A 55,007-nucleotide genomic window follows, 5' to 3' on the forward strand; every position below is an offset into this window, starting at 1 on the left:
CGACCTTCATCGCGATCGTCGTCCCGCAGCTCGGCACGCTGCGCTATTTCGCGGCGGCCGCCACGGCCGGCACGCTCGCGTACTTCTGGCAGGGCTGGCCGTACAAGCTCGGGCTGCTCGGCGCGGTCGCCGTCGGCGTCGCGATCGGCGTCCTGCTCACGCTGCTGCACGATCGCACGCGCGCCGGCTCGCGCTCGGAGGCCGCATCGTGAGCTACGCGCTGTTGATCCTCGGCATGGCCGTCATCACGTATGCGATCCGCTCGACGTTGTTCCTGTTCGGCGAGCGGCTGACGTTCCCGCCGCTCGTGCGGACCGCGCTCGGCTTCGTGCCGGTCACCGTGCTGACCGCGATCATCGTGCCGATGACCGTTTCGCCGCACGGCGGCACGGCCGAGCTGACCTGGCGCAATCCGCAACTCGTCGGCGCGCTCGCCGCCGTGCTGGTATCGGCCACGACCCGCCGCCCGCTCGTGACGATCGCCGCCGGACTCGTGGTGTTCTTCCTGTGGCAAGGGGTCGTCCTCCCGCACTGGCTGCCCGCCTGAGCGCTCGCTCGATCGCGCCCGCTCAAGTTTCCGCCCGGTGCGCCGATATAGGAGATGAAGACCCGCCACCGGCCTCGGCGCGCACCGGTCAGTCGACGCTGCGCCCGCCCCGGTGCGCCGTGCCGGCGCCGGCCTGCGCGGGCCGCCATCGAGACGATTCATGGGCCAGATCACCCTTTCCCTCAAGGACGACACGCTCGAGTCCCTGCGCAAGGACTACGATGCGTTCGTTCGCGTGTCGCTGAAACTCGACCCGCAATTCGCGACGCCGTCGTTCGAGGATTTCCTGCGCGCCAAGCTGCTCGACAACATGGTGCCGCTGACCGAGCACGCCGTGCAGCGGATGCTGCAGGGCGGCCAGTACGCATGGGCGAAGCGCACGCTCGACAAGGAATTCCCGGACGTCGTCGCGATCCTGATGCGGCAGGCCGGCGAATTCGGCTTCGGCTTCGCGTCGCGCTCCGAGTGGACGCCCGACGAACTCGCGAAGGCCTGCCGCGACTGGGCGAAGGCGATCGTCGCCGAAGCGCAGGGCGACGAGTCGCTGATCGATCCGCTCGCGTCGCAGATCAAGGGCGCGGCGCAGGACATCCAGACGCTCGAGGAATCGATGCAGACGCCGGCGTGGCGGCTCGCGGAATCGCTGCGGCAACGGATCTACGAAGCCAAGCTCGCGTGCGAGATGAGCGTCGGCAGCACCGCGCGCGACAAGCTCGGCGAACTGCGCGGGCTGCTGCGGCTTGGGCTCGCGCACGGCTCGTTCCAGAAGCAGGAAGCCCAGCAGATCATGGAATACCTGCGGCTGCTGAAGCCGGAGATCTTCGTCGAGGAACCGTACGACGTCTTCGCGCGGCTCGCCGCGTGGCTGCGCAGCGTGTTCACACCGGCCGCCGTGCGGCCGGCCCAGGGGCAGGGACAAGGGCAAGGGCAAGGCCCGCGCCGGCCGTGACGGCTCGCCCGTCCCGCTGAACCTTTTACCTCATGAAAAAGGCCCGGCTCGCGTCAAGCGAACCGGGCCGCCGGACGATCGCCGGTCGCGACGCACCGCCCGAAGGCGAGCGTCGCGACAAGCGCCGGGCATCGCTTACTGCGTGGCGCCCTGAGCCGATGCCCCGCCCTGCGCGCCGACCGATGCGCCGCCCTCGGTCGCCTCGTCGGCCTTCGCCTTGGCCGAACCGGCATGGCTCTTGGCCGACTTCGCCGCATGCTTCGTGTGCTTCTTGGTCGAATGGACGGCCGACGACGTCGTATCCTTCGCGCCATCGGCTGCCGCGCCGACCGCATCGGTCGCAGCACCTGTCGCATTGCCCGACGCGTTCGCGCCGGCCCCGCCCTGCGCGCCTGCACCGACACCGGCCGCCGGCGTCTGCGCCTGCACGCCGGCACCGGCTGCGCCTTGCGCCGTCGTGCCCGTCTGGGCGAATGCGGCCGAAGTGGCGAACGCCGTCAGCGCGGCACCGATCAGCATCGTACGAATCTTGGACATGGCAATTCTCCTCAAGAAGTTGTCCGCCCGGGCCGCCGTTGCGGTCCGTCGCGTCCCCGCCGCAACACGCAGCAGGTACGACAGAAGACCGGCGGCCCGCGCGGCCGGTTCGCCAATCTCTCAGACTGTTACCCACCGTTTCATTTGCTGACGAATCGCTCACAGTCCTTTACATCCGCCGGCAGCCAGCCGCGCTCGCGTGCCGGCCCGCGGTGCCGTATGATGCGGGGCGTTTCCTCCCGCGCGTCGCGCACCTTCCTCGTCATGCCCAATCTGGATTTCACGCTGACCGGCGAATACGTCGAGCTGCACAACCTTCTCAAGATCACCGGCCTCGCGGACAGCGGCGGCACCGCGAAGCTGATCGTCGCGTCCGGCGCCGTGAAAGTCGACGGCGCGGTCGAGCTGCGCAAGACCTGCAAGATCCGCGCGGGCCAGGTCGTGCTGCTCGGCGACACGCGCATCGCGGTGCGCGAGGCCTAGCCCCGCCGCGTTCCCCCTGCCTGCGACATGGCCATCGATGCACGCGTTCGACACGGTACGAATAAAGCCGTAAGCTAACCGTCTCTCAAAATAAATACATATAGCGCGGGCCCGCACCCGCGCGAGCGCCCATTCCATGTCGCATTCCGGTTTCACGCGGACGGCCGCCGCGCCGCCGTCCCTGTCCAGTCATGCCGCCGATACCGCACGCCTCGCCGCGCCGCTCGCGATCGCGCAACTTTCCCAGATGGCGATGAGCGTCACCGACACGGTGCTGCTCGGCTCGCTCGGCCCCGATTCGCTCGCGGCGGGCGGGCTCGGCGCGAACTTCTTCTTCGTGATCGTGACGATCCTGCAAGGGGTGCTGTCGTCGGTCAGCGTGAGCGTCGCGCATGCGCGCGGCGCGCAGGCCGAGGACCGCGTGCCGCACATCTACTGGACGGGCTTCGCGCTGTCCGTGCTGCTCGCGATTCCGGCGATCGTCGCGCTGTCGCTCGCCGAGCCGATCCTGCTGATGTTCCACGAGCCGCCGCTGCTCGCGCATCACGTCGGCGAATACACGGGCATCCTGCGCTACGCGGCGCTCGGCAGCCTGATCGGCGTCGGGCTGATGCGCGCGTTCCTGCCGGCGATCGGCGCCGCGCGGCGGCTCTTGTGGGTGTCGATCGGCGGCGTCGGCGTCAACGGCGTGCTGAACTACGGGCTGATCCACGGCGCATTCGGGTTGCCGCGCCTCGGTTTTCTCGGTTCGGCCGTCGCGACAACGATCACGATCTGGCTCACCGCGCTCGCGCTGATCTGGCTGCTGCACGGCCGGCAGCGCTTCCGCCATTTCGTGACCGCGGCGCGCCCGAAGCTGCCCGTGATGGGCGAGCTGATCGGCATCGGCTGGCCGGTCGCGATCACGTACGGGGTCGAATCGACGCTGTTCCTCGCCACCGGCCTCACGGTCGGCGTGCTGGGCGCGACGTCGCTCGCCGCGCACCAGATCGCGCTGAACGTCGCGTCGGTATCGTTCATGGTGCCGCTCGCGATCGGCCAGGCGGCCAACGTGCGCGTCGGCTACTGGGTCGGCGCGGGCTCGCCCGTCGCCGCGCGGCACGCGGGTTTCGTCGCGCTCGCGCTCGGCGTCGGCTTCATGTCGCTGTCGGGCCTCGTGATGATCGTCGCGCCGCACACGATCGTCGGCCTGTACCTGCACCTCGACGACCCGGCCAACGCGGCCACGGTGTCGCTCGCCGCGTCACTGCTCGGCATCGCCGCGGTATTCCAGATCGTCGACGGGATGCAGACCGTCGCGTCGGGTGCGCTGCGCGGCCTGAAGGACACGCGCATCCCGATGCTCGCCGCGACCTTCGGCTACTGGGGCATCGGCTTCCCGACCGGCTACTGGTTCGCGTTCCACGCGGGCCTGGGCGCGCGCGGCCTGTGGTGGGGGCTGGCGGCCGGGCTCGCGAGCGTCGCCGCGCTGATGGCCTGGCGCTTTCACCGCAAGACCCTCTCGCTCATCGCGACGGCGCGCTAGGGCCGGTTCCCGCTCGTCGCGGGCTTGCGCCTGCCCCAGGCGCGACACGACGCAAAATCGCGGCCGGCGCTATGCTTGTCGGTTGAACACCTCGAGACGCCGCGCCAGCGGCGCGACTGCCTCACGATACGTCTGATTACGCCTGACGCCGCGCGACGACGCGCGGCCTTTCCCCTTTCCAGGAGGAGTGCATCATGAATGAAGCAGTTCGGATGGAACGCGACACGTTCGGCGAGATCGCCGTGCCGGCCGATCGGCTCTGGGGCGCGCAGACCGAGCGCTCGCTGCAGAATTTCCGGATCTCGACGGAGAAGCAGTCGCCCGAGCTGATCCACGCGCTCGCGATCGTCAAGCGCGCCGCGGCGGCCGTCAACCAGTCGCTCGGCGTGCTCGCCGACGACAAGGCGCACGCGATCATCGCAGCCGCCGACGAGATCATCGCCGGCAAGCATCCGCGCGAATTCCCGCTCGCAGTGTGGCAGACGGGCTCCGGCACGCAGACCAACATGAACCTCAACGAGGTGATCGCGAACCGTGCGAGCGAACTGATGGGCGGCGAGCGCGGCGAAGCGCGCAAGGTGCATCCGAACGACGACGTGAACCGCGGCCAGTCGTCGAACGACGTGTTCCCGACCGCGATGCACGTGGCGGCCGCGTATGCGATCGTCAATCACCTGCTGCCGGCGCTGCGCACGCTGCGCGCGACGCTCGACGCGAAGTCGAAGGCGTTCGCCGACATCGTGAAGATCGGCCGCACGCACCTGCAGGACGCCACGCCGCTCACGCTCGGCCAGGAATTCTCCGGCTATGTCGCGCAGCTCGACCAGGGCATCCGTCACGTCGAATCGGCGCTGCCGCATCTGTACGAGCTCGCGCTCGGCGGCACCGCGGTCGGCACGGGGCTGAACGCGCACCCGGAATTCGCGGTGCGCGTGGCCGACGAGATCGGCCGGCTTACGAAGCTGCCGTTCGTGACGGCGCCGAGCAAGTTCGAGGTGATGGCGGCCGCCGATGCGCTGGTCTTCGCGCACGGCGCGCTGAAGACGGTCGCAGCCAGCCTGATGAAGATCGCGAACGACGTGCGCTGGCTCGCGAGCGGGCCGCGCTGCGGGCTCGGCGAGCTGTCGATTCCGGAAAACGAGCCGGGCAGCTCGATCATGCCGGGCAAGGTGAACCCGACGCAGTCGGAAGCGGTGACGATGCTGTGCTGCCAGGTGTTCGGCAACGATGTCGCGGTCAACGTCGGCGGCGCGAGCGGCAATTTCGAGCTGAACGTGTTCCGGCCGATGATCGCGCACAACGTGCTGCAATCGGTGCGCCTGCTCGCCGACGGCGCGCAGAGCTTCAACGATCACTGCGCGGTGGGCATCGAGCCGAACCGCTCGCGGATCGACCTGTTGCTGAACGAATCACTGATGCTCGTGACGGCGCTCAATCCGCACATCGGCTACGACAAGTCCGCGCAGATCGCGAAGAAGGCGCACAAGGAAGGCACGACACTGAAGGCGGCCGCGCTCGCGCTCGGCTACCTGACCGAGGCGGAATTCGATGCCTGGGTGCGCCCCGAGCAGATGATCGGGACGCGGTAACGGCAGGACGGCGGGCGCGGCGCGACGAGCGCGGCGCCCACGGCACTCAGACGGTGCCCTTCGCGACTTCTTCCGGCTTCATCTCGACGATCTTGTCGAGCGCGGCCCGCACGTCGGCCGCATATTTCGCGAGCACGCGCTGCTCGTCGGTTTCGGGCACGAACGGCGGCACCGGCACCGGGTTGCCGTTCTCGTCGACCGCGACGAACACGACGAGGCAATCGGTCGTCTGGCGCAGCACGCCGCCCTTCGGATCGCCGGCGTGCACCGACACGTGGATGTGCATGCTGGTACGCCCCGTCGCGACGACGCGCGCCTTCAGCTCGACCAGATTGCCGACCAGGATCGGACGCTGGAAACGGATGTTGCCGACGCTGACCGTCACGCAATAGCGGCTCGACCAGACCGCCGCGCACGCATACGCGACCTCGTCGATCCACTTCATCAGCGCGCCGCCATGCACCTTGCCGCCGAAGTTCACGGACGAAGGCTCGGCGAGGAAGCGGAATACGGTTTCGGTGCGGTCGAGGGCGGCCGGCACGGGGGACGGTTGGGACATTGTTCTGGCTCCAGGCGACAGGGGCGCTGTGATCGGGCCATTATACGTTGCACTGCGGCAACGCGTCGCGGCAAGCCCCGCGTGGCGGGGCTGCGGCGGTCATGCCGACGCGCGCGGGGAGCGGCGCCGGTCAGCGGCGCACCGTGATGCCCTGGTCGATCGTCCCGTACATCTCGATACTGCCGCCGCGCTCGCCGGTCGCGCCCGCGCCGCCCTGCGCACACGCCGCGCATACGAGCGCGGCGGTCAACACACAGAAAATCGTCTTCATCGTTGCATCGCGTCACATGCGGCGGCCCGCTGCCGCCGCGTCCGGCCATTCTACGCGTGCCCTGCAACGGGCCGCAGCCCGTCCCCGCAGGGGCGTCGCGGCCGCATCCGACATTTCATCCGGAAGCGAAACATCGAATGCGCGCACCGACTACACTGCCTTCATCCCGCTCGACGAGGTACGACGATGACCGATCAAGACGACCACCATTTTCCGGGCCTGAGCCGCATCGGCGCACTGATCGCCGATCCCGGCCGCGCCGCGATGCTGTGGGTGCTGATGGACGGCAGCGCGCGGCCGGCCGGCGAACTGACGATGATCGCGGGGCTGTCGCCGTCCGCGGCCAGCGCGCACCTCGCCCGCCTGACCGAGGGCGGCCTGCTGGCGCTCGACGTGCGCGGCCGGCATCGCTACTACCGCATCGCGTCGGCCGACATCGCGGCCTCGCTCGAAGCGCTGGCGAACGTCGCCCGCGCGGCCGCGCCGCACCGTCCGGTTCCGCCGCCGTCGCGCGCGGTCCCGGCCGAACTGCGCTACGCCCGCACCTGCTACGACCACATGGCAGGCGAGCTCGCGGTGCGCATCTTCGACGGCCTCACCGCGCGCGGCTGGCTGCTCGCGAACGGCGACGCGATCGAGACCACCGAGCTCGGCACGCAGGCGCTCGGACGATGGGGCATCGACGTCGCGCAACAGCGCGCGCGCCGGCGCCGCTTCGCGTGCGGTTGCCTCGACTGGAGCGAGCGGCGCTCGCATCTCGGCGGCGCGCTCGGCGCGGCGCTGCTCGAAAGCTTCTGCGCACACGGCTGGATCGAGCGCGCTGCCCGGCCGCGCGTGCTGCGCGTCACGGCGCCCGGCCGGCAGGTTTTCGATGCGTGGCTTACGTCCGCTTGACGCCGGCATTGCAGCCGCACGACAACGGCGCGCGATGGACAGGTTTTGTTACATCGCATGCCATTCGACTTACAAAACACCGTGCCTTGAAACAGGCCAAGCGGATATTGTGAACTCGACGGCACGAATCGACGCGCCGCGATCACGACAATGACGCTCACCATGGCCACCCTGTTCACGCTCAAGCGCACCGCCCGCTACACGCTGCTCGCGTTCGTCGCGCTTGCGGCGCTGCCGCCCGCCTTCGCGCAATCGGCCGATGCGCCGCCGAATATGGCCGCGGCACGGCAACCGGGCGGCGATCCGCCCGGCCGCGTCGCGCGGCTCAATTACCTGTCGGGCGCCGTGACGACCGAACCGGCCGGCACCGATGCGTGGTCGTATGCGGCGGTGAACCGGCCGCTGACGACCGGCGACCAGCTCTGGAACGATGCCGGCGCGCGCTCGGAACTGCACATCGGCTCGACCGCGGTGCGGCTCGGCGAATCGACGAGCCTGGCGGTGCTGAATCTCGACGACACGACGACGCAGTTGAAAGTGGGCCTCGGCACCGTGTCGACGCACGTGCGCGATTTGCCGGCCGGCGGATCGTATGAAATCGACACTCCGAACCTCGCGCTCGGCATCACGGGCCCCGGCGACTATCGCGTCGATGTGGCGCCGAACGGCGCGAGCACGACGGTGACGGTGCGCAGCGGCAGCGCGACGGTCTACGGCAGCAACGGGCAGTACCCGCTGTCGCCCGGGCAGCAGGTCGTGTTCACCAGCACCGACCTGCAGGTCGCGCAACAATCGGCCGCACCGGGCCCCGATGCGCTCGACCAGTGGGCGGCCAGCCGCGACGCGGCCGAAGCGCGCTCGGTGTCGGCCCGCTACGTGTCCCGCGACATCCCCGGCTACCAGGATCTCGATGCGAACGGCACGTGGCGCGAAACGCCGAACTACGGCGCGGTCTGGGTGCCGAACGACACGCCGGCCGACTGGGCGCCGTATCACGACGGCCACTGGATCTGGCAGGCGCCGTGGGGCTGGACCTGGGTCGACGACGCGCCGTGGGGCTTCGCGCCGTATCACTACGGCCGCTGGGCGTACGTGGACGACAGCTGGGCCTGGGTGCCCGGCCCGATGGTCGTCAGCCAGCCGCCCGTCTATGCGCCGGCGCTCGTCGCCTTCGTGGGCGGCGGCGGTGGCGGCGGTTCCGACTGGAATGTGGCGCTGACGGTCGGCGGCGTCGCCGCGGCCGGCTGCGCATGGTTCGCGCTCGGCCCGGGCGAGCCGTGGCATCCGGGCTGGGGCGGCTGGAGTCCGCACTACTACGAGCGCGTCAACCGCAACATCGTGGTGAACAACGTCAACGTGAACAAGACCGTGAACGTGACGAACATCACCAATATCACCAACATCAACAAGACGTACGTGAACTTCCGCGCGCCGCACGCGATCACGGCCATACCGGCCTCCGCGTTCGTGCACGGCCAGCCGGTCGCGCACTTCTCGCAGCACGTCGATCCGCAGCAATGGCGCAACGCGCATGTCACGCCGGGCACGCCCGGCATCGCGCCGGTGCGCCAGAGCTTCACCGGCGGGTTGCGCAATGCCAGCTACCGTCCGCCGGCGGCGATCGCGCAGCACCCGTACGTCGCGACCCGTAATCCGGCCGTGCCGGCCGCATATCGCGACCAGGCCGCCGCCCACCTCGCGCAGCAAGGCGGGCGCGTACCGGGCGCCGGCGCACCGGTCGTGAAGACCAACGTGCCGGCCGACTATACGGCTCGTCCGGTCCGCGTGCCGGGCAAGCCGGGCGGCGGCGCCTGGGCGATGCACAACGTGCAGCTCGTGAATCCGCACGGCCCCGTCGTGGAGCCGACCCGCGCGCCGCGCGAAGGCCAGCCGGCCGGCGTGCAGGCCGGACGGCCGGAGGCGCCGACGCTGGGCATGCCGAATGTCGCACGGCCTGCAAACGGCGAAATCCCGAACGCATCGCGTTTCGCCAATGGCGGCACGCCGCAGGCGTCCGGCAACCCGATCCCGCATCAGGCATTCGCGACCGGCAACGGCGTCCCGCATCCGCCGGAAGCGAACAACGCTCGGTCGGGCATCGGTCAGGCGCGGGCAGCCGACGCGCCGTCATCGCCCACGTGGATGCAGCCGCACACGCCGATGGAACGTCAGCGCCCTGCTCCGCCCACTGCGCTGCACGCGGCCGGCCAGAACGCGCTGCCGCCCGTGCGCAGCGCCGCGGTGCCGCACCCGGACGGCGTGCCGGCCCCGCAGGGCATCCAGCCCGGCGGCCGCAACGAAGCGCCGCGCGCGCTGCCGCAACCGCAGCCCGACCATACCGCGCAGATTCCGCAGCCGCGTCCGCGCCCCGATTTCCCGACGCCGGCCCGGCATGCGCAGCCGCAACCGGAACGGGCCGCCCCCGCGCCGCAGCCGCGCCCGGACTTCGCTCAACCGGCGCCCCATCGCGAAGTCGCGCCGCCGCGCGTGAACGAGTACCGTCCGCCGGCGCCCGCCGTGCACGACGTGCCGCGTCCGCAGCCGCAGGCGCCGCGGATGGAGCCGCGCCCGCAACCGGCGCCCCGCATGGAGCCGCGCCCGGCGATGCCCGCTCCGCGGATGGAACCGCGGCCGCAGCCGGCGCCGCACGTCGAGGCGCCGCGCCCGAGCAACCCGCCGCCGCAAGGCGGCCACGAGGAGCGGCATCGCCAGTAAGTGCAGCAAACCTGAAACAAAAAGGCTCGACCGGTATCAGCCGGTCGAGCCTTTTTGCAGGGTGCGGATCGATGGACCCGCGCGGCCCCGGCCGCGCGATCAGACCGCCATCGGCGCGGTCAGCGGCTCATGGTGCCGATAGCCGACGAGCGAGAAATCGGACGGCTCGACCTGCTCCAGCCATTCCGGCGCATAGACGCCCGTCTTCGCGTAGTCGGGCACGCGCTCGGCAATTTCCAGCCGCGGGCTTTCGTACGGCTCGCGGGTGAGTTGCTGCTGCAGCATGTCGAGCTGGTTCTCGTAGATGTGGGCGTCGCCGATGAAATACGTGAACCAGCGCGGCGTGTAGCCCGTCAGCCGGCCGACGAGCGACAGCAGCGCGGCCCCCTCCGTCAGGTTGAACGGCGTGCCGAGGCCGACGTCGTTGCTGCGGATGTACAGGCACAGCGAGATCTCTCGCTTCGTCGCGTTCGGCAGGAACTGGTACAGCAGATGGCACGCGGGCAGCGCGATCTGGTCGAGCACGGCCGGATTCCATGCGTGAAACAGGATGCGGCGATCAGACGGGTTCTCCATGATCGTGTCCAGGCACTGGCGCAACTGATCGATCGCCTTGTACAGCAGCACCTTCGGCGCGCCGTCTTCGTCGAAACGCGTGACGATCCGGAAGCCGCGGCGGGTCGCATCGGCGATCTGCGCGTCCGCGCCGGCATCCAGCACCTTGTAGCCCGGCCACTGGCGCCATTGCACGCCGTAGACGTCGCCGAGATCGTCCACGCCCTGGCGATACGGGTTCGCGAGCCACTGTGCGTTCTCGTTCGCGTTCGCATCCCACACCTTGCAGCCAAGCGCGCGGAAATCGGCCGCGCTGCGCGACGCGCGCAGGAAGCCGACCAGTTCGCCGATCGCGGACTTGAACGCGAGCTTCTTGGTCGTCACGGCCGGGAAGCCTTGCTGCAGGTCGAAGCGCAGCATCGCGCCCGGCATGCTGATGGTGCGGATCCCCGTCCGGTTCTCCTGCCAGCTGCCGGTATCGAGAATGGTACGAACGAGATCGAGATACTGTTTCATGCGGGTTCCTTCGGCCGCGAGGGCGGCCGTACCCGCCAATTTTAACAAGCGTGACGCGGAAGCTCCGGCAACGGCGCCGAAAACCCTCCGAGCGTGTCGCCGCGATCGCGCATCCCGTGTGCGCACATCAGCCGGTAGAGCGTGACGCGCGATACGCCGAGTTCGCGCGCGGCATCCGCGAAACGGCCGCGATGGCGCAGCAGCGCCTGCTCGATCGCCTGCCGTTCGGCCGCCTCGCGCGCCTCCAGCAGCGACACCGGCGCAAGCGCCGCATAGTCGTTCAGTTCGAGATCGGCCGACGTGATCATCCGGCCTTCCGACATCACGATCGCGCGGCGCACGCGGTTGATCAGCTCGCGCACGTTGCCCGGCCACGAATAGCCGTACAGCGACGCGACCGCATCCGGGGAAAAGCCGCGCAGACGACGATGCGCATCGCCCTTGAAGCGCTCGAGCATGTGGCGCGCGAGCACCTCGATGTCCTTGCCGCGCGCGCGCAGCGGCGGCTCCTCGATCTTCAGCACGCACAACCGATGAAACAGGTCCTCGCGGAAGCGCCCTTCGCGCAGCGCCGCTTCCATGTCCACGTGCGTCGCGCAGATCACGCGCACATCGACCGGCACCGACACGTGCGCGCCGAGCCGCTCGATCTTGCCTTCCTGCAGGAAGCGCAACAGGCTCGCCTGGCTTTCGAGCGGCAGATCGCCGATCTCGTCGAGAAACAGCGTGCCGCCGTTGGCGGCCTCGACGCGACCGATCTTGCGCTGGTTCGCACCGGTGAACGCGCCGCGTTCATAGCCGAACAGTTCGGCCTGCAGCAGCGTCGACGGTATCGCGCCGCAATTGATCGCAATGAACGGCGCCTGCGCGCGCGACGAGCGCTCGTGAATCGCGACCGCCGTCAGCTCCTTGCCCGTGCCCGATTCGCCGGAGATGAATACCGGTGCGTCGGTCGCCGCGACGCGGCGGATCGTCCTGAAGAGCCCGAGCATCGCATCGCAGGTGCCGACCATCTCGCCTTCGCTGCGTCCGGCGCCGACGGGCGGCGCAACAGGATCGGTCAGGGCGACCATGCCGTGCGCATGACCGACCGTCTCGACGATCCGCGCCGTTTCGTACGGCATCGTCACGTAGTCGAAGCAATAGTCGCGAATGAGGTGGCGCAGCGTCGCGTCCTGCAACTGGCCGCGCCGCGTCGCCGCGATCCAGCCGATGTGCTGGATGCTCAGGCAGGATTCGAGTTCACGCAGATCCGACGGCTTGAAGCCCGGCGAGAAATCGAGCAGGCCGGCGGTTGCGACGCCATGCTGCACGACGCGCCGCACATCGCGCACGGTCTCGGCCAGATCGACGCGCCAGCCGCATTCGTCGAAATGGCCGCGCAACGCGTCGTTCGGTTCGCGCGAATAGTAGATCACGTGCCGCTGATCGGCTCCCATATGCTCACCCCGTTCATCAACCGTCTAACGATTGCCGCACACGTCAAGGTCACGTGCAAAAGGATCGAATCGGGTCAGCCCAAGGTGGCTCGATTCGCCATGCCGATGCGCGGCAACGACACAGCCTCGCATGATGGCGCTTATCTCGCGTCCAGTTATTTTTGATCAAGACTGCTTGGTTATAGGCACCGAATACGACAAAGCCGTTTCAGTGCCGATGGCGATGCGGCCGAATCGCTCAGGAGGTCGATGCAGATCAATCATCTGCACATAGCCCATGCGCAGGAAGGGTTTCGTCATCAACACACGCGCCGATTTTCATCCTTGAAGCGTATCGATTGAATCAGCAGTATTCCCGAGCCCCCTCGTTTCAGGCCTGAAACATTTTCAGGCGTTTTTGGCCACAATTCGCAACGCTTGAGCAGGAATCGCAATGGCGGCAATGGTCCCGGTACCGTGGCATGTATTTCGCTGAATACGGGAACGACCGGAGACAGTCGCCATGCGAAAACATCTTTTACTTTCTTTCGTGCCGATGACGCTCGTGCTCTCGGCCGCCGGCCCGCCCGCGCCGGCATGCGCGGACGAAGGCATGCGGCCGGATCGCGCCATGCTGGTTGCCGAGCCAGTGCCGAGCATGCAGCTCGGCGACGACTTCAGTATCGTGACCGTGTCGGCGCCGCAACCGCTGCCGGCCGCCCAGGCCTCCGTGACGCTGTGGGACGAGATCCCGCCGCCGCCCCAATTGCCGATGCCGCTGCCGGCGCCGCAACCATCGGACATGCGGCACGCGATGGGCGGTAACGCGCGAGGCAGTACGCATCCTTGATGCTTGCGTCGCTTCGATTCGATCAGGATTCCGTATTGAACTGACGATCCGGTCGAACGCGCAGCCCTCGATCGGAACCGGTATCGCCGATCTCGCGGCACAAAACGTTTTTTGTGCTCCGTCCCCCGGCGGGCACTCTTTTTATTCGAACGGTCGCCGCGACGCGGAGCATCACGCGTCGCGGCGCACGACACGGGAAACGCCGACGTCCCTACCGGCGTGCGGAATCCGGAGCGTGCCGCCGTTCCGGTAAAATCGGCCCATTCCGTTTTCCCTCTTCCCCGACCTTCATGACGACGTTGACCCTGATCGTCGCGCGTGCCCGCAACGGCATCATCGGCCGCGACAACCAGTTGCCCTGGAAACTTCCCGAGGATCTCGCGTTCTTCAAGCGCACGACGATGGGCGCGCCGATCGTGATGGGCCGCAAGACCCACGAGTCGATCGGGCGGCCGCTGCCGGGCCGCCGCAATATCGTCGTCACGCGCGACGCGACGCGCCGTTTCGAAGGCTGCGACACGGTCACGTCGCTGGCCGATGCGCTGGCGCTCGCCGCGCGCGACGGCGCACCCGAGGCATTCCTGATCGGCGGCGCGCAACTCTATGCGGAAGGTCTCACGCTCGCCGACAAGCTGGTCGTCACCGAGATCGATGCGGACTTCGACGGCGACGCATCGTTCCCGGCGCCCGACGCCGCGCACTGGCAGGAAATCTCGCGCGACGCACATCAGGCTGCCGCGCCGAACACGTTCGGCTATGCGTTCGTCGTCTACGCACGCAAGCGCGGCTGACGCCTGCTTCCGCACGATGAAAAAAGCCCGACCGGTTTGCGCCGGTCGGGCTTTTTCGTTTCCAGGCGGCCGGTGCCGCGTGCGGCTTACTGCCCCGCGATCGTCATCTGCTCGATCAGCACCGAGCCGGTTTCCTTCGTCCCGCGCACGATCGAATCCGCACCGATCGCGACGATATGGCGGAACATCTCCTGCAGCGTGCTGGCGACGGTGATTTCCTCGACCGGATACTGGATCACGCCGTTCTCCACCCAGAAGCCCGCCGCGCCGCGCGAATAGTCGCCCGTCACGTAGTTCACGCCCTGCCCCATCAGTTCGGTCAGCAGCAGGCCCGTGCCGAGTTTCTTCAGCATCGCGTCGAAGTCGTCGCCCGCCTGCGTGTTCGAGCTGCGCAGCGCGAGGTTGTGCGAGCCGCCCGCGTTGCCGGTGGTTTGCGTGCCGAGCTTGCGTGCCGAATAGGTCGACAGGAAATAGCCTTCGACGACGCCGTCCTTCACGACGCTGCGCGCACGCGTGCGCACGCCTTCCTCGTCGAACGGTGCGCTGCCCATCGCGCGCGGCACGTGCGGATCCTCGACGACCTGGACGTGCGGCGCGAACACCGGCTTGCCGAGGCTGTCGACGAGGAACGACGTCTTGCGATACAGCGCGCCGCCGCTCACTGCCTGCACGAAGGCGCCGAGCAGGCCGGCCGCGAGCGGCGCCTCGAACAGCACGGGCACCTTGCGCGTGTCGAGACGGCGCGCGCCCATCCGCGCGAGCGCGCGTTCGGCCGCGTAACGGCCCACCGCTTCGGGCGCGGCGAGATCGATCGCGCTGCGCTTCGACGAATACCAGTCGTCGCGCTGCATGTGGCGGCCGCTGCCCGCGATCGGTGCGCACGCGATGTAGTGGCGCGAGTACGGATAGCCGGCGAGGAAGCCGCGCGACGTCGCGAGCACGAATTGCGAATGCTGCGCCGACACGCTCGCGCCTTCCGAATTGCGGATCTGCGGGCTGACCGCGAACGCGGCGTCTTCCGCGCGGCGGGCGAGCTCGACGGCTTCGTCGGCGCTCAGCGCCCACGGGTGGTACAGATCGAGGTCGCGCGGGTCGGTTTCGAGCAGCTCGGCTTCGGCGAGACCGGCCGCTTCGTCCTCGGCCGTGAAGCGCGCGATGTTGTACGCGGCAGCGACGGTGTCCTTGATCGCGGCCGGCGAGAAGTCCGACGTGCTCGCGTTGCCGCGCTTCTTGCCGATGAACACGGTCACGCCGACCATCTTGTCGCGGTTGTGCTCGATCGTTTCGACTTCGCCGCGGCGCACCGACACCGACAGGCCGTCGCCCTCGGAGATTTCGGTCGCGGCGTCCGTCGCGCCGAGCGCCTTCGCATGGCGAAGGATGTCCGATGCGATTTCCTTGAGCTGGTCCTGCGTGTGCGGGAAATAGCGCGCTTGTACGTCGAGATTGGCTGCCATCGTCTTGGTATCCGGTGGCGGGCGGGCGCCCGCATGGTCAAAATGTTGCGTATCCCGCGATCATAGCAAGGTCCGGGGCCGGACACAGACAAGCTTGGGGTGTCCGCGCCGCGATACAATGCGGCCCATGACACGCAAAACCCGAATCCAGCCGATCGAACATGCCGTCGATGACGACGACAATGGCTACGATCGCCCCAGCAAATCCCAGTTGAAGCGCGAAATGCACGCGCTGCAGGAACTCGGCCAGGCGCTCGTCGACCTGCCGAAGGACGCGCTCAAGCGCATGCCGATGCCCGAAGATCTCGCCGACGCCGTGCGCGAGGCGCGCCGGATCACCGATCACGAGGGCAAGCGCCGCCAGCTCCAGTACGTCGGCCGCGTGATGCGCTCGCTGACCGACGACGAAACGGCCGCGCTGCGTACCGCGCTCGACGCGCAACGCGGCGTGAACAAGGCCGCGACAGCCCGCCTGCACTGGATCGAGCGCACGCGCGAGCAGCTGCTCGCGAGCGACGACGCACTGACCGAATTCCTGCGCCAGCACCCCGACGCCGACATCCAGGAAGGCCGCACGCTGATCCGCAACGCGCGCAAGGAAGCGCAGCAAGGCAAGCCGCCGCGCTATTTCCGCGAGCTGTTCCAGTGGATCAAGGCCGCGGGCGGCGCATCCGACAGCGACGACGAAGCGGCCGGCGACGCCGGAGACGACCATGACGACGAAGCGTAACCACCCGGACGAACTCGTGGTCGGCCTCGTGTCGATCAGCGACCGCGCGAGTACGGGCGTCTACGAAGACAAGGGCATTCCGGCGCTGCAGGAATGGCTCGCCGGCGCGCTGGTTTCGCCGTGGCGCGCCGAAACGCGCCTGATCCAGGACGATGCGCCGACGATCTCGGCCACGCTGACCGAGCTCGTCGACGTCGCCGGCTGCGACCTCGTGCTGACGACGGGTGGCACCGGCCCCGCGCGCCGCGACGTGACGCCGGAAGCCACGCTGGCCGTGGCGACGAAGGAAATGCCGGGATTCGGCGAGCAGATGCGGCAGATCAGCCTGAATTTCGTGCCGACCGCGATCCTGTCGCGGCAGGTCGCGGTGATCCGAGAAACGGCCGACCATGCGGCGCTGATCATCAACCTGCCCGGCCAGCCCAAGTCGATCCGGGAAACGCTGGAAGGGCTGCGCGATGCCGACGGCAAGCCGACCGTGCCCGGCATCTTCGCCGCGGTGCCCTACTGCATCGACCTGATCGGCGGCCCGTATGTCGAGACCGACGCCGCGGTGGTCGCGGCGTTCCGGCCGAAAAGCGCGCGGCGCTGAGCGTTTGCCGGGCGCTGCGCGCGTGCCGGCCCGCTCACGCGGCCGGCGCGGATTCCCCTGCCGACGCCGACGCGGCCGGAATCAGGAAATGCTCGCGGTAATACTTCAGCTCGTCGATCGATTCGTGGATGTCCGCGAGCGCAGTGTGCATCGCCCGCTTCTGGAAACCCTTGTAGATGGCCGGCTGCCAGCGGCGGCACAGCTCCTTGAGCGTGCTGACGTCGAGGTTGCGGTAGTGGAAGAATCGCTCGAATTCCGGCATCCAGCGCGCCATGAAGCGGCGGTCCTGGCAAATCGAGTTGCCGCACATCGGCGACTTGCCGGGCGACACGTACTGCGCGAGGAACGCCTGCAGTTGCGCGGCGGCGTCCGCCTCGGTCACGGTCGATGCGCGCACGCGGTCGATCAGGCCGGAACGGCCGTGCGTCGACTTGTTCCAGTCGTCCATCTTCGCGAGCGTCTCGTCGCTCTGGTGGATCGCGAACACCGGGCCCTCGACGGCAATGTCGAGCGTGGAGTTGGTCACGACGACCGCGATCTCGATGATGCGGTCGTTATCCGGGTCGAGGCCCGTCATCTCCATGTCGAGCCAGACGAGGTTCAACTCGTTGCGCACGAGCGCGGGCTGGCTGGCGGAAGCGGCGGTATCGGTCATGATTCATCCTGGAAAATGGCGGACCGGGCGCGCCGATGCAGCGCCGCCCGGGCGGCCGGCATCGCATCAGCGGGGCCGGTCCGCAAGAACATATAATTCTCGCATAGAACCCTTTGGCGCCTTCGATGTCACCCTTTTCGTTCACCCTGCTGTTCGCGCTCGCCGTACTCGCGATGGTCGTCACCAAACTGTGGCTCGCATCGCGGCAGATCCGCTTCGTCGCCGCGCACCGTAACGGCGTACCCGCGCAGTTCAGCGCCACCATCCCGCTGACCGCCCACCAGCGCGCGGCCGACTACACGGTCGAGCGCACCCGGCTGACGATGCTCGAGATCGTCGTCAGCGCGGCCGTGCTGGTCGGCCTCACGCTGCTCGGCGGCGTCGGCGCGCTCGACACGCTGCTGACCGGCTGGCTCGGCCGCGGCTACGGGCAGCAGGTCGCGCTGGTCGCCGCGGTGCTCGTGATCACGGGCGTGATCGACGTGCCGTTCGAGTATTACCGCCAGTTCGGGATCGAGCAGCGCTTCGGCTTCAACCGGATGACGAAGCGGCTGTTCTTCACCGACATGCTGAAGAATTCGCTGCTCGGCGCCGCGCTCGGCCTGCCGCTGCTGTTCGTCGTGCTGTGGCTGATGAACCAGGCCGGCAGCCTGTGGTGGCTGTGGACCTGGATCGTGTGGGTCGCGTTCCAGATGCTCGTGCTGCTGATCTACCCGACCTTCATCGCGCCGCTCTTCAACAAGTTCGAGCCGCTGAAGGACGACGCGCTGCGCGCGCGCATCGAGTCGCTGATGAAGCGCTGCGGCTTCGCGGCCAAGGGGCTGTTCGTGATGGACGGCAGCCGCCGCTCCGCGCACGGCAACGCGTACTTCACGGGCTTCGGCGCATCGAAACGGATCGTGTTCTTCGACACGCTGCTCGCGCGCCTGTCCGGCCAGGAGATCGAGGCCGTACTCGCGCACGAACTCGGCCACTTCAAGCGCCGCCACGTGATGAAGCGCATGCTCGTGTCGTTCGTGCTGAGCCTCGTGCTGCTGGCGCTGCTCGGCTGGCTCGCGCAGCGCACGTGGTTCTATACGGGGCTCGGCGTCACGCCGTCGCTCGACACCAGCAACGCGGGCGCCGCGCTCGTCCTGTTCTTCCTCGCGATTCCCGTGTTCCTGTTCTTCGCGACGCCGTTCAGCAGCCTCACGTCGCGCAAGCACGAATTCGAGGCCGACGCGTTCGCGGCCAGCCAGACCGACGCGCAGGATCTCGTCAGCGCGCTCGTGAAACTCTACGAGGACAACGCGTCGACGCTGACGCCCGACCCCGTCTACACGGCCTTCTACTACTCGCATCCGCCGGCCTCGCAGCGGATCGACCGCCTGCTGCAGCACGCATGAGCCGGCCGACCTCCCGCAAGCCGGCCCCGCGCGCGTCGAGCGCGCAACGGGCCGAAGGCCGCGTGATTGCGGCGCACGGCCGCCACTACATCGTCGCCCCCGACGACGGCGGCCCGATGCTGCAATGCTTCCCGCGCGGCAAGAAGAGCGACATCGCGGTCGGCGACCGCGTCGCGTACGAACTCGCGTCGGCCGACCAGGGCGTGATCGTGGAAATCGGCGAACGGCGCAACCTGCTGTACCGCTCCGACCAGTTCAAATCGAAGCTGTTCGCCGCGAACCTCGACCAGTTGCTGATCGTGCTCGCGACCGAGCCCTATTTCAGCGAGGATCTGCTCGGCCGCGCGCTGATCGCCGCCGAAGCGAACGAGCTGAAGCCGCTCGTCGTGCTGAACAAGATCGACGTCGAGGCCGCGCTGCCGGTCGCGCGCGAACGCCTCGCCCCGTACCGCGCGCTCGGCTACGACGTGCTCGAGCTGTCGGTGAAAGGCGCGCCGGACGATGCGCGCGCGCAGCTGATGCCGCACCTCGCCGGGCATTCGACGATCCTGCTCGGCCAGTCCGGGATGGGCAAGTCGACGCTCGTGAACCTGCTCGTGCCCGACGCCGAAGCCGCAACCCGCGAGATTTCGGCCGCGCTCAACAGCGGTCGTCACACGACGACGTTCACGCGCCTGTACCCGCTGGAAGGCGGCGGTGCGCTGATCGATTCGCCGGGCTTCCAGGAATTCGGCCTCTACCACCTGACCGAAGGCCGCCTCGAGCGCGCGTTTCCGGAATTCCGGCCGCTGCTCGCGGACTGCCGTTTCTATAATTGTCATCATCTGCACGAGCCCGGCTGCGCGATCCTCGAAGCGGTCGCCGACGGCCGTATCGCGCCGTCGCGGCACGCGCTGTACGCGCAGCTCGTGCACGAGGCGAGCCAGATCGTCCGCTGACCGCGCGACGTGCACGACGGCCGGCCGGCGCCAGCCGGGCCGGCTTTCATCGACAGGAGCCGCGATGCGTTTCAAGGCACCCGACCTCGCGACCGCGCAGCATTGGGCCAACGTGCTCCAGGTAGCCGGCATCGGTTGCGAACTGCACAACTGCTACGCGACCGGCGCGCTCGGCGGCCTGCCGGCCGATGCGTGCACACCCGAGCTGTGGCTCGACGACGAACGTGACGACGCGCTCGCCCGCCGGCTCCTCGACGCCGCGTCGCACGGCCCGTCGGCGGGCGCGGCGCCCTGGCGCTGCCGGCAGTGCGGCGAAGCGCTCGAAGCGCAATTCACCGCGTGCTGGCAATGCGGCGCCGTGCGTGACCCGCTCGATGACTGAATGCACCGCGCTGACACACAGCGAAAAGGCCGGCATCGAGCCGGCCTTTTCATTTCATCGCGCGTCAGGCTGCCCCGTCACGACACCCAGACGGCAAGCGTCAGCATCAGCAGCAGGATCATCCACAGAATCACCGCGCGCCATACGAGGCCGACCGCCGACTGCAGCGTGCGCGGCGTGCAATCGTCACCAACCGTCAACGGGCCGCTGTCGCCGACTGCTAGCGCATCGAGGCTCGACGGTTCCGCGAGCGGCCCTGCGAGACGCGCGCCGAGCGCCCCGCTGCCGGCGGCCAGCAGTACGCCGTCGTTCGGGTCGGGCCACTGGCGCGTGTGATTGCGCCACGCGTAAATCGCATCCTCGAAATTGCCGACGATCGCGAAACCGAGCGCCGTCAGTCGGGACGGAATCCAGTCGATCACGAAGAACGCACGCTGCGCGAACGTCGAGAACGCGGCCGTACGGTCGTCGCCCGGCGTCGCCCAGCTGCGCGCGAGATATTCGGAAATCCGGTACAGCACGGCGCCGGCCGGGCCGATCGGCAGCACGTACCAGAAGAACACGCCGAACACGTGGCGATGCGACGCGACGACCGCATGGATCAGCGTATGGCGGACGATTTCACCCACCGGCATGTCGACCGTGTCGATGCCCGTCCATTCATGGAGGATTTCACGCGCGCGCGGCACGTCGTCGTTGTTGAGCGCGAGGTGGATGTCGGTGAAGTAGTGGCTGAACTGGCGGAAGCCGAGCGTGAAATACACGACGGCGACGTTCCACAGGAACGCGAGCACGAAGCTCACCTTGTACAGCAGGAAATAGATCAGCGCGACGATCAGCACCCACGGCAGCACGACCGCGAGCCATGCGAGGATCCCGTGCTTCTGCTTGCCGGCGTCGAGGCCATGCGCGACGGTTTCCGCATGAAACTGGAACAGCGCGAATACCGGATTGCTCGGCGACAACGCGCGGACCTGTTCGATGATGAGAGCGAGGAGAACCGAAAAGAAAGTCATGCGTGGCGCCGTCTTCGGAGTTATGTCATTTTTTGCATAACGATAGCACAGCGTCAGCCGCGCATGGCTGCCGGCGCGGTCGCCCGGCAGCCGGTCGCGCGCGCCAGTCGGCGCGCCCGCCTAGCCGGCGGCCAAGAAGCGATACAGATTGCGAAACATGCCGGCAGTTGCGCCCCAGATGAAGTAATGCCCGCCCGGTTCGCCATTCGGATAGGGCATGGCAAAAAAACGACGCTCGCCGCCTTCCCACCGGAACACGCGGACCTGATGGTTCGCGGGATTCATCACGAACGCGAGCGGCACTTCGAAAATCTCGGCGACTTCGAACGTATCGGCCTGCACGGTAAACGGCGGATGCACGAGGCCGACGACCGGCGTCACGCAGAAGCCCGTGCCGGTCAGGTAGTCGGGCAGCGCGCCGAGAATCTCGACGCGTTCGGCGGCCAGCCCGATCTCTTCCTTCGCCTCGCGCAACGCGGTGGCGGTCGCATCGCGGTCGAACGGCTCGCGACGGCCGCCGGGAAAGCTGATCTGTCCGGCGTGGTCGTTCAGGTGATCGGCGCGCTGCGTCAGCAGCACGGTGAGGCCTGACTCGCGGACGACGAGCGGCACGAGGACGGCCGCGCTACGCGGATCGACGCCCTCCTGCAGCCTCGCCTCGCCGGGCTCGACGCTCCATTCGAGCGTGCGCGCGAAACGTTCGCGCAGGCCGGACGGCGTCATCAGCCGGGAGTCGATGACGGGCAGGCCGGCGCCGGTGCCTTCGACCGGCAAGACTTCGGGATCGATGATGGGGCGGCGATTCAATGGGGCTCTCGGGTTCGTGTCGTATCGAGCATATTGTCGCGCCAGAATGAAAAAAGCACCCGGTTGGGTGCTTTTTCCTTACAGCTCTTACTCTTGGGAAGCTGCTGCGGCGCGATCCTTCGACACCAGCTTTTCCTTGATACGAGCCGACTTGCCCGAACGCTCGCGCAGGTAGTACAGCTTCGCACGACGCACATCACCGCGACGCTTCACGACGATGCTTGCCAGCAGCGGCGAGTACGTCTGGAACGTACGCTCGACGCCTTCGCCCGACGAGATCTTGCGAACGATGAAGTTCGAGTTCAGACCACGATTGCGAATCGCGATCACGACGCCTTCGTAAGCCTGAACGCGCTTGCGGTTACCTTCAACCACGTTCACGTTCACGATCACCGTGTCGCCCGGGGCGAAATCGGGGATCGTCTTGCCGGCGAGCGCGCGCTCGATTTCTTCCTGCTCAAGTTTTGCGATCAGATTCATTACTGACTCCTTATGCCATCGTGTCGGCGTTGGCACCCGCCTGCTTCCAGGCCTGGCCCCGATAGAGGATGGATTCACATCAGGCACCGTACACGCATGTACGGCACCGCCAATTCCCGCTCGCGCAGCCGCCTCAGGAGGCGTCCTTCGCTTCGCGTGCGAGGTTCGCAAGCCACGCCTCGTCGGCCCGGCTCAACAACTTTTCGCGGCGCGCCCGGACGATCAGGTCCGGCCGCTTCCGCAACGTATTCCTCAATGCTTCCTGACGCCGCCACTTCTCGATCTCGGCATGATGCCCGCCGAGCAACACGTCCGGCACGCGCACGCCGTCGTATTCCTCGGGACGCGTGTAGTGCGGACAATCGAGCAGACCATCGGCGAAGCTGTCCTGCACGGCCGACAGCGAATCGTTCAGCACACCGGGCAGCAACCGCACGACTGCATCCATCATCGCCATCGCCGGCAGCTCGCCGCCCGACAGCACGAAATCGCCGAGGCTGATTTCCTCGTCGACGCAACGGTCGAGCAGGCGCTGATCGATCGCTTCGTAACGACCGCACAGCACGACGACGCCGGGTTCCTGCGCCATCCGCACCGCGCGATCATGCGTGAGCGGCGCGCCTTGCGGCGACATCATCACGACGCGCGTGCTCGCGATGCCCTGCTCCGCCTGTGCCGCTTTCGCGGCATCGATCGCGGCTTCGAGCGGCCTCGCCAGCATCACCATGCCCGGACCGCCGCCGTACGGACGATCGTCGACCGTGCGGTAGTTGTCCGTCGTGAAATCACGCGGGTTCCAGGTGCGCAGCCCGAAGCGCCCCTGCTTGACGGCCCGGCTGGTGATTCCCCAGTCGGTCAGTGCGCGGAACATCTCGGGAAAGAGCGTGATGACGTCGAACTGCACCGCGCTCTCGGTAACCTGGTTCATTTCAGTAATCGGCTTCCCAGTCGACGACGATGCGACGCGCCGCCTGATCCACCGTTTTGACGTAGACGCCGACGAACGGAATCAACCGCTCGTCGGTGGTCGGCCGACCGTCTTTGCCGGTCGCCGGATACTCGACACGCATGATCGAATGCACGCCGTTGTCGATCATCCCGCCCACCTTCCCGAGCGCCACCGATTGCTCGTTGACGACCTCGAGACCGATCAGGTCGACCCAATAGAATTCGTCCGCGGCCAGTGCCGGGAAATCTTCCCGGCGCACGAACACGCGAAAGCCGCGCATGGACAGCGCAGCATCGCGGTCGCTGACGCCCGCGGGTTGCGCAACGACAGTATCGCTGTGCGTCTTCGACTGCATGATGCGGACGGAAAGCCGCTCCGCACCGCGTTCCAGCCACCAGCGACGCGCATTGAGCAGCGCGTCGCCACCGCGACCGGCATCGGCATGCGCCGCCACCTTGACCCAGCCTTTCAGGCCGTAGGCGTCGACCACCGCCCCGACCTCGACGGCATCGTCGGGCCAGGTTTGCGTCGCGTCGAGGCCGCCTGGTTCGGCAGCCTGACCGGCGTTCGCGACCATGTCGCGCTCGACCGGTTTGCGGACGAATGCGCCGAATGACGCCCGCCCGCGCCTTGCATTACCGGAATCGTGACCCGCCATCAATGCACCTCATAGCCGGCACGACCGGCACACCGTGCCATGTTAGGCAGCCGGTTGCGCCTTTTGCGCTTCCTTCACGAGACGCTGGACGGTCGGCGACAGTTGCGCGCCAACGCCTTGCCAGTACGTCAGGCGATCCTGAGCGATACGCAGCGATTCGCCCTTCGTGGCGACCGGGTTGTAGAAGCCGACGCGCTCGATGAAGCGGCCGTCACGACGGTTGCGCGAATCGGTAGCAACGATGTTGTAGAACGGGCGCTTCTTCGAGCCGCCACGAGCCAGACGGATGATAACCATATGATGTCCTTCGGGAAAACCGGGTTCGAAACTACTGAAACACACGATTATAGCCGGAAACCAGAGGTACAACAAACACTTACGCGTAAAAATCCGCGGACGGCCCGTCCGCCGGGCCTACAATCGTCGTGTCCAGGACGCTCCCGACCGTCATGTTGCTCCTTCGCGCCGCCCTCGTGCGCCGCGCACGGCGCCCATTCGCGGCGCTGCTTGCCGGCCTTGCCTGCTCCATGTCCGCGCCGGCGTTTACCGCGCCGCTGCCGGTGAACGAACTCGTCGTGCCGCCCGGCTTCCACGTGGACGTGCTGACCGACGCCGTACCGGCCGCGCGCGAAATGGCGTGGTCGCCGCGCGGCATCCTGTATGTCGGCACACGAGACGGCCGCGTCCACGCGTTCGTCATGCACGAGGGCCGGATCAGCGCGCGCTACGTCGTCGCGTCCGGGCTCGACATGCCCGTCGGCGTCGCCTACCGCGACGGCGCTCTCTATATATCCGCCGTGTCGCGCATCGTGCGCATCGACCATATCGACGACCGGCTCGCCAGACCGCCCGCCCCTGTCGTGGTGACCGACGCGCTGCCGACCGACCACCATCACGGCTGGAAATTCATCGCGTTCGGCCCCGACGGCAAGCTGTACGTGCCGACCGGCGCACCGTGCAACGCCTGCCTCGCCGATCGCAACCGCTACGCGATCATCGCGCGAATGAACGCCGACGGCAGCGGACGCGAAGTGGTCGCCCGCGGCATACGCAATACGGTCGGCTTTGCATGGCACCCCGATTCGGGCGAGCTGTGGTTCACCGACAACGGGCGCGACATGATGGGCGACGACGTACCCGACGACAAGCTGAACCGCGCGCCCCGCGCCGGCCTCGACTTCGGCTTTCCCTACTGCCACGGCGGCGATACGCCCGACCCCGAATTCGGCAGCGCCGAGGTTTGCCGCCGTTACGTGCCGCCCGTCCTGAAACTCGGCGCGCACGTCGCGGCGCTCGGGATGCGCTTCTATACCGGGCCGATGTTTCCGGCGTCGTATCGCAATAATGTCTTCATTGCCGAACACGGCTCGTGGAACCGCAGCACGAAGGTCGGCTACCGCGTGATGCGCGTGGTCGTCTCGGCGGACGGCAGCCATGCACGCCAGACGCCGTTCGTTACCGGCTGGCTGCGACCCGACGGCACGGTATGGGGACGCCCGGCCGATGTACTGCCGCTGCCGGACGGCTCGCTGCTCGTCAGCGACGATTACGCAGGCGCGATCTATCGCGTGACCTATGCGGCACCTTGACGCGGGCGAGGGGTGACCGGGCCCGACCGGGCATCGTAGAATGCGTGCCGGGCCGCGCGCCCGCGCCGGCCTGCCGGCCCCGCCCATGCCAACGACAAGACGCCGCCATCCATGTCCAGCAGCACCGCATCGCCCCGCCGCTTCCGCTCCAAGACGCTCACCGCCGCCCTCGCGTTCCTGCTCGGATCGCTCGGCGCGCACCGCTTCTATCTGTACGGCTTTCGCGACGTGTACGGCTGGGCCCACCTGCTCGCGACGATCGTCGGCATCCCGGGCTTCCTCCTGCTCGCGGCTACCCAGCGCAGCGCCGGCCTCGGCTGGTGGCTCGCGGTCCCCGGCGCAATCTCGCTGCTGGCGGCGTTCCTCGCCGCACTCGTCTACGGGCTGCGTCCCGACGAAAAATGGGATGCGCAATTCAACGCGGACACCGGCAAGCACAGCAAGTCGGGCTGGACCGTGATCTTCGTCGTGATCTTCTCGCTGCTGATCGGCGCGTTCCTGTTGATGACCGCGCTCGCGCTGTCGTTCCAGACTTACTTCGAATCGCAGGTCGAAGCAGCCAAGCAGATTTCGCAGTAAGCACCACCGATACGGTCGATACGGCACACCGGCAACCGTATCGCTCGTCCATCAGAACAGGTTCAACTGCATGTCGTCGCGCGGCTTCGCGCCGGCTGAGCGAACCGCAACACGCGGCGCCGGCACCGCAGCGGCCGGCGCACCGCTGAACCGCGACAGATCGAGAATGCCGTTCGTGCGCTCGTTCAACCCGAGCCGCTTGACCGCCTGACGGAAGCGCTGCCGCAACAGGTCGGCCCAGATCCCCTCGCCCTTCATCCGTTTCGAGAAATCCGAGTCGTAATCCTTGCCGCCGCGCATGTCGCGCACGCGGTTCATCACGCGCTCCGCACGATCGGGAAAATGCGCGGCAAGCCAGCTCTTGAACAGCGGCGCGACCTCCCACGGCAACCTCAGGATGATGTAGCTCGCATGCGTCGCACCGGCTTCCGCGCACGCCTCCAGCACGCGCTCCATGTCCGGCTCGGTCACGAACGGAATCACCGGCGCGATGCTCACGCCGACCGGCACGCCCGCATCGCGCAGCGCGCGGATCGTGCGCAACCGCCGCGCCGGCGTGGCCGCGCGCGGCTCGAGCGTGCGCGCGAGTTCGGCATCGAGCGTCGTGATCGTGACCGCCGCCATCACCTGCCCGCGTTCGGCCATCGGCGCGAGCAGGTCGAGATCGCGCTCGATCAGCGACGATTTCGTGATCGCCGCGAACGGCAGCCCGCGATCGTGCATCACCTGGATCACGCTGCGCGTGATGCGCAGGTCGCGCTCGACCGGCTGGTATGCGTCGGTGTTGACGCCGAGCGCGATCGGCTCCGGCACGTAGCGCTTGCGGGAAATCTCGCGTTCGAGCAGCTCGGCCGCGTTCACCTTCGCGTAGATGCGGCTTTCGAAATCGAGCCCCGGCGACAGCCCGAGATAGCTGTGCGTCGGCCGCGCGAAACAGTAGATACAACCGTGCTCGCAACCGCGATACGGATTGAGCGACACGCTGAACGGAATATCGGGCGACTGGTTGTGCGTCAGGATGCTCTTCGCCCGCTCCTCGAATACCTGCGTGCGCAGCGGCGCGGGGAAATCGGCATCGTCGGACTCGTGCGTCCAGCCGTCGTCCACCGCTTCGCGCTGCGCGAGTTCATACCGCCCCTGCAGGTTGTCGACCGCACCGCGCCCCTTGCGGGGCACGGGCGGCGCTATCGGAAATTCGTTGTCGGACCGATCGTCCATGTGCCCACCCATTCGCCTGCGCCCAATACTGTACATTTATACAGTATTGGGCGCAGCATGCCAAGGGCGAGATAAAGGGCCCGACAACGGGCCGCCGGCACGTCATTCGCCGACGGCGATCGTCAGCGTTTCCTTGATTTCTTCCATCACGACGTAGCTCTTCGACTGCACGGCGCCGGGCAACTGCAGCAGGATGTCGCCGAGCAGCTTGCGGTAGTCGGCCATCTCGCCGATCCGCGCCTTGATCAGATAGTCGAAATCGCCGGAGACGAGATGGCATTCGAGCACCTCGTCGATCTTCATCACTTCCCGGCGGAATTGCTCGAACATGTTGCCGCCCTTGTGGCCGAGCGTGATCTCGACGAACACCAGCAGCGCGGCGCCCAGCTGGCCCGGGTCGACCCGCGCGTGATAACCGGTGATCACGCCGTCGCGCTCCATGCGTCGCACACGCTCGATACACGGCGTGACGGTCAGGCCGACCTGTTCCGCAAGGTCTTTCATCGCCATCCGGCCGTCGTCCTGGAGCAGTTTCAGGATGCGTCGGTCGAGCTTGTCGAGCGAGCGTACGGGCTGACGTTGCGTTCTCATTTGTTTATGCTGAAAACCGAAAAAATACGATAACAAAAACTGCACATTCGACAATACCATAGCTCAAAAAACTAGATCAGCTAGAGGTTACACGGAGCCGCAGGGTGCGCCCGGCCTCAATCTGGTCCCTTCCATCTGGAGCAGCTATGCGAGTCGTCATTCTGGGCAGCGGTGTGGTGGGCGTGGCAAGCGCGTATTACCTCGCGCGCGCCGGCCATGAAGTCACGGTGATCGACCGGGAAGCCGGCCCGGCGCTGGAGACGAGCTTCGCGAACGCAGGCCAGATCTCGCCCGGCTATGCCGCGCCGTGGGCCGCGCCCGGCGTGCCGCTGAAGGCGGTCAAGTGGATGTTTGAAAAGCACGCGCCGCTCGCGATCCGCCTCGACGGCACGCGCTTCCAGCTCCAGTGGATGTATCAGATGCTGCGCAACTGCACGGCCGAGCGCTATGCCGTCAACAAGGGCCGCATGGTCCGTCTCGCCGAATACAGCCGCGACTGCCTGCAGGCGCTGCGTGCCGATACCGGTATCCAGTACGAAGGCCGCACGGGCGGCACGCTGCAACTGTTCCGCACGCAGCAGCAGCTCGACGGCGCGGCGAAGGACATCGCCGTGCTGCAGGAAGCGAACGTGCCGTTCGAACTGCTGTCGCCGGCCGAACTGAAAAAGGCCGAACCGGCGCTCGCCGCCGTCTCGCACAAGCTGACGGGCGGCCTGCGCCTGCCGGGCGACGAAACGGGCGATTGCCAGCTGTTCACGACGCGCCTCGCCGCGCTCGCCGAATCGCTTGGCGTCAAGTTCCGCTACAACACGCCGATCGATGCGCTCGCGATCGCGGGCGGCAAGATCGCCGGCGTGCAGTGCGGCAGCGAGACGGTACGCGCGGACGCGTACGTCGTCGCGCTCGGCTCGTACTCGACGAGCTTCATCTCGAACCTGATGAAGATTCCGGTCTATCCGCTCAAGGGTTATTCGATCACCGCGCCGATCGTCAACGAAGCCGCCGCGCCCGTGTCGACCGTGCTCGACGAGACCTACAAGATCGCGATCACGCGCTTCGACCAGCGCATCCGCGTCGGCGGCATGGCGGAAATCGTCGGCTTCGACAAGAAGCTGCGCGCGGCACGCCGCGAAACGCTGGAGATGTGCGTGAACGACCTGTTCCCGGGCGGCGGCGACACGTCGAAGGCGACGTTCTGGACGGGCCTGCGCCCGATGACGCCGGACGGCACGCCGATCGTCGGCCGCACGCCGGTGTCGAACCTGTTCCTGAACACCGGCCACGGCACGCTCGGCTGGACGATGTCGTGCGGCTCGGGCCAACTGCTCGCGGACCTGATCTCGGGCAAGATGCCCGCGATCCAGGCCGACGACCTGTCGGTGCATCGTTACCTGAAGGACGTGCCCGGCCAGACGCGCCCGGCATACGCGTAAGTCGGAACGGCCCGCGGCGATGCGGGCCCGTTGCATCAGCGAGAAAGGCGCCCGAGGGCGCCTTTCTCTTTTGGGCGACTGCGAGCGTGCGAGCGCCGCTCGGCACGAGACGATCGCGGATCGTCCAGGCGCACGCCGCTCGCGCCTCTTCCGCGATGACACAACAAAAAGGGGCGCTCGTCGCGCCCCTCTTCTCGTGTGCTTACCGCTGAAGCATCACACCGCGTCAGCCGAGCTCGGTCACGAGTTCCGGCACGAGCGCGAACAGATCGCCGACGAGGCCGTAATCGGCCACGCTGAAGATCGGTGCTTCGGGATCCTTGTTGATCGCGACGATCACCTTCGAATCCTTCATGCCGGCCAGGTGCTGGATCGCACCCGAAATGCCGACCGCGATGTACAGCTGCGGCGCGACGATCTTGCCGGTCTGGCCGACCTGGTAGTCGTTCGGCACGTAGCCGGCGTCGACTGCCGCGCGCGATGCGCCGAGCGCTGCCGACAGCTTGTCGGCCAGCGGCTCCAGCACCTTCGTGTAGTTCTCGCCGCTGCCCAGACCGCGGCCGCCCGACACGATGATGCTCGCCGACGTCAGTTCCGGACGGTCCAGCTTCGTCACTTCGCGGCTCACGAACTGCGACTTGCCGGCGTCGGCCGCCGCTTCGATCTTGTCGACCGCCGCGCTGCCGCCTTCCGCCGCCACCGGATCGAAGCCCGTTGCACGCACCGTGATGACCTTGATCGGGTCGCTCGACTGCACCGTCGCGATCGCGTTACCCGCGTAGATCGGGCGCTCGAACGTGTCGGCCGAATCGACTGCCGTGATGTCCGAGATCTGCGCGACGTCCAGCTTCGCCGCGATACGCGGCGCGATGTTCTTGCCGTAGGCCGTCGCCGGCGCGAGGATGTGCGAGTAGTCCTTCGCGATGTTCAGCGCGGTCGCCTCGACGTTTTCCGCCAGGCCTTCGGCCAGTTGCGGCGCGTCGGCCAGCAGCACCTTCGACACGCCTGCGATCTTCGCTGCAGCGTCTGCCGCCGCTTGCGCGTTGTGGCCCGCGACCAGCACGTGGATGTCACCACCGATCTTCGCTGCCGCCGCCACCGTGTTCAGCGTCGCGGCCTTGATCGACGCGTTGTCGTGTTCTGCAATCACCAGAATCGTCATTTCTTTCCGCTCCCTCTTACAGCACCTTGGCTTCGGTCTTCAGCTTCTCGACCAGCGTCTTCACGTCCGGCACCTTCACGCCGGCTGCGCGCTTCGGCGGCTCGACCACCTTCAGCGTCTTCAGACGCGGCGCGACGTCCACACCGAGGTCTTCCGGCTTCACGGTTTCCAGCGGCTTCTTCTTCGCCTTCATGATGTTCGGCAGCGTCACGTAGCGCGGCTCGTTCAGGCGCAGGTCGGTCGTGACGACCGCCGGCAGCGTCAGCGACAGCGTTTCCGCGCCGCCGTCGACTTCGCGCGCCACCGTCGCCTTGCCGTCGGCCACCGTCACCTTCGACGCGAACGTCGCTTGCGGCAGGCCTGCCAGCGCGGCGAGCATCTGGCCCGTCTGGTTCGAATCGTCGTCGATCGCCTGCTTGCCGAGGATCACGAGCTGCGGCTGTTCCTTGTCGACCAGCGCCTTCAGGATCTTCGCGACGGCCAGCGGCTCGACGCTGTCGTTCGACTCGACGAGGATCGCGCGATCCGCGCCGATCGCCAGCGCCGTGCGCAGCGTTTCCTGCGCTTGCGTGACGCCCACCGACACCGCGATCACTTCGGTCGCGACACCCGCTTCCTTCAGGCGCACGGCTTCTTCAACGGCGATTTCGTCGAACGGGTTCATCGACATCTTCACGTTCGCGATGTCGACGCCCGTGTTGTCCGACTTCACGCGGACCTTCACGTTGTAATCGACCACTCTTTTCACTGGCACCAGGATTTTCATGCACACGCTCCAAAGTTACGAATACGACCAGAGGCCATTTTATAGCGAGGCCTCATGACTGCGCGGCCAGGCGGACCCAACCATGATGGTTGTCGAGGATACCGCTTCTTGGCGACGCGCCAATGATAGCGAACGGTCGTTCTATTTTAAAAGAGAAAAAACCCGGACGCAAAGCCCGGGTTTTCGATCATCGACTCTAATCCCGCCGGGCATCCCGTGCTTCGCCCGTTACCAGGCGGCGATGACCGCGCCGCCGAACTTGCCTTCGATGAACTGCTTCACGTCGGCCGAGTGATACGCCGCAATCAGCTTCGCGACCCACGGCTTGTTCCGGTCCGTCTCGCGAATCGCGAGGATGTTCGCGTACGGACCGTTCGGGCCCTCGATCGCGATCGCGTCCTGTTTCGGCTTCAACCCCGCTTCCATCGCGTAGTTGGTGTTGATCGCGGCCGCGTCGACGTCGCCGAGCGAGCGCGGGATCTGCGCCGCGTCGAGCTCGACGATCTTCAGCTTGCGCGGATTGTCGACGATATCGAGCGGCGTCGCTTTCAGCCCCGCATCCGCGCGCAGCTTCAGCAGCCCCTGCTTCTGCAGCAACAGCAGCGCGCGACCGCCGTTGGTCGGATCGTTCGGAACGGCGACGCGCGCGCCCGGCTTCAGCTCGGCCAGCGACTTCACGCGCTTCGAATAGATGCCCATCGGGAACGTGACGGTATCCGCGACCTTGATCAGCTTGTAGCCGCGATCCTTCACCTGCGCCTGCAGATACGGATCGTGCTGGTAGCTGTTCGCGTCGAGGTCGCCCGACGCGAGCGCGGCGTTCGGCTGCACGTAGTCGGAGAATTCGACGATGCGGATCTCCAGGCCGCCCTTCGCCGCGACCTGCTTCACCACTTCCATGATCTGCGCGTGCGGGCCGCCCGTCACGCCCACCTTGATGGTTTCGGCCCGGGCGTGCGCGCCCGCGAACAGTGCGGCCGCGCCCAGCGCCGCGGCAAATTTCAGCATGAAGCGTCGTTGCATCGTGTCTCCCCTATCGGATCGGTCTGTCTTATTTGTGGCTCAGCCGGCGCACCAGCCAGTCGCCGAACGATTGCACGATCTGCACGAACACGATCAGGATCGCGACGACCGTCCACATCACTTCCGGCAAATAGCGCTGGTAACCGTAGCGGATGCCGAGATCGCCGAGGCCGCCGCCGCCGATCGCACCCGCCATCGCCGAATAGCCGACCAGCGACACGAACGTGATCGTCAGGCCCGCGACGACGCCCGGCAGCGATTCGGGCAACAGCACCTTGAATACGATCTGCGACGTGGTCGCGCCCATCGATTGCGCGGCCTCGATCAGCCCGCGGTCGACTTCGCGCAGCGCCGTTTCGACGAGACGCGCGATGAACGGCGCGGCCGCGAGCGTCAGCGGCACGACCGCCGCGGCCGTGCCGATCGACGAGCCGGTGACGAGCCGCGTGAACGGAATCACCGCGACCAGCAGGATGATGAACGGCGTCGAGCGGACGGCGTTCACGATGCCGCCAAGCACGCGATTCACCGCGAGGTTCTGCAGCACGCCCTGGCGATCGGTCAGGTAGAGCAGCACGCCGAGCGGCAGGCCGACGAGCGCGCCGACCGCTCCGGAGATGCCGACCATGATCAGCGTCTCCCAGAAGGACTGCACGAACATATCGAACATCTCACTCAACATACGAAAGCTCCTCTACCACCACGCCTTGCTCGCGCAGGAACGCGAGCGCCTGCCCGACCTTGCCCGGCTCGCCGCCCGCGAGCACCGCGAGCGAACCGAATGCCTGCCCCTGGATCTCGTCGATCTGGCCATGCAGGATGTTGAAATCGAGTTCGTACCGGCGGATCGTCTCCGACAGGATCGGCTGGTCGACCCCCGAGCCCGTGAAGGCGAGCCGCAGCAGATGGCCGCTGCCCGTCTTCAGCCGCTCGGCCACGCGCGCCTTCAGCGCGGGCGGCAGCTCCTGCGCGATCACGTCGCCGATCAGCGCGCGCGTCACTTCGTGATGCGGCTGCAGGAACACGTCGATCACGCGACCTTCCTCGACCACGCGTCCCGCATCGAGCACCGCGACGCGATCGCAGACCTGCTTGATCACTTCCATCTGGTGCGTGATCAGCACGATCGTCAGGCCGAGCTCGCGGTTGATGCGCTTCAGCAGGTCGAGGATCGAACGCGTGGTTTCGGGATCGAGCGCGGACGTCGCTTCATCCGACAGCAGTACCTTCGGCTGGCTCGCCAGCGCGCGAGCGATGCCGACGCGCTGCTTCTGGCCGCCGCTGATCTGCGATGGATAGCGATCCTTCTGCGCGGACAGCCCGACCAGATCGAGCAGCGGCAGCACGGCGGCTTCGATGTCGGCACGGCTCGCACCGGCCAGTTCGAGCGGCAGCGCGACGTTGTCGAACACCGTGCGCGACGACAGCAGGTTGAAGTGCTGGAAGATCATGCCGATCTCGCGGCGTGCCTCGCGCAGCGCACCGGCCGACAGCAGCATCAGGTCGCGCCCGCCGACGACGACATTGCCTTCGTTCGGCCGCGTGAGCAGGTTGATGGTGCGCACGAGCGTGCTCTTGCCGGCGCCGCTTCGGCCGATGATGCCGAACACCTCGCCTTGCGGGATCGTCAGGTTGACGTTGCGCAGCGCATCGACCCAGCCGCCCGGGCCGGGGAAACGCTGCGAGAGATTGCGTAATTCGATCATGTAAACAAAACGGCGGCCGGCCGGCGAGTTGGCCCGCCAGTCGGCCGCCGATGCATCTGGAATAACCGGCGATTTTACCGCAAACCCCTCATTCCCCTTAATAATCGATTTCGATCTTTTCATAACCGGACGAAATTAGAGGGGCGCCGCTGGGCTCGCGCGGGAAGGCCGCGTCTATGATCCGGAACACCGACCAACGAACAGGGGACACGCCAGATGAGTATCACCACCACGCCGGCCGCCGCACCCGCCGCCACCGGATCGGCACCCGCGCCGCGCATGGGCCGGCTGCGTACCGCGGACGGGCTCGAATTGGCGTCGTACCGCTGGCCGGCCGGCGACGGCACCGCGCCGCCGCGCGCGACGATCGCGCTGGTGCATGGCCTCGCCGAACACGCGGGCCGCTATGCCGCGCTCGCCGGCCGGCTGAATGCAGCCGGCATCGACGTGCTGGCGATCGATCTGCGCGGGCATGGCCAATCGCCCGGCAAACGCGTGTGGGTCGAGCGCTTCGACGGCTACCTGAACGATGCGGATGCGCTGGTCGCCGAAGCCGCGCGTGGCGATGCGCCGCTGTTCCTGATGGGACACAGCATGGGTGGCGCGGTCGCGGCGCTCTATGCGATCGAACGCGCACCGGCCCGTGGCCATGGGCTGACAGGCCTCGTGCTGTCGAGTCCGGCGCTCGCGCCGGGGCGCGACGTGCCGCGCTGGATGCTTGCGGTCAGCCGCGTCATCAGCCGGGTGTGGCCCACGTTCCCCGCGATCAGGATCGATGCGGCGCTGCTGTCGCGCGATCCGGCCGTCGTCGCCGCCAATCGCGCCGATCCGCTCGTGCATCACGGCGCGGTGCCCGCCCGCACCGGCGCGGAGATTCTCGACGCGATGGCGCGCATCGAGAATGGCCGCGGCGCGCTGCGGGTACCGGTGCTCGTCTATCACGGCACCGAGGACAAGCTGACCGAACCCGACGGCAGTCGCGCGTTCGGCGCGCGCGTCGGCTCGCCCGACCGTACGCTGACGCTGTACGAAGGCGGTTTCCACGAAACGATGAACGATCTCGAACGCGATCGCGTGATCGACGCGCTGATCGCGTGGATTCATGCGCGCGTGCCGGCGCACTGAACACGCCGGCCCGCCGGTCAAGCGGAAATCAGATCCCGGCCAGCACGCGCAGGTGCGCGACTACGCTGCGCCCGAGCGCGGACAGGTTGTAGCCGCCTTCGAGGCAACTGACGATGCGGCCCTGCGCATGCCGGCGCGCCACGTCGACGATCTGCGCGGTCAGCCATTCGAAGTCGGCTTCGACGAGGCCGAGATTGCCGATGTCGTCCTCGCGATGCGCATCGAAGCCGGCCGACACGAACAGCATCTGCGGCTTGAACGCGTCGAGACGCGGCAGCCAGAACATGTCGACCGCTTCGCGGATCGCCATCCCGTTGCTGCGTGCGGGCATCGGCAGGTTGACCATGTTCGGCGCCTGATGATCGACGCCCGAGAACGGATACAGCGGATGCTGGAAGAAGCTGCACATCAGCACGCGCTCGTCGTTCGCGAACGCCGCCTCGGTACCGTTGCCGTGATGCACGTCGAAATCGATGATCGCGACACGCTCGATGCCGTGTACGTCGAGCGCATGCCGCGCGGCGATCGCGACGTTGTTGAAGAAGCAGAAGCCCATCGCGCGCGCCGGCTCCGCATGGTGACCGGGCGGACGGACGCCGCAGAACGCATTCGCATAGCGGCCTTCGATCACCGCGTCGGTCGCCGCGATCGCCGCGCCGGCCGCGCGCAGTGCCGCGCGCCACGTGTCGCGATTCATCAGCGTATCGGGATCGATCTCGACGTAACCGTCGACCGGCGTCATGCTGCGGATGTAGTCGATGTGCGCCTGCGTATGCACGCGGCCCAGCGCGACCTCGCTCGCGAATGGCGCGGTTTCGTGCACGATCAGGTCGTCGATGCGGCTCGCAATCAGTTGATCCTGGATCGCCGACAGGCGGGCCGGACATTCCGGATGCCATTCCCCCATCTCGTGCAGCATGCAGTCGGGGTGCGTGTAGAAAGCGGTTGCCATAAGCTGTCATCCGCGGCGCACGATGCGCCGCAGGTCTCCCTCAATGATGTCCATCGTCTGCCGCGAATTCGCCGCTAACTTACCACAACGGGGGCCAGCTTCGTCCCGGCGCGCCGGATGCGTCGGGTATACTGCGCCGAACACCATCGCCCTGTCCGCCCGCTTCGACATGAATTCCAGCAAGCCTGCCGCCCTTCTCTCCGCGCTGTTCCGTGTTCGCGCTCCGCTCGTCGTCGCTGCCATCGCCGCGGCCCTCGGCACCGCGCCTGCCATGGCGCAGACGCAGCCTGCGAAGTCCGCCGGCACGCTCGTCGCCCAGGCCCAGCCGCAGCAGGCGACACCGCAAGGTCAGACCTTCGAAGAGGAAATCGTTCCACAGCGTTACGCGAGCAACGCGAAGGTCGACGCGTTCATCGACGAGATGGTGAGTCGCAACGGCTTCGATTCGGCGAGCCTGCATGCGCTGTTCTCGCGCGTCAGCTACTCGGCGACGGCCGTCAAGCTCGTGAGGCCGGCCCCGTCGCCGACGGTCAAGAACTGGCGCGTGTATCGCTCGCGCTTCATCGAGCCGATCCGCATCAACGCGGGCGTGAAGTTCTGGAAGGCGAACCAGGCGACGCTGCAGCGCGCATCCGAGCAGTTCGGCGTGCCGCCCGAGGTGATCGTCGGCATCATCGGCGTCGAGACCATCTACGGCCGCTACATGGGCAATTTCCGCGTGCTCGACGCGCTGACGACGCTCACGTTCGACTACCCGGACACGCCGAATCGCGACAGCCGCCAGGCAACCTTCCGCAAGAACCTCGAAGACTTCCTGGTCTGGACCCGCGACAACCAGCTCGACCCGACCACCGTGCTCGGCTCGTACACCGGCGCGATCGGGATTCCGCAGTTCCTGCCGAGCAGCATCCGCGAATATGCGGTCGACTTCGACGGCACGGGCCATGTCGATCTGCGCAGCAGTCCTGTCGATGCGATCGGCAGTGTCGCGAACTACCTGAAGCAGCACGGCTGGGAAACCGACCGCCCGGTGGTCTGGCAGATCACGCCCGACACGGGCAGCCTGGGCATCGCACAGGCCGCCGCCGACGGCCAGCCCGAACCGCACTGGGCGCTGTCGCAACTGCTGCGCGCGGGCATGACGCTGAACGAGCCGACGGTCAACATCACGACCGAAGCCGGCACGCCGGTGACCGTGGTCGACCTGCCGACGCCGGGGCGCGCGACCGAATACATGCTCGGCCTGAAGAACTTCTATGTGCTGACGCGCTACAACCGCAGCTTCTTCTACGCGCTCACCGTGTACCAGCTCGGCGAGGCCGTGAAAGCGCAGATGGAAGCGACCGGCGCGCTGCAGCCCGCCGCTGGCGAGGCTCAGTCGCAATAAGCGCCGGCCAGCCAAAGAAAAAGCGCCGCACGAGCGGCGCTTTTTTTATCGCGGCGCGAATCGCGCCTCTCTCTCGCTCAAGCCGGAAACACGCCCGTGGACAGGTAACGGTCGCCGCGATCGCAGACGATGAACACGATCGTCGCATTCTCGACCTGACGCGCGATGCGCATCGCGACTTCGCATGCGCCGCCCGATGAAATCCCCGCGAAGATGCCTTCGACCGCCGCGAGCCGGCGCGCCATCGTTTCCGCCGCGGCCTGGCTCACGTTTTCGACGCGATCGACGCGGCTGCGATCGAAGATGGTCGGCATGTAGGCTTCCGGCCACTTGCGAATGCCCGGAATACGCGAGCCGTCTTCCGGCTGCGCACCGACGATCTCGATCGCCGCATTCTGCTCCTTCAGGTAGCGCGATGTGCCCATGATCGTGCCCGTCGTGCCCATGGCGGACACGAAGTGCGTGACGCGCCCTTCGGTATCGCGCCAGATCTCCGGCCCCGTTGCTTCGTAGTGCGCGATTGGATTGTCGGGGTTGCCGAACTGGTCGAGGATCACGCCCTTGCCTTCGCGCTGCATCTGCTCCGCGAGGTCGCGCGCCAGTTCCATCCCGCCCTTCACCGGCGTCAGGATGATTTCAGCACCATAAGCCGCCATGCTCTGGCGGCGCTCGACCGACAGATCCTCCGGCATGATCAGCACCATCTTGTAGCCGCGGATTGCCGCGGCCATCGCGAGCGCGATGCCCGTGTTGCCGCTCGTCGCCTCGATCAGCGTATCGCCCGGCTTGATGCGCCCGCGCGCCTCGGCCTTGCTGATCATCGACAGCGCCGGGCGATCCTTCACGGAACCGGCCGGATTGTTGCCCTCGAGCTTCGCGAGCACCACGTTGTTGCGAGCGCGAATCTCGTCGTCCGGCAGGCGGACCAGTTGCACGAGCGGCGTATTGCCGATCGTGTCTTCGATAGTTTTGTAAGCCATGGGTATACCGTGAGTACGAGGCCGATCAATCGATCGATTGTAAACCAGCACCGGCACGCGCGCCGGCAACCCCGTTGCGCCGATGGAATACGCGTGCCGCGGTTCGTGATCGCGCCGCACGCCGCACCACGCAAAAAACCCGCGGCATGCCGCGGGAAGCCGTCGCAACGACGGCGACTGAAGGAGCGCTTTGTCGCTTGCGTGACGCGTTATTTCTGCGCGGTGCGGGCCGGTGCGGCAGCAGGCTTCGCTGCCGCCGGCTTGCCCGCGGCGGCCGGCGTCGTACCGGCGCCGGCCGCCGCACCGATCGTCAAGCCTTCCTGCTGAAGCCGCTCGACGGTGTGCCCGCCCATGCCCTTCACACGCTTGGCGAGATCGTCCGCATTCCTGAACGGACCGCGTGCGCCGCGCTCGTCGAGAATCGCCTTCGCGCGTGCCGGGCCGATGCCCTTGATGCCGACGAGCGCATCCTCGTTCGCGGTGTTGACGTCGACGGCCGCCCAGGCCGACGCTACTGCGCCGAGCATGACCGCTGCGGCAAACCATTTCCTGAACATGTGCTGGATCTCCGAAGAAAACGGCCGGCGGCTGCCGACCGTGAGACCCAGTCTATCGATGCAACGCGCCGGTTTAAACCTGGCCGGATAGCCAACGCACGTAACGATCGACGCCTTCCTGCACGGTCAGGAACGGTGCGTCGTAGCCAGCCGCGCGCAGTTTCGTCTGGTCGGCCTGTGTGAAGCACTGGTACTTGCCGCGCAGCGCATCGGGGAACGGCACGTACTCGATCAACCCTTGCTCGACCTGCTGCGCGAGCGTCAGCGGCGGCTGGTTGTCGAGCGCGCGCAACGTGTTCACGACCGTCGAAGCGATATCGTTGAACGGCTGCGCCCGGCCCGTGCCGAGATTGAAGATGCCCGACTTCTCCGGATGGTCGAAGAAGAACAGATTCACCTTGGTCACGTCCTCGACCGACACGAAATCGCGCGTCTGCTCGCCCGGCGCATAACCGTTGTATTCGCCGAACAGCTTCACCTTGCCTTCCGCGCGGAACTGGTTGAAGTTGTGGAACGCGACCGACGCCATGCGGCCCTTGTGCGTCTCGCGCGGGCCGTACACGTTGAAATAGCGGAAGCCCGCGATCTGGCTCTTCGCGCTCGGCAGCACGCGACGGATCACCTGGTCGAACAGGAACTTCGAATAGCCGTACACGTTCAGCGGCGCCTCGACGTCGCGCTCCTCGACGAAACGCGTCGAGCCGCCGTAGATCGCGGCCGACGATGCATACAGGAACTGCGTGCCCTGCGCGAGGCAGGTATCGAGCACCGCGCGGCTGTAGCGGAAGTTGTTGTCCATCATGTAGCGGCCGTCGGTTTCCATCGTGTCCGAACAGGCGCCTTCATGAAATACCGCGCGTACCTTGCCGAAATCGCCGCGCGCAAAGCGCTCGACGAATTCGGTCTTGTCGAGATAGTCGTCGATCTCGCAATCGACGAGATTGCGAAACTTGTCTGCGCGGGTCAGGTTGTCGACCGCGATGATGCGCGTCTCGCCGCGCTCGTTGAGCGCCTTGACGATGTTCGCGCCGATAAAACCGGCTGCGCCGGTGACGATGAGGGTCATGATCGTCCTGCCTGAAAAGTGCGAGCCCGCTCGGGCGACGCGCTCGTCGCGCCGCCGAATGCGCTCAGTGAAACAGTTCGTCGTAATCCACCGTGGCCGTGCCGAGCTTGCCGACCACGATGCCTGCCGCGCGATTCGCAAGCACCACCGCGTCGACGAGCGGCACCCCGGCGCCGAGCATCGTCGCGACCGTCGCGATCACGGTGTCGCCCGCGCCCGACACGTCGAACACTTCGCGCGCGAGCGCCGGCGCATGCAGTTCGCCACCGGCGGAAAAGAGCGTCATGCCCTCTTCCGAACGGGTGAGCAACAGTGCGTCGATGTCGAGCTCCGCACGCAGATTCGCGACGCGCGCGCGCAGGTCGTCTTCCGATTTCCACTGCCCGACCACCTCGCGCAGTTCCGCGCGATTCGGCGTGATCAGCGATGCGCCGCGATAGCGTGCCCAGTCGTCGCCCTTCGGGTCGACCAGCACCGCCTTGCCCGCCGCACGCGCCTTCTCGATCATCGTCGTGACGTGCGTGAGGCCGCCTTTGGCGTAATCCGACATGAGCACGACGTCGTGCTGCGGCAGCAGCACATCGAAGCGCGCGAGCCCCGCAAGCAATACCTCATGCGTCGGCATCGCCTCGAAGTCGACGCGCAGCAGTTGCTGTTGGCGCGCGAGCACGCGCAGCTTGATCGTGGTCGGCAGCGCCGGATCGCGCTCGAGATGCGGCGTCACGCCGCTGCTGCCGAGCAACTCGACGATCCGCTCGCCGGGTTCGTCGCAACCGACGACGCACAGCAGCCCGGCCTGGCCGCCGAGCGTCACGGCATTGCGCGCGACGTTGGCCGCACCGCCGAGCCGCTCCTCCTGACGCTGCACGTGCACGACCGGCACCGGCGCCTCAGGCGAAATGCGGTCGACGTTGCCGAACCAGTAACGGTCGAGCATCACGTCGCCGACGACGAGCACACGCGAGCGCGCGAGTTGCTCGCGCGGCACCGGAACGACTTCGCGAAGAGTATTCATCGTAGGTTCAGCCACGGGAGGACAACTGGGGATCGACATACGGCCGGCCGATCGCGTAGTAGTCGATGCCCAGCTCGGCCATCGCATCCGGCTCGTACAGGTTGCGCCCGTCGAAGATCACCGGTGCCTTCAGCTCCGCCTTCAGGCGCGTGAAATCTGGGCTGCGGAATTCCTTCCATTCGGTCACGATCACGAGTGCATCCGCACCGGTGACCGCGACGTCCTGCGTATCGACGAGATGCAGCCGCGCCAGTGCGTCCGCATCGTCGCCGAAATCCAGCGCGAACACGCGGCGCGCTTCGTCGACTGCGACCGGATCGTAGGCGCGCACGGTCGCGCCGCGTTCGAGCAGCGCGGCGATCAGGCGACGGCTCGGCGCTTCGCGCATGTCGTCGGTGTTCGGCTTGAACGCGAGGCCCCAGACCGCGAATTCGCGGCCCGTCAGGTCGGCGCCGAAGCGCTGCTCGATCTTGCCGATCAGCACGTCCTTCTGCGCATGGTTGGCGGCCTCGACGGCCTCCAGGATACGCAGCGGCTGGCCGTTCTCGCCTGCGGTGCGGATCAGCGCCTGCACGTCCTTCGGGAAGCACGAGCCGCCGTAGCCGACGCCGGCATACAGGAAGTGATAGCCGATGCGCGGATCGGAGCCGATCCCGCGGCGCACGGCCTCGATGTCGGCGCCGACCTTGTCGGCGAGATTCGACATTTCGTTCATGAACGAGATGCGCGTCGCGAGCATCGCGTTCGCCGCATACTTCGCGAATTCCGCCGAACGCACGTCCATGTAGATCGTGCGCTCGTGGTTGCGGTTGAACGGCGCGTAGAGCTTCTTCATCTTCTCGCGCGCGATCGTGCCGGTTTCGTCGTCGTCGACGCCGATGATGATCCGGTCGGGGCGCATGAAGTCCTCGACCGCGGCGCCTTCCTTCAGGAACTCCGGGTTCGACACGACCGAGAAGCGGTGCGCGACGCTGCCCGCGAGCCCGCGTGCCGCAAGCGCTTCGTCGACTACGCCGCGCACGCGCTGCGCGGTGCCGACCGGCACCGTCGACTTGTCGACGATCACCTTGAAGCCCGTCATGTGGCGGCCGATGTTGCGCGCGGCCTCGAGCACGTATTGCAGGTCGGCCGAGCCGTCCTCGTCGGGCGGCGTGCCGACCGCGATGAACTGGATCTCGCCATGCGCGACGCTCGCCTCGATGTCGGTCGAGAAGCGCAGGCGCCCCGCCGTGCGGTTGCGCGCGATGATGTCCAGCAGCCCCGGTTCGTGAATCGGCATCCCGCCGTTGTTCAGGATGTCGATCTTGCGCGGATCGACGTCGAGACAGAAGACGTCGTGACCGATCTCCGCGAGGCAGGCGCCCGTGACGAGACCGACATAGCCGGTGCCGATGATGGTGATTTTCATAGATGTTCCGGTACTTCCCGGTAATGGACTAACTTGGCCGCCGGGACGAGCCTGGCGGCAACCGCAGCGCGTTGGCTCCGCGTGCCGGGATCAGCCCGGCATCGCAGGTTCGACGCGGCGCGGCGCATAGGTTTCCCAGCCGCTGCATCCGGGGCACTGCCAGTAGAAGAGCCGTGCCCGGAAACCGCAATTCTGGCACGTATACCGTGGCAGATTTTTCGTGCGCTGCTTGATCAGCGCACGCATCATTTCAAGTTCCTTACGACGCGGTTCGTCGGCCGCCGCGATCTGCGCATCGAGCAGATGCAGCATCCCCGACAGGTTCGGCGACTTTTCCATTTGCGTGCGCGCGAGCGTGTGGGCCGCATCCTGGCCGCGCAATCCGGCGATATGCTGATAGGCGATGTCGAGCAGGTCGTTCGACGGATATCGATCGACGTACCCCATCAGCAATTCCGCGCCCTCGACGTTCTTGCCGAGCGCGACGTACGCCTTCATCAGCTTGTCCGCGACGAGCGGCAGATACGCCGGATTCTGCGCTTCGACGCGCTTCCAGTGCTCGATTGCGGCCGCGTGATCGCCCGCCGCCTCGGCCGCGTCGCCGGACAGGACCGTCGCCCGGACGTTCTGCGGATTCACCGTCAGCGCGAGGCGCAACTGTTCGGCCGCCGCGGCGGCGTTCTTGCGCTGCAGCGCGTCCTGCGCGAGTTCGCAGTGGAACTGCGCAATTTCGGTGCCGAGCGGCTTGTCGCTCATCGATTCGATGCGCCTCGCGGTATCGATCGACTTGTTCCAGTCCTTCTCGATCTCGTAGATCGTCAGCAGCGCCCGCTGTGCGCCAAGCGCGTAGTCGCCGTCGGCGAGCTTGTGGAACGCCTCTTCGGCGCGATCGAGCAGGCCGGCTTTCAGGAAATCCTGGCCGAGCTCGTACAGCGCGTGGTCGCGCTCGTTGACCGGCAGATCGGTGCGGCTCAGCAGGTTCTGGTGCACGCGGATCGCGCGATCGGTCTCGCCGCGACGGCGAAACAGGTTGCCCAGCGCGAAGTGCAACTCGACCGTTTCGGGATCGAGCTTGGCCACCTCGATGAACGCATCGATCGCCTTGTCGGGTTGTTCGTTCAACAGAAAATTCAGGCCGCGAAAATACGAGCGCGGCAGGTTGGCACTCTCCGACAGGAGATTCTTCAGGTCATAGCGTGACGCCGCCCACCCGAGCGCGAACGCGACCGGAATCGCGAGCAACCACCAGAAATCCAGATCCATGCGAAATATCGAAGCAGAGACGAAAACCGCGCGATGATCGCGCGGCGTCCGTGTTAAATGACGGGCGGCATCGGCGGCTGGTCGATGACGGCAGGCGTTTCGCGCGCCGCACGCAGATCGCGCTTCAAACGCCCGTTCTCGATGCGCAGCCGGAAGATCGAAGGCAGCGCGGACAGCAAGCCGGCCAGCAGCCCCACGGCGAAGAATGCCAGGCCGATCAGGATCAGCGGCGCTTGCCATGCGTAGCCGGCAACGAAATTCAGCGTCGCGGTTTGTGTATTGGCCAGCGCAAGCACCAGCAGCAGGACGAACACCAATACCCGGATCAGCCAGACGATAAACTTCATGAAGCCCTCTCTTTGTTGAGGTTTGCCGCGGCGCGCGACTCCCCTCCGTCGCACCGAATCGACCCGTATTGTAAAGGAAGCGTTTCCGCGGCTGCGCAGATCCTGTGCGCCACGTTGCGCGTCAGGTTGCCGGAAATGAAAAAAGCGCCCGCAAGGGGCGCTTTTCTTTTCAGCCTTCACCGGACAGGTTCCGGGCAAACCGAACGACGCTCAACGCTCGTCGTCCGGATCGTCAGCCTTCAGCGGTTCACCGGCGCGGCCGTCGACGCGTTCACGCAATTCCTTGCCAGGCTTGAAGTGCGGCACGAACTTCTCGGGCACCTGCACTTTCTCCCCTGACTTCGGGTTGCGTCCGACGCGCGCCGGGCGACGATTGAGGCCAAAGCTGCCGAAACCCCGAATTTCAATGCGATGCCCTTTCGCCAGGGCGTCGGACATCGCATCGAGCATCGTTTTCACCGCGAAATCCGCGTCCTTGAGGACAAGTTGCGGAAATCGCGATGCCAGCTGCGCGACCAACTCGGATTTGGTCATACTTCAGCAGACCTCGTAAGGCTTACTGGTTCTGGCCGTCGAGCTTCGCCTTCAGCAGCGCGCCGAGGTTGGTCGTACCGGTCGCAGCAGCGCTGGAGTCCGACTGCAGGCCGCGGATCGCTTCCTGTTGTTCAGCCGAATCCTTCGCCTTGATCGACAGGTTGATGCCGCGCGACTTGCGATCGATGTTGATCACCATCGCGTTGACCTTGTCGCCTTCCTTCAGCACGTTGCGTGCGTCTTCGACGCGATCCTGCGAGATTTCCGACGCACGCAGGTAGCCTTCGACGTCGCCCGTCAGCGTGACGACCGCACCCTTCGCATCGACCGTCTTCACGACGCCGTCGACGATCGAGCCCTTGTCGTTCATTGCAACGTAGTTGCTGAACGGGTCGCCTTCGAGCTGCTTGATGCCGAGCGAAATGCGCTCCTTCTCGACGTCGATACCGAGCACGATTGCTTCGACTTCGTCGCCCTTCTTGTACTTGCGAACGGCTTCTTCGCCGGCTTCGCTCCACGACAGGTCCGACAGGTGGACCAGGCCGTCGATGCCGCCCGGCAGACCGATGAACACGCCGAAGTCGGTGATCGACTTGATTGCGCCCGTGATCTTGTCGCCCTTCTTGAAGTTGCGGCTGAAGTCATCCCACGGATTCGGCTTGCACTGCTTCATGCCGAGGCTGATACGACGACGGTCTTCGTCGATCTCGAGGACCATGACTTCGACTTCGTCACCCAGCTGGACAACCTTCGACGGCGCAACGTTCTTGTTGGTCCAGTCCATTTCCGACACGTGGACGAGGCCTTCGATGCCCGATTCCACTTCGACGAATGCGCCGTAGTCGGTGATGTTCGTGACCTTGCCGAACAGGCGCGTGCCCGACGGGTAACGGCGCGAGATGCCTTCCCACGGATCGTCGCCCAGTTGCTTGATGCCCAGCGAGACGCGGTTCTTCTCTTGGTCGAACTTGAGGATCTTCGCGGTGACTTCCTGGCCAACCGACAGGACTTCGCTCGGGTGACGCACACGACGCCATGCGATGTCGGTGATGTGCAGCAGGCCGTCGATGCCGCCGAGGTCGACGAACGCGCCGTAGTCGGTGATGTTCTTGACCACGCCGTTGACGATCGCGCCTTCCTTCAGCGTCTCGAGCAGCTTCGCGCGCTCTTCGCCCTGGGTTGCTTCGATCACTGCACGACGCGACAGCACGACGTTGTTACGCTTGCGATCGAGCTTGATCACGCGGAACTCGAGCGTCTTGCCTTCGTACGGGGTCGTGTCCTTGACCGGACGCGTGTCGACCAGCGAACCCGGCAGGAACGCGCGGATGCCGTTGACCATCACGGTCATGCCGCCCTTCACCTTGCCGGTGATCGTGCCGGTGACGAGCTCGTTGTTGTCGAGCGCCTTTTCCAGCGACAGCCACGATGCAAGGCACTTCGCCTTGTCGCGCGACAGGATCGTGTCGCCGTAGCCGTTTTCGAGTGCGTCGATCGCGACGGACACGAAATCGCCCGACTGCACCTCAACCTCGCCCTGATCGTTCAGGAATTCCTCGATCGGAATGTAAGCCTCGGACTTCAGGCCTGCATTGACGACCACGAAGTTGTGGTCGACGCGCACGACTTCGGCGGAAATCACTTCGCCGGCGCGCATGTCTTGGCGGGTCAGCGACTCTTCGAACAGAGCCGCAAAGGATTCGGTATTCGGGTTGGAGGTTTGCAGGTCGGACATAAAAATCTGATTGTGCATGGCTCGCTGTGCCACGCCGGCCGGAATGGCAGGCTGAAAGGGCCAGATCGAGGACCACACGGGGTTAAGGGTTCGAAACACGCTCCGCGCTTGCGACGCGGAGCACCTACCGCTGCCCGCCTACTCAGGCGGGCTGGCCGAGCGCCCGGTACCATTGCAGCACCTGATCGACGGCTTCATCGACCGAAAGTGCCGACGTATCGAGCAGCTTGGCATCTGCCGCAGGCTTCAGCGGCGCGGCCGCGCGATTGCTGTCGCGCGCGTCACGTTCACGAAGATCCCGGAGCAAGTCATCTATATTAGCAGAAAAACCTTTTTGCATCAATTGCTTATGCCGCCTGGTCGCGCGCGCCTCGGCGCTGGCCGTCAGGAACACCTTCAGCACGGCGTCCGGGAAGATCACGGTGCCCATGTCGCGCCCGTCCGCCACGAGGCCCGGCGTCTTGCGGAACGCGCGCTGGCGCGCGACGAGCGCGGCGCGCACGGGGCCGTGCACGGCAATGGCCGACGCGCGGTTGCCGACCGCTTCGGCGCGAATGTCGTTCGACACGTCGACGCCGTCGAGTTGCGCGCACCCCTCACGGAACGTGATGTGCAGATCGTCGATCAGCTTCACGAGCGCGTCGATGTCCTCCGCCGCGATGCCGTAGCGCACGCTCGCGAGCGCCGCGAGCCGGTACAGCGCGCCGCTGTCGAGCAGGTGGAAGCCAAGGTGCGCGGCGACGAGCGCCGCGACGGTGCCCTTGCCGGAAGCGGTCGGGCCGTCGATCGTGATGACGGGAGTCGGGTGAAAGGGTCGGGTCGATTTCATCGGAACAGTCGGGTCAGGCTTTGGCGAGCGCGGCGAAGCGGTCGAAATAGTCGGGGAACGTCTTGCCGACGCACTTCGGATCGTTGATCCGCACGGGCACGCCGCCGAGGCTGACGAGCGAGAAGCACATCGCCATCCGGTGATCGTCGTACGTATCGATCGCCGCGTTCGGCGTGAGCTTGGCCGGCGGCGTGACGACGAGATAGTCGGGGCCTTCCTCGACGATCGCGCCGACCTTGCGCAGCTCGGTCGCCATCGCGGCGATGCGGTCCGTCTCCTTCACGCGCCAGCTCGCGATGTTGCGCAGCGTGCTCGTGCCGTTCGCGAACAGCGCCGCGACCGCGATGGTCATCGCGGCGTCGGGAATCAGGTTGAAGTCCATGTCGATCGGCTCGAGCTTGCCGTGATCGTGGCCGATGCCGCGCACGTCGATCCAGTCGTCGCCCATCGTCACGTTCGCGCCCATCTGCATCAGCGCATTCGCGAAGCCGACGTCGCCCTGGATGCTCGCGCGCCCCACGCCCTCGACCCGCAGCGGGCCGCCGCCGAGTGCGCCGGCCGCGAGGAAGTACGATGCGGACGACGCGTCCCCCTCGACCATGATCCGCCCCGGCGAGCGGTAGCGGACGCCGGCCGGCACCACGAAGCGCTGCCAGCCGTCGCGCTCGACGGTCACGCCGAAGCGCGCCATCAGCCGGATCGTGATGTCGATGTACGGCTTCGAGATCAATTCGCCGTCGACTTCGACGACGGTCCTGCCGTCCTTCGCCTTCACGAGCGGCAGCGTCATCAGGAGCGCGGTGAGGAACTGGCTCGACACGTCGCCGCGCACGCGGATCGGTGCATCGACCGAAATCGTCGCGGGCTTGATCCGCAGCGGCGGGTAGCCTTCGTTCAGCTCGTAATCGATCTGCGCGCCGATCTGGCGCAGGCCGTCGACGAGATCGCCGATCGGCCGCTCGTGCATGCGCGGCACGCCGTGCACGCGGTAGTCACCGCCGTTCACCGCGAGTGCGGCGGTCAGCGGCCGCACGGCCGTGCCCGCGTTGCCGAGGAACAGGTCGGCCGTCTTCGCGGTGAACGCGCCGCGCGTGCCGGTGACGACACAGGTGTCGCCGTCGCGCGCGAGCTTCACGCCGAGCTTGCCGAGCGCGTCGAGCATCACGCGCGTGTCGTCGGAGTCGAGCAGGTTGGTGATCGTCGTTTCGCCTTCGGCGAGCGCCGCGAGCAGCAGCACGCGGTTCGAAATGCTTTTCGAGCCGGGCAGGCGCACGGTGCCCGATGCGCTGGAGTACGGGCCGAGATCGAGGTAGTCCATGGGAATCGTCCTGTTATTTCTTGACCGGTTCGGCAGCGGGCGCGCCGCCGCGTTCCTGCCATGCCTTGCGTGCGGCGCGCGAGCGCGTGAAGACGGCTTCGAGCGCCGCGCCGTCGCCGGCGTCGATCGCCGCGCGCAACCGCGTGAGCACGCGCGTGTAGCCGTCGAGTTCGTCGAGCAGCGCCGCGCGGTTCGCGACGCACACGTCGCGCCACATTTCCGGGCTCGACGCCGCGATGCGCGTGAAATCGCGGAAACCACCGGCCGCGTACGAGAATTTCAGTTCCGCGTCGGCCTCGCCGAGAATCTGCTCGACGAGCGCGAACGACAACACGTGCGGCAGATGGCTGATCGACGCGAATACGCGATCGTGCTGCTCGGTGCTCATCGTGCGCACGTCGGCGCCGGTCGCGCGCCACATCGCGTCGATCCGGGCCACCGCTTCGGGCGCGTTCTCCGGCAGCGGACACAGCACGACGTTGCGACCGACGTAGAGGTCCGGCAACGCAGCCTCGACCCCGCTCGATTCGCGCCCCGCGATCGGGTGACCGGGCACGAACTGCGCGATCCGCGCGCCGAGCGCGTCCCGCGCGGCCGCGACGACATCGGACTTGGTGCTGCCGGCATCGGTGACGATCGTCGCGCCGTCGAGCCACGGCGCGATGCGCGCGAGCAACGGGCCCGTCTGCGCGACGGGCGCGGCCAGCAAGACGAGATCGGCGCCGGCGAGCGCGTCGCGCAACTGCGCGTCGTCGTCGAGTGCCGCCGCGCGATCGATCACGCCGAGCGACAGCGCGCGCTCGACCGATGCGCGCGAGCGGCCCACGCCGACGATCTCGCCCGCGCCGCCCGGCGCGCGCTCGCGCAGCGCGCGGGCCAGCGATCCGCCGATCAGGCCGACGCCGAAGATGACCAGTTTGTTGAATGCAAAGCCTGACACGACAAGAGCCAAGTTACGCGCACGAAACGACGCCCGCACGCGGAATTCCAGATTCCGGGCACCGGGCCAGCACCCGGCGCAGCCTGCACCGGATACCGCCCGAACCCGCCTTCGGCAGCGCCGACCGGCCTGCCCCGCCCGCCCGGCCGCCACGCCTGCCTCAAGCAGGCGCTGGGCCGCCGCGCGTCAGCGTGCGCGCGGATACGAACCGAGTATCTTCAGGAACGCAGCCTTCTGGCCGAGCTCCGTCAGTGCGGCCGCCACCGCCGCATCGTCGCGGTGCCCTTCGATGTCGATGTAGAAGTAGTACTCCCACGTGCCGACGCGCGCCGGACGCGATTCGAAGCGCGTCATCGACACGCCGTGCCGCGCGAGCGGCTCGAGCAGCTTGAACACGGCGCCCGGCTCGTTCTTCACCGACACGATCAGCGACGTCTGGTCGTGACCGCTCTGGCCGGCCGGCTGCTTGCCGATGATCACGAAGCGCGTGCGATTGTGCGGATCGTCCTGGATCAGCGAGAACGCGATCTGCAGGCCGTAATGCGCGGCTGCACGATCGCCCGCGATCGCGGCGACGGTCGGATCGGCCGCCGCAAGACGCGCGGCCTCCGCGTTGCTCGCGACGGCCTGCCGCTCGAGCTGCGGCGCATTCGCCGCGAGCCACTGCTGGCATTGCGCGAGTGCCTGCGCATGCGCGCAGACGCGCTTCACGCCGTCGAGCGTGCCGCTCTGCGTGAGCAGGTTGTGATGGATCGGCAGCGCGAGCTCGCCGCTGATCAGCAGCTGGGTCTGCAGCAGCAGGTCGAGCGTGCGCGATACGGCGCCTTCGGTCGAATTCTCGACCGGCGCGATGCCGAACGCGGATGCCCCGGCCTCGACCGAGCGGAACACCTCGTCGATCGACGGGCACGGCAGCCCTTCGATCGACTGGCCGAAATACTCGAGCATCGCCTGCTCGCTGTACGTGCCGACCGGCCCGAGGAACGCGACGTGGATCGTCTGCTCGAGCGCGCGGCTCGCCGCCATGATCTCGCGCCAGATCGCGCTGATGTGCTCGCTCGCGAGCGGCCCGGCGCTCATGTCCTGCAGCCGCGCGATCACCTGCAGCTCGCGCTCCGGCCGGAACACCGGCGCGTTGAAATGCTTCTTGACCTCGCCCACCTCGAGCGCCACCGCGGCGCGCTGGTTCAGGAGCGCGATCAGCTGCGCGTCGATCGCGTCGATGCGGTCGCGCAGCGGTTTCAGGCGGGAATTCAGTTCGTCGTCCATGCGTTTTGCCGTGCTGATTGAACAGCGCCGCCGTCAGGCGTCGCGCTGCTCGAAGTCCTTCATGTACTCGACGAGCGCCTTCACGCCCTCGAGCGGCACCGCGTTGTAGATCGACGCCCGCATGCCGCCGACGGACTTGTGGCCCTTCAGCTGCAGCAGCCCGCGCGCCTTTGCGCCGGCAAGGAAGTCTTCGTTGCGCGTTTCGTCGGCCAGGAAAAACGGCACGTTCATCCGCGAACGTGCTGCCGGCTCGACCTTGTTCAGATAGAAACTGCTCGCATCGATCGTGTCGTAGAGCAGCTTCGATTTTTCGATATTGCGGGCCTCGATCGCTTCGAGGCCGCCCTGCCGCTTCAGCCACTGGAACACGAGGCCCGCGATGTAGATCGCGTAGGTGGGCGGCGTGTTGTACAGCGAGTTGTTCGCGGCGATGGTCTTCCATTCGAACGCCGACGGGCAGATCGACAGCGCACGATCGAGCAGATCCTCGCGCACGATCACGACCGTCACGCCGGCCATCCCGATGTTCTTCTGCGCGCCGCCGAACAGCACGCCGTACTTCGCGACGTCCATCGGGCGCGACAGGATGTGCGACGAGACGTCCGCGACCAGCGGCACGTCGCCGAGATCGGGGATCTCGAACGTCTCGACGCCGTCGATCGTCTCGTTGGTGCACAGGTGCACGTAGGCCGGATCGTCCGACAGCTGCCATTCGGCGCGCGTGGGCGCACGCGTGAAGCCGTTCTCCGTCTTGCCGCTCGCGGCGAGATGCGGCGTGCAGAACTTCTTCGCCTCGCCGAACGATTTCTGCGACCACGAACCCGTCACGACGAAGTCGGCCGTGTTGCGCGCGCCGAGCAGGTTCATCGGCACGATCGCGTTTTCCGCGATGCCGCCGCCCTGCAGGAACAGGATCCGGTGGCTCGCCGGCACGCCGAGCAGGTCGCGCAGGTCGGTCAGCGCGGCCTCGTGGATCGACATGAATTCCTTGCCGCGATGGCTCATCTCCATCACGCTCATGCCGCTGCCATGCCAGTCGAGCATTTCGTCGGCGGCCTGCCGCAGCACTTCCTCGGGCATCGCCGCAGGGCCGGCGGAGAAATTAAAGACGCGCATCGTGAAAACCTCGGGAGGGACGCGACCGGCTTGCCGCCGGCAAAACGCGCCAGAAAAGAAATGGCCGCTTGCGCTCGCGCGCAAACGGCCATTATCGCACTGTCGTCAGGCTCCCGCCAAACCCGGCCGAACGGCCGGGGGCGCGCCCGGACAGCTTACTTGCCCGGCTTGACTGCTGCGACTTCCTTGTCAGCCTGCGTACGCGTTGCCTGGATCGCTTGCGGCATGTACTTCTGCATCAGGCCGTTGACCACGTCGCGACCGACCTGATCCTGAACCTGGATGAACTTGCGGCCCGTCGGGCTCTTGTAGAACGTCGTCAGATCCTTGATTTCCGACGTGCTGTAGTACTTCGCGTACGCGTCGTACTGAGCCGACATCGCGTCGCTCTGGAACTGTTGCGTGCCGAACACCTTGCCTGCGCCGTCGACCAGCTTCGGCACCGCGTTCTTCTGCAGCGTCGGAACGGCAGCCTGCTTCTGCTTGTCGTTCAGCGTCTTGTTTTCCGACAGCGCGTCCGACAGGATCGCCGGCACGAGTTGCTTGGCCTGCATTTCGGCGCTGTTGCCGATTGCCGACACGAGCTTCGGCGCGTCGATCGCGTCGAGCAGATCCTTGATCGCCGCCTTCTTGTCGGCGTCGATCGGCGCAGCTGCCGCCGGTGCAGCCGGTGCGGAATTCGACAGCGCCTGCGCCATCGCGAACGTCGGCACCAGTGCAGCCAGCAGGACCAGTTGCTTGAATTGCTTTTGCATCATCACTCCCTTTTGGAAATATGAATGGTTGCTCGCCGGCCGCGGCGCTTTTCGCCCGCGGCGGCCAGAGTCTCATCCGTTCTTCAGGCTTCGCCGTCCGACGCCTCGTCGGCCTCGCCCTCTCCCTCTTCGGCCTCGGCGATCTGCTGCAGGCCAGAGAGCTTGGTACCCTCATCGAGACTGATGAGTGTAACACCTTGCGTGGCGCGCCCCATCTCGCGAATCTCGGATACGCGGGTGCGAATCAACACGCCGGCCGTCGTGATCAGCATGATCTGATCCTCGGCGTCGACGAGCGTTGCAGCCACGACCTTGCCGTTGCGCTCGGACGTCTGGATCGCGATCATACCCTTCGTGCCGCGGCCATGGCGCGTGTACTCGGTGATCGGCGTGCGTTTGCCGTAGCCGTTTTCGGTAGCGGTGAGCACGGTCTGCTCCTCGCTGCCCGCGACCAGCAGCGCGATAACCTGCTGCCCGTCCTCGAGCTGCATGCCGCGCACGCCGCGCGCCTCGCGCCCCATCGGGCGCACGTCGTTCTCGTCGAAACGCACGGCCTTGCCGGAGTCCGAGAACAGCATCACGTCGTGCGCACCGTCGGTGATCGACGCGCCGATCAGGTAGTCGCCCTCGTCGAGGCCGACCGCGATGATGCCCTTCTTCATCGGGCGGCTGAACGCTTCGAGCGGCGTCTTCTTCACGGTGCCGAGCGACGTCGCCATGAAGATGAACTTGTCGGCCGAGAATTCCTTGACCGGCAGCACGACGTTGATCTTCTCGCCTTCCTGCAGCGGGAACATGTTGACGATCGGACGGCCGCGCGAGTTGCGCGAGCCTTGCGGCACCTCATAGACCTTGACCCAGTACACGCGGCCGCGGTTCGAGAAGCACAGGATGTAGTCGTGCGTGTTCGCGATGAACAGCGTCTCGATCCAGTCGTCTTCCTTCATCTGCGTCGCCTGCTTGCCGCGACCGCCGCGCTTCTGCGCGCGGTACTCGGACAGCGGCTGCGACTTCACGTAGCCCGCATGCGACATCGTGACGACCATGTCCTGCGGCGTGATCAGATCCTCGGTGTTCAGCTCGGTCGCGTTCAGCTCGATCCTCGAGCGGCGCGCGTCGCCGAATTCGGCCTTCACCGCGGTCAGCTCCTCGCCGATCATCGTCGTGATCCGCTCGGGGCGCGCGAGGATGTCCAGCAGGTCGGCGATCTGCGCCATCACGTCGCGGTACTCGCCGATGATCTTGTCCTGCTCGAGGCCGGTCAGGCGCTGCAGGCGCATCTGCAGGATTTCCTGCGCCTGCGTGTCGGACAGGCGGTACAGCCCGTCGGCCTGCATCCCGAACGCCGGGTTCAGGCCTTCCGGACGGTACGCGGAACGGCCGCCGGCCGCCGCGTTCTCGCTCTCGGCGCGCGTCAGCATCTCGCGCACGAGCGACGAATCCCACGGCTTGGCCATCAGTTCCTGCTTCGCGATCGGCGGCGTCGGCGCGGCCTTGATGATCGCGATGAACTCGTCGATGTTCGCGAGCGCGACCGCGAGACCTTCGAGCACGTGGCCGCGTTCGCGGGCCTTGCGCAGTTCGTAGATCGTGCGGCGCGTCAGCACTTCGCGTCGGTGCGACAGGAAGCACTGCAGGATTTCCTTCAGGTTCAGCAGCTTCGGCTGACCGTCGACCAGCGCGACCATGTTCATGCCGAACGTGTCCTGCAGCTGCGTCGCCTTGTACAGGTTGTTCAGCACCACTTCCGGCACTTCGCCGCGCTTGAGCTCGATCACGACACGCATGCCGCTCTTGTCGGACTCGTCGCGGATGTCGGAAATGCCTTCGAGCTTCTTCTCGTTGACGAGCTCGGCGATCCGCTCGAGCAGCGAGCGCTTGTTCACCTGGTACGGCAGCTCGTCGACGATGATCGCCATCCGCTGGCCGCGGTCGATCTCCTCGAAGTGCGTGGCCGCGCGCATCACGACGCGGCCGCGCCCGGTGCGGTAGCCGTCGCGCACGCCGGCGACGCCGTAGATGATGCCGGCCGTCGGGAAGTCCGGCGCCGGGATGATCTCGATCAGCTCGTCGATCGTCGCTTCCGGGTTGCCCAG

At 66.8% G+C, this 55,007-nt stretch carries 58 protein-coding genes (2 of these 58 cut by a window edge); 20 read left to right on the top strand and 38 right to left on the bottom strand.

The features are described from left to right. From H0X91_RS10705 to H0X91_RS10715, 3 genes are all read left to right on the top strand, one after another. On the top strand, nucleotides 1–212 hold the end of the coding sequence (locus H0X91_RS10705) for an AzlC family ABC transporter permease (RefSeq protein WP_006496522.1). It extends 556 nt beyond the left edge of the window; 212 of the gene's 768 nt are visible here — the last part of the coding sequence; its start codon lies beyond the left edge, outside the window; it ends in the stop codon at nucleotides 210–212. Further along, nucleotides 209–547 (top strand): AzlD domain-containing protein, encoded by a 339-nt coding sequence (locus H0X91_RS10710; RefSeq protein WP_006486204.1) that lies wholly within the window; start codon nucleotides 209–211, stop codon nucleotides 545–547. The genes H0X91_RS10705 and H0X91_RS10710 overlap by 4 nt, the downstream gene beginning before the upstream one ends. A gap of 160 nt (nucleotides 548–707) precedes the next feature. After that, nucleotides 708–1,496 carry a DUF4088 family protein gene (locus H0X91_RS10715; protein ID WP_196433026.1) on the top strand — a complete coding sequence of 263 codons (789 nt, stop codon included), beginning with the start codon at nucleotides 708–710 and terminating at the stop codon, nucleotides 1,494–1,496. A gap of 135 nt (nucleotides 1,497–1,631) precedes the next feature. Here the strand turns inward: H0X91_RS10715 and H0X91_RS10720 are convergent, their stop codons facing one another. Next, the gene (locus H0X91_RS10720) at nucleotides 1,632–2,033 is read right to left on the bottom strand and encodes a hypothetical protein (RefSeq protein WP_006486212.1); all 402 of its coding nucleotides are present in this window, start codon (nucleotides 2,031–2,033) and stop codon (nucleotides 1,632–1,634) included. Between the two features lie 264 nt (nucleotides 2,034–2,297). Here H0X91_RS10720 and H0X91_RS10725 point away from each other — a divergent pair, with 264 nt between their 5' ends. From H0X91_RS10725 to fumC, 3 genes are all read left to right on the top strand, one after another. Further along, on the top strand, nucleotides 2,298–2,516 hold the full coding sequence (locus tag H0X91_RS10725) for an RNA-binding S4 domain-containing protein (RefSeq protein ID WP_006486208.1): 219 nt from the start codon (nucleotides 2,298–2,300) through the stop codon (nucleotides 2,514–2,516). 136 nt (nucleotides 2,517–2,652) lie between these two features. Next, nucleotides 2,653–4,041, top strand: coding sequence for a multidrug efflux MATE transporter NorM (norM, locus tag H0X91_RS10730; RefSeq protein ID WP_006496523.1), 1,389 nt, complete (start codon nucleotides 2,653–2,655; stop codon nucleotides 4,039–4,041). A 194-nt stretch (nucleotides 4,042–4,235) separates the two neighbouring features. Beyond that, nucleotides 4,236–5,630 (top strand): class II fumarate hydratase, encoded by a 1,395-nt coding sequence (gene fumC / locus H0X91_RS10735; protein ID WP_006486188.1) that lies wholly within the window; start codon nucleotides 4,236–4,238, stop codon nucleotides 5,628–5,630. A gap of 46 nt (nucleotides 5,631–5,676) precedes the next feature. On the opposite strand, the gene H0X91_RS10740 is transcribed toward fumC, so the two are convergent. Beyond that, nucleotides 5,677–6,189 carry an acyl-CoA thioesterase gene (locus tag H0X91_RS10740; protein WP_006493265.1) on the bottom strand — a complete coding sequence of 171 codons (513 nt, stop codon included), beginning with the start codon at nucleotides 6,187–6,189 and terminating at the stop codon, nucleotides 5,677–5,679. Between the two features lie 130 nt (nucleotides 6,190–6,319). Next, complete coding sequence (locus tag H0X91_RS10745; RefSeq protein WP_006486199.1) at nucleotides 6,320–6,460, bottom strand: hypothetical protein; 141 nt, start codon at nucleotides 6,458–6,460, stop codon at nucleotides 6,320–6,322. Nucleotides 6,461–6,646: 186 nt separating this feature from the next. Here H0X91_RS10745 and H0X91_RS10750 point away from each other — a divergent pair, with 186 nt between their 5' ends. Together H0X91_RS10750 and H0X91_RS10755 are read left to right on the top strand one after the other, a co-directional pair. Beyond that, on the top strand, nucleotides 6,647–7,354 hold the full coding sequence (locus H0X91_RS10750; RefSeq protein WP_048985197.1) for an ArsR/SmtB family transcription factor: 708 nt from the start codon (nucleotides 6,647–6,649) through the stop codon (nucleotides 7,352–7,354). A 150-nt stretch (nucleotides 7,355–7,504) separates the two neighbouring features. Beyond that, on the top strand, nucleotides 7,505–10,069 hold the full coding sequence (locus H0X91_RS10755) for a DUF6600 domain-containing protein (protein ID WP_230877920.1): 2,565 nt from the start codon (nucleotides 7,505–7,507) through the stop codon (nucleotides 10,067–10,069). A 99-nt stretch (nucleotides 10,070–10,168) separates the two neighbouring features. On the opposite strand, the gene H0X91_RS10760 is transcribed toward H0X91_RS10755, so the two are convergent. The 3 genes from H0X91_RS10760 to H0X91_RS35240 all read right to left on the bottom strand — a co-directional run bounded on the left by H0X91_RS10760 (nucleotide 10,169) and on the right by H0X91_RS35240 (nucleotide 12,879). Further along, the gene (locus H0X91_RS10760; protein WP_006486933.1) at nucleotides 10,169–11,140 is read right to left on the bottom strand and encodes a thymidylate synthase; all 972 of its coding nucleotides are present in this window, start codon (nucleotides 11,138–11,140) and stop codon (nucleotides 10,169–10,171) included. Between the two features lie 41 nt (nucleotides 11,141–11,181). Next, nucleotides 11,182–12,579, bottom strand: coding sequence for a sigma-54 dependent transcriptional regulator (locus H0X91_RS10765; protein WP_006486860.1), 1,398 nt, complete (start codon nucleotides 12,577–12,579; stop codon nucleotides 11,182–11,184). 165 nt (nucleotides 12,580–12,744) lie between these two features. Further along, nucleotides 12,745–12,879: a hypothetical protein gene (locus H0X91_RS35240; RefSeq protein WP_256097531.1), complete on the bottom strand. Its 135-nt coding sequence runs from the start codon at nucleotides 12,877–12,879 to the stop codon at nucleotides 12,745–12,747. Between the two features lie 202 nt (nucleotides 12,880–13,081). Here H0X91_RS35240 and H0X91_RS10770 point away from each other — a divergent pair, with 202 nt between their 5' ends. Together H0X91_RS10770 and H0X91_RS10775 are read left to right on the top strand one after the other, a co-directional pair. Next, nucleotides 13,082–13,408: a hypothetical protein gene (locus tag H0X91_RS10770; RefSeq protein WP_077056132.1), complete on the top strand. Its 327-nt coding sequence runs from the start codon at nucleotides 13,082–13,084 to the stop codon at nucleotides 13,406–13,408. Between the two features lie 290 nt (nucleotides 13,409–13,698). Next, nucleotides 13,699–14,199 (top strand): dihydrofolate reductase, encoded by a 501-nt coding sequence (locus tag H0X91_RS10775; protein ID WP_006493548.1) that lies wholly within the window; start codon nucleotides 13,699–13,701, stop codon nucleotides 14,197–14,199. 86 nt (nucleotides 14,200–14,285) lie between these two features. Here H0X91_RS10775 and pmbA read toward each other — a convergent pair whose 3' ends face one another. After that, complete coding sequence (pmbA, locus tag H0X91_RS10780; RefSeq protein ID WP_048984630.1) at nucleotides 14,286–15,656, bottom strand: metalloprotease PmbA; 1,371 nt, start codon at nucleotides 15,654–15,656, stop codon at nucleotides 14,286–14,288. 127 nt (nucleotides 15,657–15,783) lie between these two features. On the opposite strand from pmbA, the gene yjgA reads away from it, so the two are divergent. Next, nucleotides 15,784–16,386, top strand: coding sequence for a ribosome biogenesis factor YjgA (gene yjgA / locus H0X91_RS10785; RefSeq protein ID WP_006496527.1), 603 nt, complete (start codon nucleotides 15,784–15,786; stop codon nucleotides 16,384–16,386). After that, nucleotides 16,370–16,978: a molybdopterin adenylyltransferase gene (gene mog, locus H0X91_RS10790; RefSeq protein ID WP_006486883.1), complete on the top strand. Its 609-nt coding sequence runs from the start codon at nucleotides 16,370–16,372 to the stop codon at nucleotides 16,976–16,978. The genes yjgA and mog overlap by 17 nt, the downstream gene beginning before the upstream one ends. Nucleotides 16,979–17,012: 34 nt before the next feature. Here the strand turns inward: mog and orn are convergent, their stop codons facing one another. Next, complete coding sequence (orn, locus tag H0X91_RS10795; protein WP_196433027.1) at nucleotides 17,013–17,633, bottom strand: oligoribonuclease; 621 nt, start codon at nucleotides 17,631–17,633, stop codon at nucleotides 17,013–17,015. Between the two features lie 125 nt (nucleotides 17,634–17,758). On the opposite strand from orn, the gene H0X91_RS10800 reads away from it, so the two are divergent. The 3 genes from H0X91_RS10800 (at nucleotide 17,759) to H0X91_RS10810 (ending at nucleotide 20,338) form a co-directional block, all read left to right on the top strand. Continuing rightward, nucleotides 17,759–19,018, top strand: a complete 1,260-nt coding sequence (locus H0X91_RS10800) for a M48 family metallopeptidase (RefSeq protein ID WP_058902101.1) — start codon at nucleotides 17,759–17,761, stop codon at nucleotides 19,016–19,018. Beyond that, entirely contained in the window at nucleotides 19,015–19,956 is a 942-nt protein-coding gene (gene rsgA, locus H0X91_RS10805; RefSeq protein ID WP_006486937.1) for a ribosome small subunit-dependent GTPase A, read from the top strand. The genes H0X91_RS10800 and rsgA overlap by 4 nt, the downstream gene beginning before the upstream one ends. Before the next feature lie 64 nt (nucleotides 19,957–20,020). Next, nucleotides 20,021–20,338: a putative signal transducing protein gene (locus H0X91_RS10810; protein WP_011351362.1), complete on the top strand. Its 318-nt coding sequence runs from the start codon at nucleotides 20,021–20,023 to the stop codon at nucleotides 20,336–20,338. Between the two features lie 77 nt (nucleotides 20,339–20,415). Here H0X91_RS10810 and H0X91_RS10815 read toward each other — a convergent pair whose 3' ends face one another. The 6 genes from H0X91_RS10815 to rpsP all read right to left on the bottom strand — a co-directional run bounded on the left by H0X91_RS10815 (nucleotide 20,416) and on the right by rpsP (nucleotide 24,545). Continuing rightward, on the bottom strand, nucleotides 20,416–21,354 hold the full coding sequence (locus H0X91_RS10815; protein ID WP_006486900.1) for a CobD/CbiB family protein: 939 nt from the start codon (nucleotides 21,352–21,354) through the stop codon (nucleotides 20,416–20,418). 120 nt (nucleotides 21,355–21,474) lie between these two features. Then, a complete protein-coding gene (locus H0X91_RS10820) occupies nucleotides 21,475–22,161 on the bottom strand; it encodes a CoA pyrophosphatase (RefSeq protein WP_006486824.1) in 687 nt (228 codons plus the stop codon). An 87-nt stretch (nucleotides 22,162–22,248) separates the two neighbouring features. Next, nucleotides 22,249–22,641: a 50S ribosomal protein L19 gene (gene rplS, locus H0X91_RS10825; RefSeq protein WP_006486838.1), complete on the bottom strand. Its 393-nt coding sequence runs from the start codon at nucleotides 22,639–22,641 to the stop codon at nucleotides 22,249–22,251. Between the two features lie 133 nt (nucleotides 22,642–22,774). After that, entirely contained in the window at nucleotides 22,775–23,569 is a 795-nt protein-coding gene (gene trmD / locus H0X91_RS10830; RefSeq protein WP_006486979.1) for a tRNA (guanosine(37)-N1)-methyltransferase TrmD, read from the bottom strand. A gap of 1 nt (nucleotide 23,570) precedes the next feature. Further along, nucleotides 23,571–24,248, bottom strand: coding sequence for a ribosome maturation factor RimM (gene rimM / locus H0X91_RS10835; RefSeq protein WP_196433028.1), 678 nt, complete (start codon nucleotides 24,246–24,248; stop codon nucleotides 23,571–23,573). Nucleotides 24,249–24,290: 42 nt separating this feature from the next. Then, the gene (gene rpsP / locus H0X91_RS10840; RefSeq protein WP_006476550.1) at nucleotides 24,291–24,545 is read right to left on the bottom strand and encodes a 30S ribosomal protein S16; all 255 of its coding nucleotides are present in this window, start codon (nucleotides 24,543–24,545) and stop codon (nucleotides 24,291–24,293) included. A 152-nt stretch (nucleotides 24,546–24,697) separates the two neighbouring features. On the opposite strand from rpsP, the gene H0X91_RS10845 reads away from it, so the two are divergent. Next, nucleotides 24,698–25,837 (top strand): PQQ-dependent sugar dehydrogenase, encoded by a 1,140-nt coding sequence (locus H0X91_RS10845; protein WP_196433029.1) that lies wholly within the window; start codon nucleotides 24,698–24,700, stop codon nucleotides 25,835–25,837. Between the two features lie 111 nt (nucleotides 25,838–25,948). After that, the gene (locus H0X91_RS10850) at nucleotides 25,949–26,416 is read left to right on the top strand and encodes an NINE protein (protein ID WP_006486876.1); all 468 of its coding nucleotides are present in this window, start codon (nucleotides 25,949–25,951) and stop codon (nucleotides 26,414–26,416) included. A gap of 51 nt (nucleotides 26,417–26,467) precedes the next feature. Here the strand turns inward: H0X91_RS10850 and H0X91_RS10855 are convergent, their stop codons facing one another. Both H0X91_RS10855 and H0X91_RS10860 read right to left on the bottom strand, forming a co-directional pair. Then, entirely contained in the window at nucleotides 26,468–27,646 is a 1,179-nt protein-coding gene (locus H0X91_RS10855) for a PA0069 family radical SAM protein (protein ID WP_112751099.1), read from the bottom strand. Between the two features lie 90 nt (nucleotides 27,647–27,736). After that, nucleotides 27,737–28,225, bottom strand: coding sequence for an Lrp/AsnC ligand binding domain-containing protein (locus tag H0X91_RS10860; RefSeq protein WP_012492860.1), 489 nt, complete (start codon nucleotides 28,223–28,225; stop codon nucleotides 27,737–27,739). Nucleotides 28,226–28,371: 146 nt separating this feature from the next. Between H0X91_RS10860 and H0X91_RS10865 the strand changes: the two genes are divergently transcribed. Continuing rightward, the gene (locus tag H0X91_RS10865) at nucleotides 28,372–29,658 is read left to right on the top strand and encodes a D-amino acid dehydrogenase (RefSeq protein WP_034200850.1); all 1,287 of its coding nucleotides are present in this window, start codon (nucleotides 28,372–28,374) and stop codon (nucleotides 29,656–29,658) included. A 226-nt stretch (nucleotides 29,659–29,884) separates the two neighbouring features. Here H0X91_RS10865 and H0X91_RS10870 read toward each other — a convergent pair whose 3' ends face one another. From H0X91_RS10870 to H0X91_RS10890, 5 genes are all read right to left on the bottom strand, one after another. Then, nucleotides 29,885–30,820, bottom strand: coding sequence for an electron transfer flavoprotein subunit alpha/FixB family protein (locus H0X91_RS10870; protein WP_006486854.1), 936 nt, complete (start codon nucleotides 30,818–30,820; stop codon nucleotides 29,885–29,887). 16 nt (nucleotides 30,821–30,836) lie between these two features. Continuing rightward, entirely contained in the window at nucleotides 30,837–31,586 is a 750-nt protein-coding gene (locus H0X91_RS10875) for an electron transfer flavoprotein subunit beta/FixA family protein (RefSeq protein ID WP_006496532.1), read from the bottom strand. Nucleotides 31,587–31,814: 228 nt separating this feature from the next. Further along, complete coding sequence (locus H0X91_RS10880; protein WP_059721535.1) at nucleotides 31,815–32,609, bottom strand: MetQ/NlpA family ABC transporter substrate-binding protein; 795 nt, start codon at nucleotides 32,607–32,609, stop codon at nucleotides 31,815–31,817. A 28-nt stretch (nucleotides 32,610–32,637) separates the two neighbouring features. Further along, on the bottom strand, nucleotides 32,638–33,291 hold the full coding sequence (locus tag H0X91_RS10885; protein ID WP_006486982.1) for a methionine ABC transporter permease: 654 nt from the start codon (nucleotides 33,289–33,291) through the stop codon (nucleotides 32,638–32,640). Then, on the bottom strand, nucleotides 33,281–34,315 hold the full coding sequence (locus H0X91_RS10890) for a methionine ABC transporter ATP-binding protein (protein WP_012492862.1): 1,035 nt from the start codon (nucleotides 34,313–34,315) through the stop codon (nucleotides 33,281–33,283). Before H0X91_RS10890 ends, H0X91_RS10885 begins: the two co-directional genes overlap by 11 nt. Nucleotides 34,316–34,531: 216 nt before the next feature. Here H0X91_RS10890 and H0X91_RS10895 point away from each other — a divergent pair, with 216 nt between their 5' ends. Next, nucleotides 34,532–35,440 carry an alpha/beta hydrolase gene (locus H0X91_RS10895; protein WP_006486872.1) on the top strand — a complete coding sequence of 303 codons (909 nt, stop codon included), beginning with the start codon at nucleotides 34,532–34,534 and terminating at the stop codon, nucleotides 35,438–35,440. Between the two features lie 28 nt (nucleotides 35,441–35,468). On the opposite strand, the gene H0X91_RS10900 is transcribed toward H0X91_RS10895, so the two are convergent. Continuing rightward, nucleotides 35,469–36,392 (bottom strand): histone deacetylase family protein, encoded by a 924-nt coding sequence (locus H0X91_RS10900; RefSeq protein WP_006486840.1) that lies wholly within the window; start codon nucleotides 36,390–36,392, stop codon nucleotides 35,469–35,471. 43 nt (nucleotides 36,393–36,435) lie between these two features. Here H0X91_RS10900 and mltB point away from each other — a divergent pair, with 43 nt between their 5' ends. Next, nucleotides 36,436–37,779 carry a lytic murein transglycosylase B gene (mltB, locus tag H0X91_RS10905; RefSeq protein ID WP_077056128.1) on the top strand — a complete coding sequence of 448 codons (1,344 nt, stop codon included), beginning with the start codon at nucleotides 36,436–36,438 and terminating at the stop codon, nucleotides 37,777–37,779. 77 nt (nucleotides 37,780–37,856) lie between these two features. Here mltB and cysM read toward each other — a convergent pair whose 3' ends face one another. From cysM to gyrA, 16 genes are all read right to left on the bottom strand, one after another. Then, nucleotides 37,857–38,759 carry a cysteine synthase CysM gene (gene cysM / locus H0X91_RS10910; RefSeq protein ID WP_012492863.1) on the bottom strand — a complete coding sequence of 301 codons (903 nt, stop codon included), beginning with the start codon at nucleotides 38,757–38,759 and terminating at the stop codon, nucleotides 37,857–37,859. A gap of 209 nt (nucleotides 38,760–38,968) precedes the next feature. Beyond that, nucleotides 38,969–39,316, bottom strand: coding sequence for a ComEA family DNA-binding protein (locus tag H0X91_RS10915; RefSeq protein ID WP_006496537.1), 348 nt, complete (start codon nucleotides 39,314–39,316; stop codon nucleotides 38,969–38,971). 73 nt (nucleotides 39,317–39,389) lie between these two features. Next, the gene (gene rfaD / locus H0X91_RS10920) at nucleotides 39,390–40,382 is read right to left on the bottom strand and encodes an ADP-glyceromanno-heptose 6-epimerase (protein WP_006496538.1); all 993 of its coding nucleotides are present in this window, start codon (nucleotides 40,380–40,382) and stop codon (nucleotides 39,390–39,392) included. 64 nt (nucleotides 40,383–40,446) lie between these two features. After that, nucleotides 40,447–41,397 (bottom strand): D-glycero-beta-D-manno-heptose-7-phosphate kinase, encoded by a 951-nt coding sequence (gene rfaE1 / locus H0X91_RS10925; RefSeq protein ID WP_006486931.1) that lies wholly within the window; start codon nucleotides 41,395–41,397, stop codon nucleotides 40,447–40,449. Nucleotides 41,398–41,404: 7 nt separating this feature from the next. Then, entirely contained in the window at nucleotides 41,405–42,805 is a 1,401-nt protein-coding gene (locus H0X91_RS10930; protein ID WP_034200853.1) for a UDP-glucose dehydrogenase family protein, read from the bottom strand. Between the two features lie 90 nt (nucleotides 42,806–42,895). Continuing rightward, on the bottom strand, nucleotides 42,896–44,068 hold the full coding sequence (lapB, locus tag H0X91_RS10935; RefSeq protein WP_006496539.1) for a lipopolysaccharide assembly protein LapB: 1,173 nt from the start codon (nucleotides 44,066–44,068) through the stop codon (nucleotides 42,896–42,898). Between the two features lie 53 nt (nucleotides 44,069–44,121). Next, nucleotides 44,122–44,415 carry a lipopolysaccharide assembly protein LapA domain-containing protein gene (locus tag H0X91_RS10940; protein ID WP_006486935.1) on the bottom strand — a complete coding sequence of 98 codons (294 nt, stop codon included), beginning with the start codon at nucleotides 44,413–44,415 and terminating at the stop codon, nucleotides 44,122–44,124. 210 nt (nucleotides 44,416–44,625) lie between these two features. Then, on the bottom strand, nucleotides 44,626–44,949 hold the full coding sequence (locus tag H0X91_RS10945) for an integration host factor subunit beta (protein ID WP_006486894.1): 324 nt from the start codon (nucleotides 44,947–44,949) through the stop codon (nucleotides 44,626–44,628). 22 nt (nucleotides 44,950–44,971) lie between these two features. Then, nucleotides 44,972–46,684 carry a 30S ribosomal protein S1 gene (gene rpsA, locus H0X91_RS10950; protein WP_196433030.1) on the bottom strand — a complete coding sequence of 571 codons (1,713 nt, stop codon included), beginning with the start codon at nucleotides 46,682–46,684 and terminating at the stop codon, nucleotides 44,972–44,974. A gap of 142 nt (nucleotides 46,685–46,826) precedes the next feature. Further along, nucleotides 46,827–47,513, bottom strand: coding sequence for a (d)CMP kinase (gene cmk / locus H0X91_RS10955; protein ID WP_006486962.1), 687 nt, complete (start codon nucleotides 47,511–47,513; stop codon nucleotides 46,827–46,829). 13 nt (nucleotides 47,514–47,526) lie between these two features. After that, nucleotides 47,527–48,831, bottom strand: coding sequence for a 3-phosphoshikimate 1-carboxyvinyltransferase (aroA, locus tag H0X91_RS10960; protein WP_006486921.1), 1,305 nt, complete (start codon nucleotides 48,829–48,831; stop codon nucleotides 47,527–47,529). Between the two features lie 13 nt (nucleotides 48,832–48,844). After that, on the bottom strand, nucleotides 48,845–49,771 hold the full coding sequence (locus tag H0X91_RS10965; RefSeq protein WP_006496542.1) for a prephenate dehydrogenase: 927 nt from the start codon (nucleotides 49,769–49,771) through the stop codon (nucleotides 48,845–48,847). A 186-nt stretch (nucleotides 49,772–49,957) separates the two neighbouring features. Beyond that, nucleotides 49,958–51,040 (bottom strand): prephenate dehydratase, encoded by a 1,083-nt coding sequence (gene pheA / locus H0X91_RS10970; protein ID WP_034200855.1) that lies wholly within the window; start codon nucleotides 51,038–51,040, stop codon nucleotides 49,958–49,960. 33 nt (nucleotides 51,041–51,073) lie between these two features. Further along, on the bottom strand, nucleotides 51,074–52,156 hold the full coding sequence (gene serC, locus H0X91_RS10975; protein WP_006486951.1) for a 3-phosphoserine/phosphohydroxythreonine transaminase: 1,083 nt from the start codon (nucleotides 52,154–52,156) through the stop codon (nucleotides 51,074–51,076). Nucleotides 52,157–52,311: 155 nt separating this feature from the next. Then, nucleotides 52,312–52,911, bottom strand: a complete 600-nt coding sequence (locus H0X91_RS10980; RefSeq protein ID WP_006486966.1) for a DUF2059 domain-containing protein — start codon at nucleotides 52,909–52,911, stop codon at nucleotides 52,312–52,314. A gap of 83 nt (nucleotides 52,912–52,994) precedes the next feature. After that, nucleotides 52,995–55,007, bottom strand: the 3' portion of a protein-coding gene (gene gyrA, locus H0X91_RS10985; RefSeq protein ID WP_077038477.1) for a DNA gyrase subunit A. 591 nt of this gene lie beyond the right edge of the window; 2,013 of the gene's 2,604 nt are visible here — the last part of the coding sequence; the start codon falls outside the window, past its right edge; the stop codon is at nucleotides 52,995–52,997.

The organism is Burkholderia sp. 9777_1386 (assembly GCF_015712265.1).
Classification (GTDB): domain Bacteria; phylum Pseudomonadota; class Gammaproteobacteria; order Burkholderiales; family Burkholderiaceae; genus Burkholderia; species Burkholderia cenocepacia.

Coding starts and splice junctions, on each gene's coding strand:
- H0X91_RS10715 (WP_196433026.1), top strand. CDS start 708: ATGGGCCAGATCACCCTTTCCCTCAAGGACGACACGCTCGAGTCCCTG.
- H0X91_RS10720 (WP_006486212.1), bottom strand. CDS start 2,033: ATGTCCAAGATTCGTACGATGCTGATCGGTGCCGCGCTGACGGCGTTC.
- H0X91_RS10725 (WP_006486208.1), top strand. CDS start 2,298: ATGCCCAATCTGGATTTCACGCTGACCGGCGAATACGTCGAGCTGCAC.
- norM (WP_006496523.1), top strand. CDS start 2,653: ATGTCGCATTCCGGTTTCACGCGGACGGCCGCCGCGCCGCCGTCCCTG.
- fumC (WP_006486188.1), top strand. CDS start 4,236: ATGAATGAAGCAGTTCGGATGGAACGCGACACGTTCGGCGAGATCGCC.
- H0X91_RS10740 (WP_006493265.1), bottom strand. CDS start 6,189: ATGTCCCAACCGTCCCCCGTGCCGGCCGCCCTCGACCGCACCGAAACC.
- H0X91_RS10745 (WP_006486199.1), bottom strand. CDS start 6,460: ATGAAGACGATTTTCTGTGTGTTGACCGCCGCGCTCGTATGCGCGGCG.
- H0X91_RS10750 (WP_048985197.1), top strand. CDS start 6,647: ATGACCGATCAAGACGACCACCATTTTCCGGGCCTGAGCCGCATCGGC.
- H0X91_RS10755 (WP_230877920.1), top strand. CDS start 7,505: ATGACGCTCACCATGGCCACCCTGTTCACGCTCAAGCGCACCGCCCGC.
- H0X91_RS10760 (WP_006486933.1), bottom strand. CDS start 11,140: ATGAAACAGTATCTCGATCTCGTTCGTACCATTCTCGATACCGGCAGC.
- H0X91_RS10765 (WP_006486860.1), bottom strand. CDS start 12,579: ATGGGAGCCGATCAGCGGCACGTGATCTACTATTCGCGCGAACCGAAC.
- H0X91_RS35240 (WP_256097531.1), bottom strand. CDS start 12,879: ATGACGAAACCCTTCCTGCGCATGGGCTATGTGCAGATGATTGATCTG.
- H0X91_RS10770 (WP_077056132.1), top strand. CDS start 13,082: ATGCGAAAACATCTTTTACTTTCTTTCGTGCCGATGACGCTCGTGCTC.
- H0X91_RS10775 (WP_006493548.1), top strand. CDS start 13,699: ATGACGACGTTGACCCTGATCGTCGCGCGTGCCCGCAACGGCATCATC.
- pmbA (WP_048984630.1), bottom strand. CDS start 15,656: ATGGCAGCCAATCTCGACGTACAAGCGCGCTATTTCCCGCACACGCAG.
- yjgA (WP_006496527.1), top strand. CDS start 15,784: ATGACACGCAAAACCCGAATCCAGCCGATCGAACATGCCGTCGATGAC.
- mog (WP_006486883.1), top strand. CDS start 16,370: ATGACGACGAAGCGTAACCACCCGGACGAACTCGTGGTCGGCCTCGTG.
- orn (WP_196433027.1), bottom strand. CDS start 17,633: ATGACCGATACCGCCGCTTCCGCCAGCCAGCCCGCGCTCGTGCGCAAC.
- H0X91_RS10800 (WP_058902101.1), top strand. CDS start 17,759: ATGTCACCCTTTTCGTTCACCCTGCTGTTCGCGCTCGCCGTACTCGCG.
- rsgA (WP_006486937.1), top strand. CDS start 19,015: ATGAGCCGGCCGACCTCCCGCAAGCCGGCCCCGCGCGCGTCGAGCGCG.
- H0X91_RS10810 (WP_011351362.1), top strand. CDS start 20,021: ATGCGTTTCAAGGCACCCGACCTCGCGACCGCGCAGCATTGGGCCAAC.
- H0X91_RS10815 (WP_006486900.1), bottom strand. CDS start 21,354: ATGACTTTCTTTTCGGTTCTCCTCGCTCTCATCATCGAACAGGTCCGC.
- rplS (WP_006486838.1), bottom strand. CDS start 22,641: ATGAATCTGATCGCAAAACTTGAGCAGGAAGAAATCGAGCGCGCGCTC.
- trmD (WP_006486979.1), bottom strand. CDS start 23,569: ATGAACCAGGTTACCGAGAGCGCGGTGCAGTTCGACGTCATCACGCTC.
- rimM (WP_196433028.1), bottom strand. CDS start 24,248: ATGGCGGGTCACGATTCCGGTAATGCAAGGCGCGGGCGGGCGTCATTC.
- rpsP (WP_006476550.1), bottom strand. CDS start 24,545: ATGGTTATCATCCGTCTGGCTCGTGGCGGCTCGAAGAAGCGCCCGTTC.
- H0X91_RS10845 (WP_196433029.1), top strand. CDS start 24,698: ATGTTGCTCCTTCGCGCCGCCCTCGTGCGCCGCGCACGGCGCCCATTC.
- H0X91_RS10850 (WP_006486876.1), top strand. CDS start 25,949: ATGTCCAGCAGCACCGCATCGCCCCGCCGCTTCCGCTCCAAGACGCTC.
- H0X91_RS10855 (WP_112751099.1), bottom strand. CDS start 27,646: ATGGGTGGGCACATGGACGATCGGTCCGACAACGAATTTCCGATAGCG.
- H0X91_RS10860 (WP_012492860.1), bottom strand. CDS start 28,225: ATGAGAACGCAACGTCAGCCCGTACGCTCGCTCGACAAGCTCGACCGA.
- H0X91_RS10865 (WP_034200850.1), top strand. CDS start 28,372: ATGCGAGTCGTCATTCTGGGCAGCGGTGTGGTGGGCGTGGCAAGCGCG.
- H0X91_RS10870 (WP_006486854.1), bottom strand. CDS start 30,820: ATGACGATTCTGGTGATTGCAGAACACGACAACGCGTCGATCAAGGCC.
- H0X91_RS10875 (WP_006496532.1), bottom strand. CDS start 31,586: ATGAAAATCCTGGTGCCAGTGAAAAGAGTGGTCGATTACAACGTGAAG.
- H0X91_RS10880 (WP_059721535.1), bottom strand. CDS start 32,609: ATGCAACGACGCTTCATGCTGAAATTTGCCGCGGCGCTGGGCGCGGCC.
- H0X91_RS10885 (WP_006486982.1), bottom strand. CDS start 33,291: ATGTTGAGTGAGATGTTCGATATGTTCGTGCAGTCCTTCTGGGAGACG.
- H0X91_RS10890 (WP_012492862.1), bottom strand. CDS start 34,315: ATGATCGAATTACGCAATCTCTCGCAGCGTTTCCCCGGCCCGGGCGGC.
- H0X91_RS10895 (WP_006486872.1), top strand. CDS start 34,532: ATGAGTATCACCACCACGCCGGCCGCCGCACCCGCCGCCACCGGATCG.
- H0X91_RS10900 (WP_006486840.1), bottom strand. CDS start 36,392: ATGGCAACCGCTTTCTACACGCACCCCGACTGCATGCTGCACGAGATG.
- mltB (WP_077056128.1), top strand. CDS start 36,436: ATGATGTCCATCGTCTGCCGCGAATTCGCCGCTAACTTACCACAACGG.
- cysM (WP_012492863.1), bottom strand. CDS start 38,759: ATGGCTTACAAAACTATCGAAGACACGATCGGCAATACGCCGCTCGTG.
- H0X91_RS10915 (WP_006496537.1), bottom strand. CDS start 39,316: ATGTTCAGGAAATGGTTTGCCGCAGCGGTCATGCTCGGCGCAGTAGCG.
- rfaD (WP_006496538.1), bottom strand. CDS start 40,382: ATGACCCTCATCGTCACCGGCGCAGCCGGTTTTATCGGCGCGAACATC.
- rfaE1 (WP_006486931.1), bottom strand. CDS start 41,397: ATGAATACTCTTCGCGAAGTCGTTCCGGTGCCGCGCGAGCAACTCGCG.
- H0X91_RS10930 (WP_034200853.1), bottom strand. CDS start 42,805: ATGAAAATCACCATCATCGGCACCGGCTATGTCGGTCTCGTCACGGGC.
- lapB (WP_006496539.1), bottom strand. CDS start 44,068: ATGGATCTGGATTTCTGGTGGTTGCTCGCGATTCCGGTCGCGTTCGCG.
- H0X91_RS10940 (WP_006486935.1), bottom strand. CDS start 44,415: ATGAAGTTTATCGTCTGGCTGATCCGGGTATTGGTGTTCGTCCTGCTG.
- H0X91_RS10945 (WP_006486894.1), bottom strand. CDS start 44,949: ATGACCAAATCCGAGTTGGTCGCGCAGCTGGCATCGCGATTTCCGCAA.
- rpsA (WP_196433030.1), bottom strand. CDS start 46,684: ATGTCCGACCTGCAAACCTCCAACCCGAATACCGAATCCTTTGCGGCT.
- cmk (WP_006486962.1), bottom strand. CDS start 47,513: ATGAAATCGACCCGACCCTTTCACCCGACTCCCGTCATCACGATCGAC.
- aroA (WP_006486921.1), bottom strand. CDS start 48,831: ATGGACTACCTCGATCTCGGCCCGTACTCCAGCGCATCGGGCACCGTG.
- pheA (WP_034200855.1), bottom strand. CDS start 51,040: ATGGACGACGAACTGAATTCCCGCCTGAAACCGCTGCGCGACCGCATC.
- serC (WP_006486951.1), bottom strand. CDS start 52,156: ATGCGCGTCTTTAATTTCTCCGCCGGCCCTGCGGCGATGCCCGAGGAA.
- H0X91_RS10980 (WP_006486966.1), bottom strand. CDS start 52,911: ATGCAAAAGCAATTCAAGCAACTGGTCCTGCTGGCTGCACTGGTGCCG.